Here is a 57,671-nt window from a genome sequence, read left to right as displayed (position 1 = left end):
GAAGGTAAGGAATGCCAATCAGATTACGGATGAAAATAGCGGGAGGTGGAGCGAAAGCGGAATGATTCAGACAACTCTGAAGGAAGGCGTCGGATGCGTAAAATCATCCGACGCCACAGGTCGATATTAATGCAGTTTCAGACGCGGGCGAATCACCCGGTTGATACTGCCGACCAGCATCATCAGCCCGGTTTTGAAGTAGCCGTGCAAAGCAATCTGGTGCATGCGGTACAGTGAGATGTACACAAAGCGCGCAATACGTCCTTCCACCATCATCGAACCACGGGTCAGGTTGCCCATCAGGCTACCCACGGTAGAGAAGTTAGAGAGCGAGACCAGAGAGCCGTGATCTTTGTACTGATACGCTTTCAGCGGCTTACCGTTCATCTGTGCCAGAATATTGTTCATCGCGCAGGTCGCCATCTGGTGTGCTGCCTGAGCGCGCGGAGGCACAAAACCGCCTTCCGGGCGAGCGCAGGAAGCGCAGTCGCCAATCGCGTACACATCAGGATCGCGCGTGCTCTGCAGAGTTGGCTCAACCACCAGTTGGTTAATACGGTTCGTTTCCAGACCGCCAATGTCTTTCATAAAGTCTGGCGCTTTGATACCCGCCGCCCACACCATCAGATCGGCTTTAATGTATTCGCCATCTTTGGTGTGCAGTCCCCCTTCGTCAGCGCTGGTTACCATCGTCTGGGTCAGTACGCGTACGCCCAGTTTGGTTAACTCATTATGCGCAGCACCGGAAATACGCGGCGGCAACGCAGGCAGAATACGCTCACCGGCTTCGACCAGCGTAACGTTCAGCGCGTCATTGGTCAGCCCTTTGTAACCATAGCTGTGCAGTTGTTTTACCGCATTGTGCAGCTCAGCGGAGAGTTCTACACCCGTCGCACCGCCGCCCACAATGGCGATATTCACTTTTCCGTTAGCGCCCAGATTCGCGGAATACTTCAGGAACAGATTCAGCATCTCCTGGTGGAAACGACGCGCCTGATGCGGGTTATCGAGGAAAATGCAGTTTTCTTTCACGCCAGGGGTGTTGAAATCGTTGGACGTACTGCCCAACGCCATCACCAGCGTGTCATACGGCACTTTACGCTCAGGAACCAGCAGCTCACCCTTCTCATCGCGCAGCTCAGCAAGAGTAATGGTCTTCGCTTCACGATCGATATCCACCACCGAGCCTAACTGGAACTGGAAGCCATGGTTACGGGCATGTGCCAGATAACTCAGCGCATCCACACCTTCGTCCAGTGAACCCGTCGCCACTTCATGCAGTAACGGTTTCCACAAGTGACTGTGGTTTCTGTCTACCAGTGTGATTTTGGCCTTTTTCTTACGCCCGAGTTTTTTACCCAGCTGCGTCGCCATTTCCAGTCCGCCAGCACCGCCGCCGACAATCACGATCCTTTTCAATGGTGTAGTCAACGTGACCCCCTCAAATTTATTAACCAATTGTTAATTAAAAGTTATGAGCATAGCCTTTAATTAACAACAAGTTACGGCAATGAAAATGTTCTTCGAGAGTGAGAATAACACGAACGGTGCATTGGTCATACCAAAATTGATATGTATCAAGTTTTGATGCTGAAAAGATAGACAACCGGAACTTTAAGAACAAAAAAACCAGCCCGATGGCTGGTTTTTTACACACTCAATAAGAATTAACCTAACGTCTTGAACGCTTTGATGCGCTGCAAATGCGGAGAGATATTCGTAAACTTATGCGTCTGCTCTTCGTCCCAGACTATCTCGTAAAAATGATGCAGCTCTTCCGACGAACGCTGACTATTAAGCGCTTCATCATGACGTGACAGGATCACCAGGCAGCGATCGCGATTCTTTTCGCGGAAATTGGTCACGCATTTTGTCGCGATATCTGCATACTCCTCAGGTCTGTCGATTTTGCCTTCCATGTTCTCATACGGGAACAGGTTGGGATTAAACACTACCTGACGAATATCACACAGGAAACCAATCCGTTCAGCCCAATATCCCCCGAGCCCCACACCACAAATCAGCGGACGGTCATCCACATTCAGCTGCAGCATTTTGTCCACTTCTTTCAGCAGATGCTGCATATCATGTTTAGGATGCCGCGTACTGTAGCTAATCAGCCTGACATCCGGGTCGATGAATTGCAGCTGCAACACCTTCTCATGGTTGCCCGGGCTGTTAGAGTCAAAACCGTGTAAATAGATAATCATCGCATCCTCGCCAAACTTGCGTTAATGACCTGCTTTCTCTTCCTGCCAGCGCTCATGAAGTTGGTTAAGCTGAGCGCTTACCGTCTTCCAGCGTGCCGAGTCCATCAGTTCCTGACGTGAAAATGAACCTTTATGATACAAACGTGTAACACGTTCTGCATTGATCGGCGACAGATTATCTAACACACTGACCGCTCCCTTACGATTATTGCAGACCAGGATCATATCGCAACCTGCATCCAGCGAGGCCTGTCCACGCTCCGCATAGCTTCCCATAATCGCCGCCCCTTCCATCGACAAATCGTCGGAGAAAATGACACCATCGAAGCCAAGTTCCTGACGTAGCACCGTTTTCAACCAGTGAGGTGAGCCACTCGCCGGACGCGGATCGACATCACTGTAGATGACATGCGCAGGCATAATGGCATCCAGTTTGTTTTCCGTAATCAACGTCTGGAACACGGACATATCTTTCGCACGAATCTCGGCTTCTGGGCGTGGATCGGTTGGGGTTTCTTTGTGTGAATCCGCCGTCACCGCCCCATGTCCTGGGAAATGTTTACCGGTCGTTTTCATGCCAGCAGCATGCATCCCGTCAATGAAGCGGGTCGCCATCGCCAGCGCTTTTAGCGGATCGGCATGGTAAGAACGCTCGCCGATTGCCGCGCTGATATGGCCCACATCCAGCACGGGTGCAAAGCTGATATCAATGTCCATCGCGATCATTTCGCTGGCCATCAACCACCCTGCGTCCTGAGCCAGTTTGCCGCCCTCTTCCAGACCGTGCAACGCAGCAAAGGATTGAGCCGCAGGCAGGCGGGTAAAGCCCTCACGAAAACGCTGTACGCGTCCGCCTTCTTGATCTACCGCCACCACCAGATGGTTACGTGACGCAGCCCGGATCTGACGCACTAATTCACGCAGCTGTTCCGGGTCATGATAATTTCGGGTAAAGAGGATCAACCCACCTACCAGCGGATGTGCCAGAATCTCACGCTCTTCAGCGTCCAGCTCATACCCTTCGACATCCAACATTACTGGGCCCACACTGCTCTCCTTATCCTTTCATTGTTAGCTGCCGCCAGGTTTCATCGGCCAGCCTGATAAATTGTCGATCGCCGGTTTGCCGCCAGCGATACTCAAACCACCCCGCCTTCAGCATCATTATCCAGGGTTGCCATTGTCTGACCTGTCGCCACAAAACGTCTGGCTCAATGTGCGCTCGTTGGGCGTAGGTGCTAACCAACTGTTGGTGCTGGGATTCATCGCTAACCCATACTGCCGCCAGCTCCAGGGCAATATCACCGTCTCCGGCGTATTCCCAGTCAATCAGCCGCAGCCCTGATGCCGTACGTACGATGTTGTCACCGTGAACATCCATATGCAGCGGCCCCAGGCGCAAAGGTCGAGGTTCACCTCGTTTCCTTAGCCGCTTCAGCGCGCGCAGCCAGCATGGTGTACGACGCGCCGGATCGCCACACTGCCAGTACTGTTCAAGTAGCGGAAGCAGGCTGATTCGCCAGCCCAATCGGGGTTGCTGGTGCAGATGATACAGTAAGCCTGCGAGTTCGTCGGCGTCCGGTAATCTGGATTCTACCTTACCGTGAAAAAACTCGACTGCCATCCACCCACGCGTATAAAAATGAGGACGTGGCGCAAGGCTTTCTGGCAGGTGTTTTAGCGCATGATATTGGCGTAAGAAATGAGATTCCGGCGCGTCAGGGTCGTGATGGCAGCGCAGTACCAGTCGGTGGGAACAGTGTTCAATGATGCAGCTCCCGCCGCTCAGGCCGGTTTGGCTGGTTGCGACGGGATGATACTGCGGGAAATAGCGCGACAACACTTCGCCGCGCGTGAGTCTGTTATTGTTGCTGAACGGCACCTTTACCTGACCAGATTATCTCGCCAGTTTGTACCAGCATTAATTGCATTTGCAGCGCAGGCGAATTGACGTTGCCGGATGCGCTGGAATAAAGCACATACTGCGCGCCAACGTTACGGGCGATACCAATCGCTTTACTGCGCGTTCCCAGACTGTCATTCGGCGACAGACCTAACTGCTGTTTGGCGACAGCCAGCTGTTGGGCAGAAATCAGCGTAAACTTACCGTTATTCGCCAGCGCGTTACGTAAGGTTTCGGTGGCTTCACCCGCGTTCAACGAGCCGTTGGTGCGGTTATTCACGCTATCAACCAGCAGAACGCCGCCCGCTTTGACGCCGTCTGCCTGCAGCATTTTACCGACCATCGGCTGCATAGCCCCGTTCCAGTCATAGTGACGTTGACGTGGCGTAGGCTGCGCCGTTTGGTCTTCATGCTCAATTGGGCCAGGCTGCTGCGGTATGCTTGGCACCGTTGGCACAACCGGCACCGGCTGTTGCGGCTGCGCAGGCTGTTCCGGTACCGGCTTCACTTCCTCTACCGGCGCGGGCTCACGTTGCGCCACACAGCCAGAGAGAAACATCGCCAGCGCGGCAATCAGTGCGTAGCGATTCATTTTGTTCATCAAGATTCACCCCTTACAAATAAAGATAAAGTCTAACCTTGTGCGCCCCCAGAAAATTGGCGCTGCCGTACAGCGTCACCGACGAATGAGCCGGAATAGTCACACTGCGTGGCGCTTCCAGAGGGTGCATTTCCAGCCCTCTGGCGTCATACCAGTAAAACCGATAATGAACGGTAACGGGTTCTTGTCTTTCGTTATAGAGTCGAGAGGATGCCGAAGCCTGAATATCAGACGTTGTTAACGTGGGCTGCTCTGCTGTAATACCCGCCGCCAGAATTGTTGATTCCATCACCAGCGACTGTTCATCACTTACCGGGATTTCAGGATGTGTTCGACAACCCGCCAGCAACAACAAGCCCAGTGAAAGCGCAATGCATCCTCTGGTCATGCTTACAGACCTTTATGCGCAAGCATTGGGCCAAGCGCACGTCCGCCCAGCAGGTGCATATGAATGTGATACACCTCCTGCCCCCCGTGGCGGTTGGTGTTCATGATTAAGCGGTACCCATCTGCAGCAATGCCTTCCTGCTCAGCAATTTTCGCCGCAACGGTGATCATGCGGCCCAATGCCTGTTCATGTTCCGCCGTCACATCATTGACAGTGGGGATCAGAATGTTAGGAATGATCAGGATATGCGTTGGTGCCTGAGGGGAAATATCACGAAACGCAGTGACCAGTTCGTCCTGGTATACGATATCCGACGGAATCTCACGACGAATAATTTTGCTGAATATAGTTTCTTCTGCCACGACGTTTTCCTTTTTCATTATCAGCCCAAGCGTTTTGTCATGCTACGCCGGGTAACTCTGCGAGTATAGAGTATGAGCGAGTTACTCACGCTCTTTCAACTTTAACCCTCGATTATTTAAGCAAAATCCTTTGCCGCTGCTGTTCTTATAACCATTTCCCATCGCTATCGCTTAAGCATAGTACTGAAACAATATTTCATTTATCGCGTAGCATCTGTTTACACATTGAATGTTAATGCGTATATTTCGCATTTGTATTTACATGCGCACTTAATAATTTACAACCAAAGGGTTCATCACGCTACCGGTGATTCGAACTTAATATTAATAATTATCAAGGACTTTTCGATGTCTTTCACAACACTCAACGGGAATGTTCAACGCCAACCGGGGCTTGCCCCTTCTTTGCTGGCAGCATGCGTCACGCTAGCCCTTTTACCTTCCACCAGCCTCGCAGCCCCTGCAGAAGAGACAGTGATCGTGGAGGGTTCTGCTCCATCCGCATCCAGTGAGGAGCAGGATTACAGCGTTAAATCGACGACAGCTGGCACAAAAATGCAAATGACACAGCGCGATATTCCGCAATCGGTCAGCATTGTCAGCCAGCAACGCATGGAAGATCAGCAATTGCAAACGCTGGGCGATGTGATGGACAACACGTTGGGGATAAGCAAAAGCCAGGCGGATTCAGATCGCAGCAGCTATTACTCGCGCGGATTTCAGATTGATAACTATATGGTCGATGGGATCCCGACCTATTTTGAATCCCGCTGGAATCTCGGTGACGCCCTTTCTGACACCGCCCTTTTTGAGCGTGTCGAAGTGGTCCGTGGCGCAAACGGGCTAATGACCGGGACGGGTAACCCTTCAGCCTCCATTAACATGATCCGTAAGCATGCCACCAGCCGCGAGTTCACCGGTAATGTTTCAGCGGAATATGGCAGTTGGAACAAACAACGCTATGTGACCGATCTGCAAAGCCCGCTTACAGCAGACGGCAACGTGCGCGGCCGCATCGTGGCGGGTTACCAGAATAACGACTCCTGGCTTGATCGCTACAATAGCGAAAAAATGTTCTTCTCCGGGATTGTCGATGCCGATTTGGGTGACACCACCAGCCTGTCTGCGGGCTATGAATATCAGCGCATTGATATCAACAGCCCAACCTGGGGTGGATTGCCGCGCTGGAATACCGATGGCAGTAAAAACAGCTACGACCGCTCGCGTAGCACTGCGCCGGACTGGGCTTACAACGATAAAGACTTCAACAAAGTGTTTGTCACCATCAAACAACGTTTTGCCGATACCTGGCAGGCGACCATGAACGCCACCCACTCCGAGGTCAAGTTCGACAGTAAAATGATGTACGTCGATGCCTATGTTAACAAGGCCGACGGCACGCTGATTGGCCCATATGGCAACTATGGTCCGGGATATGACTACGTCGGAGGAACCGGCTGGAACAGCGGCAAACGTAAAGTGGATGCTGTCGATCTATTTGCCGACGGCGGTTACGATCTGTTTGGTCGTCAGCATAATCTGATGCTGGGCGGCAGCTACAGTAAACAGAATAACCGTTATGAAAGCTCGTGGGCGAACGTTTTCCCCAACGAAATCGGCAGCTTCTATACCTATGATGGTAACTTCCCTGAAACCAACTGGAACCCGCAGTCATTGGCTCAGGACGATACCACGCACATGAAATCGCTGTACGCCGCAACGCGTATTTCGCTGGCCGACCCACTGCATTTGATTGTTGGCGCACGTTACACCAACTGGCGTATCGACACCCTGACCTACAGCATGGAGCAAAACCACACCACGCCGTATGCGGGTCTGGTCTATGACATTGACGATAACTGGTCTACCTACGCCAGCTATACCTCAATCTTCCAGCCGCAGAACAAGCGCGACAGTTCCGGTAAATATCTCTCTCCGATCACCGGCAACAACTATGAGCTTGGTCTGAAGTCCGACTGGATGAACAGCCGTTTAACCACCACGCTCGCGGTGTTCCGCATTGAACAGGATAACGTAGCGCAATCAACCGGCGTGCCAATCGCCGGTAGCAATGGCGACACAGCCTTTAAAGCGATGGATGGTACGGTCAGCAAAGGGGTCGAATTCGAGATTAACGGTGCGATCACCGATAACTGGCAGATGACGTTTGGTGCGACACGCTATGTTGCTGAAGACAACGAAGGCAATGCAGTAAACCCGAATCTGCCGCGGACCACGGTCAAACTGTTTACCCGTTATCGCCTGCCAGCCATGCCGGAACTGACCGTCGGCGGTGGAGTTAACTGGCAGAATCGTGTTTACAGCGATACGGTCACGCCTTATGGCACATTCCGCGCGGAACAAGGAAGCTACGCCCTGGTAGATTTGTTCACCCGCTACCAGGTAACAAAAAACTTCTCAGTGCAGGGTAACCTTAATAACCTGTTCGATAAAACCTACGACACGAATATCGACGGTTCTATCGTTTATGGTGAGCCGCGTAACGTCAGCGTTACCGCCAGCTATCAGTTCTGACACCGGGTATTGCGTAGAATCGCTAACTCGCTGACTTAGGTTGCAAATTCTCATCAAACTCCAGCCGCTTTCTGTCGGGTTCTACCGCAGTCAGCGGCTCCACTTCTGCAAGCGTCTGCTGACAGCGCCCCACCAGCACCTGATACTCGCGAGTACCCTGTTTTTTCCACACCAGTTCCTGCTCAGTTAACATGCGAATCGCTTTCGCCGGGCTGCCGACAATCAGATGGTTGGCGGGCATCTCAGCGCGCGCTTTCACAAACGCCGAAGCACCAACGATACTGTTTTCACCGATGGTCGCGCCATCGATAATCACCGCGCTCATGCCGATCAGCGCGTTACGCCCAATCACACAGCCGTGCAGAATCGCCCCGTGGCCGATATGTCCATCCTCTTCCACTACCGTATCCTGGCCGGGAAATCCGTGCATCACGCAGTTATCCTGGATATTCGCCCCATCTTTAACCACGATACGCCCAAAATCTCCGCGCAGGCTGGCGTTGGGACCAACATAAACACCTTTGCCGAGAATGACATCGCCAATCAGCACTGCGGTTGGGTGAACATAGCTTTCTGCAGGAACTACCGGGATCATCCCGTCAATCTGGTAAATCGGCATGGCTTCTCCTGTTACACCTCGGCTAATCCACCGAAGCGTTGATAATAGAGCGGACCCGGCGCGGGCAGTTCCCCCACCGAGCTCTCGCCTTTTTCGCTGACGAAAACCTGGGCGCCGGGCGCAACACGTTGATAAATATTAATGCACAGCTGACGCGCCGTCTGACCCAGCCAGTGAGCAGGCAACAATTCTTCCGGCAACAGCGGATCTTTGAGCACAACCCGACGATAGAAGTGAATGAGCAACAGGCGGATCTGGAAGCAGCGCTCTGGCGTAAGTTCGTCCGGCCCGGCGTCACGCAGTAGCGGTAACAACGGACGGAACAGCGTGATAAACGCCTCGTACATGGCATTTTGTTCGGTTAAGTGCCAGCACCCTTCTACCCGCTCACGCAGCGCAGCGCGGGAGAGTGCCAACGGCGAATGCGCCTCAAAAACGATGACGTTTTCCGCTACCCCAGCTTCATGGAGCAGCGACTGTACGTCCGCCAGCTTTTGCGATGGCGACGCCAGCAGACTCGGCGCCAGTACGCCAAAACCTTGCCATAACAGCTGCTTTTTAACTTCGGCCAGGGTATTTTTCTCCAGCCCCTCCGACAGCAGCAGCAGCCAGGTACCGTCCCACTCAGGGGCGCTGGCACGGTAGATTTTGCTCTCGGCGCGGCGCGTCAAGCGTAGCCCTTTATCACTCAGGCGGTAGAAACTGCGGCGGCCGATACGTACTACGTCCAGCCATTCTTCTTTATTAAGGCGAAACAGCGCGGTACGTACAAAACGTTCACCGAAGCCAAGCCCTTCCAGCAGCGCGGCAACGCTACCGAGCCAGACTTCTCCACCGCGTTGCGATAAACAGTCCCCGTAAAGCGAGGCGATAAGAGAGGTGCCGCTGACCGGCATTGCGGTTACCGCCTGCTGAATAAAACTATCGAGTTTTTCCATATGATTCATACTGTTGTCTTTTTTGTCCTTTTTGAATCATAGCACAGGATAATTTCCGCGATATGGCAGGAATTTGTAGGCCGGATAAGGCAACGCCGCCATCCGGTAACTTGTGCGCTCTCGCCTGATGGCGCTGCGCTTATCAGGCCTACGAGTCTTAACCGTTGGCGGCAACTTTGCGCAGGTCGAACACCCGACACGCCTTTCCTTCTGAGCGCGGGATGCTGCCGCAGTTAACAATGCTTACGTCCGTTGAAATACCGACCATCGACTTAATACGATGACGCAAATGATGGCAAATCTGGCAGCGCTGCTCATGGCTTAGCACCAGGCTACTCTCTTTAAGCTCCACGCGTACCGAAAGCGAATCAAGATGTCCTCGGCGATCCACTTCCAACTGGTAATGCGGAGCCAGATGTTCAATCTTGAGGATCTCTTCTTCCACCTGCGATGGGAAGACGTTGACGCCGCGAATAATCAGCATATCGTCGCTGCGCCCGCTAATGCGATCCATACGACGCATCGTGCGTGCGGTACCCGGCAGCAGGCGCGTCAGGTCGCGGGTACGATAACGAATGACCGGTAGCGCTTCTTTCGTCAGCGTGGTGAACAGCAGTTCGCCGTGCTCGCCGTCGGCCAGTGGCGTACCGTCATCCGGATTGACCACTTCCGGGAAGAAATGATCCTCCCATATTGTCGGACCATCACCCGTTTCGATGCACTCCATCGCCACGCCCGGCCCCATCACTTCCGAGAGGCCATAAATATCCAGCGCCGTAATACCCAGGCGACGTTCGATCTCCGCGCGCATCCCCGTTGTCCACGGCTCTGCGCCAAAGACACCGGTACGCAGCGAACAACCCCGCGCGTCACCGCCCATCTGGCGCTCCAGCTCTTCAATCAGGTTCAGACAGTAGGATGGCGTAACCATAATCATGTCAGGTTTGAAATCGCGAATCAGCTGCGCCTGTTTCTCGGTTTGACCGCCGGACATCGGGATAACCGTTGCCCCCAGGCGTTCCGCGCCGTAGTGCGCGCCCAGTCCGCCGGTGAAAAGGCCATAGCCATAAGCGACGTGGATTTTATCTTTCGCGGTACCGCCTGCGGCACGCAGCGAGCGGGCGACGATGTTAGCCCAGGTATCGATATCATTTTGCGTATAGCCCACCACTGTCGGTTTACCCGTGGTGCCGGATGATGCATGGATACGCACCACCTGCTCCATCGGTACCGCGAAGGTGTCGAAGGGATAGTTGTCACGCAGGTCCTGCTTGGTGGTGCAGGGAAACTTGCTCAGATCGCTCAGCTCACGGAAATCATCCGGGTGAACCCCCGCCGCGTCGAACTTACGGCGGTACATCGGGACATTTTCATAGGCGTGTTTTAACGTCCATTTCAGGCGCTCGGTTTGCAAAGCCTGTAATTCGTCACGCGATGCGGTTTCAATCGGATCTAATTTTGTTGTTGTCGTTGTCATTTTGTAGGGCACTCGCAGGTCAATTAGCTCACACTCGCTCAAGGATCATGGCAATGCCCTGACCCACGCCAATACACATCGTACACAGCGCATAACGTCCATTGCGTCGTTCCAGCTCCAGCGTTGCGGCCAGCGCTAGCCGCACACCGCTCATCCCCAGCGGGTGACCTAAAGCGATAGCCCCCCCATTGGGATTCACGTGTTCTGCGTCATCTGCCAGTCCAAGCTGTCTCATCACACCCAACGCCTGGGCGGCAAAGGCTTCATTCAGCTCAATCACGTCCATATCGTTAATATTCAGCCCTGCGCGCTCCAGCACTTTACGCACTGCCGGAACGGGGCCAAGCCCCATATACTTCGGCTCCACGCCCGCGGTCGCCATAGCGACAATACGCGCACGCGGCGTTAAACCCTGCGCTGCGGCCTGCTGCTGGCTTGCGATAATCAGCGCTGCCGCCCCGTCGTTCACCCCAGAGGCATTGCCTGCGGTGACCACGCCGTTCTTACGAAACGGTGTTTTCAGTTGTGCGAGTTGCTCCAGCGTGGTTTCTGCACGCGGATGTTCATCTTCACGTACTGCGCTAACTGCCCCTTTCTTGCCAATGATTTGTACCGGCACAATTTCCTGCGCCAGAATGCCGTCACGCTGGGCTTTCGCCGTGCGCTGCTGGCTGCGATACGCAAAGGCGTCCTGGTCCTCTCGGCTTATATTTAACAATTCAGCTACATTCTCCGCCGTTTCCGGCATGCTGTCAGTTCCGAATTGTTGCTGCATGAGCGGGTTCACAAAACGCCAGCCAATGGTGGTATCAAACATTTCTGCCTGACGCTGAAACGGCACGGTCGCTTTGCCCATTACAAACGGCGCGCGTGACATTGACTCAACACCACCAGCGATCAGCAGGTCGGCATCACCGGCTTTGATCGTGCGAGCAGCGAAGCCGATCGCATCAAGCCCGGAGCCGCACAGACGGTTGATGGTCGTGCCGGCAACGCTGTGCGGATACCCCGCCAGCAAGGTCGCCATATGCGCCACGTTGCGGTTATCCTCGCCCGCCTGGTTGGCGCAACCGAAGATCACATCGTCAATAGCGCGGGGATCCAGGCGTGGGTTGCGGTTGAGTAATTCACGCAACGGGATGGCCGCCAGATCGTCGGCACGCACGCCTGCCAGCGCCCCGCCGTAGCGACCAATCGGGGTACGAATACCGTCACAAATAAATGCGTCACGCATTAGACTTCTCCTGTAATCGTGCCACCGATGCGGTGGGATTTGCCGCGAAACAGAGCCACGGTTTTGTGTTGCTGATTGACAATTTCAATGTCGTAAACGCCAGTGAGTTTGCCTTGCTGCTTAACCCGCGCGGTGGCGGTCAGTTTGTCACCTGCAAAAGCCGGACGCAGAAAGTCGATACTGGCCGCTGAGGCTACTGCTGCCAGTCCCTGACTGTTGCAGGCGTAAGCAAAGGCGGTATCCGCCAGCGAGAACAGTTGCCCGCCGTGACAGGTCTGATGTCCATTCAGCTGCGATGGCGACACGGTCATGGTCATCTGCGAATAACCGTCGTCCATCTCAATAATTTCAATCCCCAGCGCCTGCGCGCAGGTGTCTTTCACATACATGGCGCGGGCGTTGCGCCAGGCTTCATTACTCATGACGCATCTCCATCAGCGCTTTCTGGCGCAGCAGCGCACTCGGGCGATAGCGTTCTTCGCCATAGTGCTGTTGTAGATTTTCCAGCAGACGAAGCACACGTCCCCAGCCGAGCGATTCACCCCAGGCCAGCGGCCCGTGCGGGTAGTTGACCCCCAAACACATGGCGGTATCGATATCCTCGGCGCTGGCGACTCCTTTTTGCAGCGCATCCAGCGCTTCGTTCGCCAGCATCGCTACCGTGCGCCATACCAGCAGCCCTGGATAGTCGGCAATACGCAGCACTTTTTTGCCCTGCTGCTGGAAGTAGTACACTGCTTTGTCGGTGGCTGAATCCGGATTGGTTGGTGCGCTTGCCAGCACGACGGTGTCGCCCGCAGCATGGTCATACACCACCACCGGGCGCTGGTGCTGCACGCTTAAGGCCAGCGCGGTTTCACCGGTAGTTTCAAGGAGCAGCACATCATCCAGTTCAGTGACAACGTCACGCTTGATATTTTTTGCTGCATTTTCAGGCGCTACCGCTGCAACAGCCAGTTCAGGCGATACTTCAGCAGGCCAGCGATAGACGCCGTGACCGCTCTTCTTGCCCAGACGCCCCGCCAGAGCGAGCTCCTGTTGCAGCAAAGACGGTAGAAAACGGCGGTCCTGCCAGAAGGCGTTAAACACCGAACAGGTCACGGCAAAGTTGACGTCCTGGCCAATCAAGTCGGTCAGCGCCAGCGGTCCCATCGGGAACCCGCCGCCGTCGCGCAGTGCGGCATCAATCACTTCCGCTGACGCAACCTGTTCTTCCAGTGCACGCCAGGCTTCGGCGTAGTACGGACGGGCCACGCGGTTAACGATAAAGCCTGGCGTTGAGCGGCAGCGCACCGGCTGCTTGCCCCAGGCGATTACGCACTGGCAAAGCTGCTCGACTACCTCGGTTGAGGTGGCAAGCCCGCTCACCACTTCCACCAGTTTCATCACCGGTGCCGGGTTAAAGAAATGCAGCCCCGCCACACGTTCCGGATGCTTCACTCCCGCCGCAATTGCGGTAATTGAGATCGACGAAGTATTACTGGTTAGCAGCGTTGACGGCAAACAGATCTCCGCCAACTGACTAAACAGCGCTTTTTTAATTTCCAGCCGCTCGGACGCGGCTTCAATCACCAGTTGTGCATCGGCAAGCTGATTCAGTTCAGTCGCGGGGGCGATCCGTGCCAGCAGCTCACTGGCCTGTTCCGCACTGATTTTTCCACGACCAACACGAACGTCGAGTCGCTGGCGAATACCCTCAATGGCGCGAGTAATCGCCTCAGCGGAAATGTCATACAGCAGGACCGAATGTCCGGCGCTGGCAGCCACCTCGGCAATACCTGCACCCATTGTTCCGCCGCCGATCACGGCAACGCGATGAAGAGTTTGCGTCATGGCTTATTTCCCGCTGAACTGTGGTGGACGTTTGGCGAGGAAGGCGCTGACCCCTTCGCGGTAGTCGTCGCTGCGACCGGCCATGCGCTGGTAGTCGCGTTCAAGCTCAAGCTGCTGATCCAGCGTGTTGGTTTCGGAAAGCTGCAAGGCTTTCTTAATCAGCCCCAGGCCATAGGTCGGCTGCGTCGCGAAATGGCGCGCCATGGTCAACGCGGCATCTTTCAACTCGGCATCGTCGACCACTTGCCAGATCATGCCCCACAGCGCGGCCTGTTCGGCGCTGAGGTTATCGCCAAGCATCAGCAAGCCGACGGCGCGAGCGCGACCGGCTACGCGCGGCAGCACCCAACTTCCGCCGCAGTCCGGCACCAGACCGAGCTTGCTGAAGGCCATGACAAACTTCGCCGAGCGCGCGGCGAGGACGATGTCGCAGCCCAAGGCCAGCGTGGCACCGGCACCAGCGGCAACGCCGTTGACGGCACAGATAACCGGCTTCGGCAGCGCGGCTAAGCGGCGCACCAGCGGGTTATAGAAGCGTTCCACCGACATGCCCAGATCCGGCGCGGGGCCGCTCGGGTCAACGTTACGGTCGTTCAGATCCTGTCCGGCGCAAAATCCGCGTCCGGCGCCGGTGATCAGCAGGCAACGAATGGTGTCGTCGCGCTCGGCCTGTTTCAGGCAATCGGCAAGCTGCTGGTGCATCACGTCGTTAAAGCTGTTGAGTCGGTCCGGGCGGTTCAGGGTGATAGTCATCACGCCCTGCTCCACTTCGCTGAGAATAAATGCGTCCACGATTAGCGTCCTTTAAATTCCGGTGTGCGTTTTTCTAAAAAGGCGCTGACGCCTTCACGACGATCTTCGGTGCCGCTCAGCAGCGTAAACAGCTGACGTTCCTGCACCAGACCGGCCTGGAGACCCACTTCTTGCGCAGCGCGTAGAGACTGTTTTGCCGCCCGCAGCGCCAGCGGTGAGTGACGGGCGATGGTCGCCGCCAGCTTGAGCGCGTATTCATCGGAGAGGTTCGCCGGGTGAATGTCACTCACCAGCCCGGCCTGTTGCGCTCGTTCGGCATCAATACTTTCACCGCTCAGCACCATTCGGCTGGCCAGCGCTTTACCAACACAACGGATAAGCCGCTGCGTACCGCCCGCCCCTGGCATGGTGCCGAGAGTAATTTCCGGTAGGCCGAAGCGCGCGTTATCCCCGGCAATCACCAGGTCGCACAGAAGAGCCAGCTCGCACCCGGCTCCCAGCGCGTAACCGTTAACCACCGCGATCAGCGGCTTGTTGAAGGCATCAATACGTGCCCACAGGCGAGGACGAACATCGTCGAAAGTGGCGGGCAGATCTTTTTCCGCCATTTCGTTGAGATCGGCCCCGGCGGCGAAATAGCGCGTGTTGCCGCTAATCACGCAAACGCTGATGCTGGCGTCCGCCGCCGCGCTTTCCAGCGCGTCAGCAATCTGCGTTAGCAGCGCATTGTTCAGGGCGTTACGCGCCTGCGGACGGTTCAGAGTCAGTTGCAGTACACGGTCGTGACGGGAAATCAGCAGTTCGCTCATGCCATCCCCCGCGCATCGAAGTCGACCACTACGTCACCGCTGGTTGGCAGCGCCTGGCAGCTCAGCACATAGCCCGCCGCCAGTTCATCGGCTTCAAGGCTATAGTTGGCGGCCATCGCTACCTCGCCGCTGACCACCTTGCATTTGCAGGTGGCGCACACGCCGCCTTTACAGGCGAACGGCAGGTCAGCGCCCTGGCGCAGCGCGGCGTCGAGAATGCTGTCATCTTCCGCATTCAGTGAAATCAGGCGATCGCGCCCATCCTGACGAAGGGTGACCGTGCGGCCTTCCGCCTGCACGCCGGTGGCGCGTTTCACGCTGGTCCCCGGCGTATTGAAACGCTCAAGGTGAATAGATTTTTCCGCTATGCCCAGTTCGCGCAGTGCCACTTCGGCTTCATCCATCATTGCCGATGGGCCACAGATAAAGGCGTCGTCAAAGCGGCTGAAATCGAGCAGGTTTTTGCCCAGCGCACGCAGTTTGTCGCCGTCGATACGACCCTGTAGCAGATCGCTGTCCATCGACTCCTGACTGAACAGGTGCACCACCTGTAAACGCTGCGGATAGCGGTTTTTCAGATCGGCCAGCGCCTGACGGAACATCATGCTGTGGCTGCTGCGGTTGCCGTAGATCAGGGTGAACTGGCTGGCCGGTTCGGTCGTCAGCGTCGCTTCAATAATCGCCATCATCGGCGTAATGCCGGACCCGGCGGCAATCGCCAGATATTCGGCTTCGCGCTCGGCCTGCGGCTGGTAGCCGAAGTGCCCTTGCGGCACCATCACCTCCAGCGCCATACCCTGCTGGATATCCTGCTGGGCATAGCGGGAGAAACGCCCACCGTCGATAGCTTTAACCGCGACACTAATTTCCGACGGCGAGCGGCTGCGACAAATGGAGTAACACCGACGCAGCTCTTCTCCACCGAGGTGAGCTTTCAGCGTCAAATGCTGGCCCGGTCGGAAGGCGTAGGCATTACGCAGCGCGTCGGGAATGGTGAAAGTGATGGTCACCGCATCGCGCGTTTCCGCTTCGACGTTGGCCACGGTAAGCGAATGAAATGTTGTCATCGCAACCTCAAATACATTTAAAGTAATCAAAGGGTTCACGGCAACTGTCGCAGCGATACAACGCTTTACAGGCCGTGGATCCGAATTCGCTAATCAGCGAGGTATGGGTGCTGGCGCAGCGCGGGCACTGTACGTCAGTTGGCATTTCGGCATGACAGGCGTGGGCCTGCGGCGGGCTGATACCATATTGGCGCAGGCGTTCGCGGGCGTCCGGGCTCATCCAGTCAGTGGTCCACGGTGGGTCAAGCTGCAGGACGATATGTACTGGCGTATAGCCGTGCTCCGCCATCACCATGCGAATTTCACCCAGTAGATGCTCGGTGGCCGGGCAGCCGGAGTACGTCGGCGTAAAGCCGATTACCCAGCCGTCGCCGCAGCGCTCAACGCTGCGTACCATGCCGAGATCGGTGATGGTCAGCACCGGCACTTCCGGATCGGAAATCGCACTTAACAGCCCCCAAACGGTGTGCACCTCTGGCGGTGCGATCGCGGTAAGACGTTGCATAGCCACCTCCTGCTACCACTGCTGCCCAGGATACGCACGCTGCAAGTACTGCATCTCGGCCAACATCGGCCCGAGATGTTCGCTGTGTAGCCCCTGCTTACCGCCGTTGCGAAACGCCGCCTCTTGCGGAACCTGTAAACCAGAATCAATCAGCGCAGTGTGTACCGTCGTTTGCCATTCGGTTTGCAGTTCGCGCGGATCGACGGCAATACCCTGCCTGGCCAGAGCGAGCTCCAGTTCGTCGGCAAGGAACAATTCGCCGGTGTAACGCCACAGATTGTCCACCGCCTTCTGCATCAGTTGCGCGGAGTAATCAGTACCATTCCCCAGTCGTTCCAGCCAGCCGCGGCTGAAGCGCAGGTGATAACGCACTTCTTTCAGTCCTTTGGCAGCGATAGCGGCAATCTGCTTATCGCGGCTGTTAACCAAACGAGTGAACAGCGCCACATGCCAGACGTCGATAAAGAACTGGCGAGCAATCGTGTCGGCAAAGTTGCCGTTAGGCTGTTCCACCAGCAACAGATTGCGGAACTGACGCTCGTCACGGCCAAAAGCCAGCGTGTCTTCGTCGCCGCTACCCGCCAGTTCGGCTGCGTAGCTGAGGAAGTTGCGCGCCTGCCCCAGCAGGTCGAGGCCGATATTAGCCAGCGCCAGATCAATCTCCAGCTCCGGCGCATGACCGCACCAGGCCCCCAGACGCTGAGCCAGCACCAGGCCGTTATCGCCCAGACGCAGGGCATAAGTTGCAACGGGATTCAGGTTATTCATCGTTGCCTCACATATGTTCCATGCCGTCCGGCACGGTGTAGAACGTGGGATGGCGATAGACTTTGCTCTCCGCCGGGTCAAAAAATTCACCGCGTTCTTCCGGCTGTGACGCAACAATTTCGCTGGCTTTCACCACCCAGATGGAGCAGCCTTCGCTGCGGCGTGTATAGGCATCGCGTGCATTTTCCAGCGCCATCTGGTCATCGGCGGCATGCAGACTGCCAACGTGACGGTGCGATAACCCTTGTTTGCTGCGGACAAAAACTTCGTATAACGGCCAGTATGTTTTGCTCATGACTCTCTCCTTACGCCGCGTCGCGGGCCTGTTGCTTTTCGGCGTGCGCCAGTGCGGCCTCGCGCACCCATGCCCCTTCTTCCCAGGCCTTACGCTTTGCGCCCAGACGTTCGTGGTTGCAGACACCTCGACCGTTGATGACCTCATTAAATTCCTGCCAGTCGATCTCACCGAATCGATATTTCCCCGTCGCTTCATCAAGCTGTAGGTCGGCGTCCGGCACGGTCATACCGAGGATTTCTACCTGCGGAACCGTGTTATCAACAAAGCGCTGACGCAGTTCATCGTTGGAGTGCAGTTTGATTTTCCACGCCATGCTGCGGGCACTGTTCGGTGAGTTGTCGTCGTTCGGGCCAAACATCATCAACGCAGGCCACCAGAAACGGTTGATGGCGTCCTGCAGCATCTGACGCTGTTCCTCGCTACCGGTAGCCAGCGCCATACACGCTTCGAAGCCCTGACGCTGATGGAAGCTCTCTTCTTTGCAGATTTTGACCATCGCCCTGGCATACGGGCCGTAGGAGGTACGACACAGCGCCACCTGGTTAACAATCGCCGCGCCATCGACCAGCCAGCCGATCACACCGATATCCGCCCAGCTGAGGGTTGGGTAGTTGAAGATGGAGGAGTATTTCATCTGGCCGTCGAGCATCTTCTGGTACAGATCTTCACGCGCGCAGCCCAGTGTTTCCGCCGCGCTGTAGAGGTACAGACCGTGTCCGGCCTCGTCCTGTACTTTTGCGAGCAGAATGGCCTTACGCCGCAGCGTAGGTGCGCGGGTTATCCAGTTGCCTTCCGGTAACATGCCGACAATTTCCGAGTGCGCATGCTGGCCAATCTGGCGGATCAGCGTCTTACGGTATGCGTCCGGCATCCAGTCCTGCGGCTCGATGGCCGTTTCCTGCGCGATGCGCTGGTCAAAGCGTTGTTCTTCAGTCACGTCATCACCTTATGATTCCGATAATTTCAACAAATCAATATTTGTGAATCACTTTGTTTTATAAAAGTTACATCTTGGTTAAATAAAACCACAAATTTTGTTTGCTGGTTTTGCGATACTTGTCGCAAAGGGTTTTTGTTTATCCATTAATAACAGATAGATAACCAATGAAGGTAAAGTGTTCGCGATCTCATTGTTAACAAATTATTAAAATCTCGCTTGCATTTTGTGATTCATAAAAGAACTATTTAAAGAGATATTACGGAACACATCTGGAGATTAACGATGCAGCAGTTAGCCAGTTATTTATCCGGTGCCTGGCAGACAGGCCGGGGCCGCACCCGCACCATCCACCACGCCCTTACCGGTGAAGCGCTTTGGGAAGTGACAAGCGTTGGACTGGATATGGCGCAGGCGCGCCGCTTTGCTATTGAGCACGGCGGCAAAGCGTTACAGGCAATGAGTTTTATTGAGCGCAGCGCGATGCTAAAAGCGGTGGCGAAGCATTTAATGGAACTGAAAGCCGATTTCTATGCCATATCCGCGCAAACCGGAGCAACGCGCGGTGACAGCTGGGTCGATATCGAAGGCGGCATTGGCACGCTTTTCACTTATGCCAGTCTCGGTGCCCGCGAGCTGCCGGACGATACGCTGTGGCCGGAAGACGAACTGATCCCGCTGTCCAAACAGGGCGGTTTTGCCGCACGCCACGTGCTGACCTCCAAATCCGGTGTTGCGGTGCATATCAACGCCTTTAACTTCCCCTGCTGGGGTATGTTAGAGAAGCTGGCGCCAACCTGGCTTGCCGGGATGCCAGCCATTATCAAACCTGCAACCGCCACCGCGCAGCTCACTCAGGCAATGGTGAAAGCGATTATCGACAGTGGCCTGGTACCGAACGGCGCAATTAGCCTTATCTGCGGCGGCGCGGGTGACCTGCTCGATCACCTCGACAGCCAGGATGTGGTGACCTTTACCGGTTCTGCTCATACCGGACAGCAGCTGCGCGTGCACCCCAATCTGGTGGCTAAATCGGTTCCTTTCACCATGGAAGCGGATTCACTCAACTGCTGCGTGCTGGGTGATGACGTCACCCCAGAACAGCCTGAGTTTGCATTGTTTGTACGTGAAGTCGTGCGCGAGATGACGACCAAAGCCGGGCAGAAATGTACCGCTATCCGCCGCATTATCGTGCCACAGGCGCAGGTGAAAGCGGTCAGCGAGGCGCTGATTACCCGTCTGCAAAAAGTGGTAGTGGGCGATCCGGCGCAGGAAGGCGTGAAGATGGGGTCGCTGGTGAATAACGATCAGCGTCAGGACGTGCAGGATAATGTGAATCGTCTGGTTGAAGCCGGGTGTGAGGTGCTGCTGGGCGGAAAAGCAGATCTGAGCACGGCTGGGGCTTTCTTCCCGCCAACGCTGCTGTTTTGTCCGCAGCCGGATGAAATTGCCGCGGTACATGCAATTGAAGCCTTTGGCCCGGTCGCCACGCTGATGCCGTATCAAAATACCGAGCATGCCATGACGCTGGCACGCGCCGGTGAAGGCAGTCTGGCAGGAACGTTGGTGACGGCGAGCGGCGAACTGGCGCGAGAGTTTATCCTCGGTGCGGCCCGCGCCCACGGGCGTATTCAGGTGCTGAACGAAGAGTCCTCGGTGGAATCGACCGGCCACGGATCTCCGCTGCCACAGTTGGTCCACGGTGGGCCTGGACGTGCAGGCGGCGGTGAAGAGCTGGGTGGGCTGCGCGCGGTGAAACACTACATGCAACGCACCGCCATTCAGGGCAGCCCAACCATGCTCGCGGCGGTAAGCCAACAGTGGGTGCGTGGCGCTCGGGTGGAGGAAGATCGTATTCACCCGTTCCGTAAATACTTCGAAGAGATCCAGCCGGGCGACAGCCTGCTGACGCCACGTCGTACACTGACCGAAGCGGATATCGTTAACTTTGCCTGCCTCAGCGGTGACCACTTCTACGCCCATATGGACAAGATTGCAGCAGCCGATTCCATTTTCGGCGAGCGCGTGGTGCACGGTTACTTCCTGATTTCCGCCGCAGCCGGTCTGTTTGTTGACGCGGGCGTCGGTCCGGTGATTGCCAACTATGGCATGGAAAACCTGCGCTTTATCGAGCCGGTTAAGCCGGGCGACACTATCCAGGTGCGTTTAACCTGCAAACGCAAAACGGTGAAACGTCAGCGCAATGCCGAAGAAAAAGCGACCGGCGTGGTGGAGTGGTCGGTGGAGATCTTTAATCAGCACCAGCAGGCGGTGGCGCTGTATTCCATTCTGACGTTGGTTGCGCGTCAGCATGGGGATTTCCCGGCGTAAGATTCCGGTGTAGCTTCGCTCGATCAGGCTTGAAACAAAAAGCAAAAAACCTGCTTAGTTTCCTAAGCAGGCTTCTTAAATATGGCTCCTCTGACTGGACTCGAACCAGTGACATACGGATTAACAGTCCGCCGTTCTACCGACTGAACTACAGAGGAATCGTTGTGGAGGCTTATCTTAGCGGCGAAAAAAATTTTGTCAAACCCCATTTCCTCGAATGCGAATCAATTGATGCTTCTCTCGACAGTTTGTTGCATTTACAGACATTTTAAATAGAAAAAACTTTGCAGCTTTTTTGATTCTCCCTCATCATTTGAAATGAGGTTTCAACTTTCTTCGTTAAGGTCCACTTTGAACGTCTCCGCTGCCTTACACCAGGTCGCTTCCCGCACGCCCTGGTATGCCAAACGCAAGAGTTATAAGGTTCTCTTTTGGCGCGAAATCACTCCGCTGGCTGTCCCCATTTTTCTGGAAAACACCTGTGTGCTATTGATGGGTGTTCTGAGTACTTTCCTGGTCAGCTGGTTGGGAAAAGAAGCGATGGCCGGGGTTGGACTCGCCGACAGCTTTAATATGGTCATCATGGCATTTTTCGCCGCCATCGATCTGGGCACCACCGTGGTTGTAGCATTTAGCCTCGGGAAACGAGATCGTCGACGGGCCAGAGCCGCGGCCAGACAATCACTGGTGATCATGACAATTTTTGCTACCGTGCTGGCAGCGGTCATTCACTATTTTGGTCAACAGATTATTGACGTTGTCGCAGGTGAAGCAACGCCAGACGTTAAAGCTTTGGCACTCACCTATCTGGAGCTGACGGTGCTCAGCTACCCGGCGGCAGCCATTGCGCTGATCGGCAGTGGCGCACTACGTGGAGCCGGAAATACAAAAATACCGTTGTTGATTAACGGCGGCATGAACATCCTGAATATCATCATCAGTAGCATCCTGATTTACGGGATCTTTTCCTGGCAAGGTCTGGGATTTGTGGGAGCAGGCCTGGGACTGACCATTTCGCGCTACATCGGGGCGATTGCCATCATCTGGGTACTGATGATTGGTTTTAACCCCGCGCTGCGAATTCCCTTCAAAAGCTATTTTAAGCCACTCAATCTCGCCATTATCTGGGAGGTGATGGGGATCGGCATTCCGGCAAGTATCGAGTCCGTGCTGTTCAATGGCGGTAAACTTTTGACGCAGATGTTTGTTTCAGGCATGGGAACCAGCGTTATCGCCGGGAACTTTATTGCATTTTCTATCGCCGCGCTTATCAACTTACCGGGGAATGCTTTAGGTTCCGCGTCGACAATCATTACCGGCAGGCGTCTGGGAAATGGCCAGATTGCCCAGGCTGAAATCCAGCTACGGCATGTATTTTGGCTGTCGACGATCGGCCTGACGGCAATTGCCTGGTTAACCGCTCCTTTCGCCGGGGTGATGGCCTCATTTTATACCCACGATCAGGATGTAAAAGAGGTCATAGTCATCCTGATTTGGCTCAACGCAGCATTTATGCCGATATGGGCGGCCTCCTGGGTGTTACCAGCAGGCTTTAAAGGTGCGCGAGATGCACGTTTTGCTATGTGGGTATCGATGCTGGGCATGTGGGGCTGCCGCGTAGTCGCGGGTTACACCCTGGGTATCGTATTAGGATGGGGAGTTGTCGGCGTTTGGTTAGGTATGTTCTTCGACTGGGCCGTACGCGCCGCGTTATTTTACTGGCGTATGGTCACCGGCCGCTGGCTGTGGAAATACCCGCGCCCCGAACGCGAAAAGTGCATAAAACAACCGGTTGTGTCTGAATAAGCGGCGAAATGGGGAATATTTCAGCAAACGATCGCATTTATCCATTCAGGCTTTGACAACGCTGAGCGGCATCGCTAATATTCGCCTCGTTCAAACGATTCCTCTGTAGTTCAGTCGGTAGAACGGCGGACTGTTAATCCGTATGTCACTGGTTCGAGTCCAGTCAGAGGAGCCAAATTTAAGAAGCCTGCTTAGGAAACTAAGCAGGCTTTTTGCTTTTCTGCGATCCTATTCGCCAGGTAGAATGCTTCACTCCACACCAGGTTTTTCCATACTGGCGACGGGAGAATGTCCGTCTGCTTATGCAAAATGTCTCTATGATCCAATTCGTTAACGTCATGGTTAAGTATCTTATCGTGCAACGACATCAGAATGAGACCCATACTTGCCCATGCCGATACTGCTGAAAGCAGCGCTAACCGCTTTATTAGTAATTCCACTGAGTACAATAGCCGGTGAGAAAGTCACGCTACGTTGCCCGGACAGAGGCTGGGCGGAGGTGACATTTCATTTGTTCCAGCACGTTAGCGTGCTGTGGGAAAACAATAGTTTTTATGTTTCCGATGCCCGGCGTAGTCAGAGTAATAAATTCTATACGTTTACCAATCGAGATGTTCTTTCGGTGAAGAATGGATTTCAGTTTATTTATGCGGATTCGGGACGGGCGGTGTCTTGTTCGATATTGTCGCGGGTGCCGACGCAGGATCTGAGGCTGGAGACCTTGAGGTAACGCAGCTTTCTACCCGCCATTCAGCGACGTCAGGGAAGCCCGTTTACTCACGGGCTTTTGTAGTTAAATCTGATAATCAATCACCGCCTCATCTGGCTCCATCGCCTGACGCTTAATTTCATCGACGGATAGCCCTGCATTGCATAGCTCGATGAATCGCCAGACGTAGTTGCGCTGCAGCTGTCCGCGTTTAAGCCCTAGCCAAACGGTATTTGCATCAAACAAATGCCGGGTATCCAGACGGGTTAAGGTCCCCTCTTCCTGCTCGCCGCTGGATTGCTCTGCCACCAGCCCAATCCCCAACCCCAGCGACACGTAAGTTTTAATCACATCCGAGTCCTGGGCGCTGAGAATAATATCCGGTATCAGCCCTTTGCGAGCAAATGCTTCATCGATGCGGGAACGCCCTGTAATCCCCTGACGATAGGTAATTAACGGCCAGTGAGCAATAGACTCCAGCGTGAGCGGAGAGGCTTTCACTAACGGATGGTCATGAGGAACAAGCAGGCTGTGGTGCCAACGAAACCAGGGAAAAGCCACCAACAATGGATCGCTGCTCAGCCGCTCACTGGCAATTCCGATATCTGCCCCGCCATTTTGTAGCAGGACATCAATCTCCTGTGGCGTACCCTGAATAAGTTCCAGACGCACCTCAGGGAACAGCTCACGAAAATCTTTTATCACCGCAGGCAAGCTATAGCGTGCCTGGGTATGCGTGGTGGCAATCGTCAGAACGCCGGACGTGTCATTGGTAAACAGATCCGCCAGTCGACGAACATTGCTGGCCTCATTCAGAATACGCTCGGCAATAACCAGCAAGGCTTTACCCGGTTCGGTCATGCCCAACAGGCGTTTACCGCGACGGATAAAAATCTCGATACCAAGTTCATCTTCAAGTTCACGAATGTGTCGGCTGACGCCCGACTGCGAGGTGTACAGTATATTCGCGACCTCTGTCAGGTTGTAATCCTGACGGGCCGCCTCGCGGATTATTTTAAGTTGCTGGAAATTCACGTTTCGCTCCGGGCACATCAGACATTACGCTATTGTTAAAGTCTGATGCCCGGCATAACAAATAATAAAAACCTGCATCTTATTCCTTGCGGGAATAAGGTTTAGCTGACCAGCTGCAGCTCGCGATTTTCCAGCGCCGGACGGCTGACCAGCGACAACAGGATCTCCTTCACGGCCTGCGCCTGGGGCGATAAGCTCCCTCTGGCGGATACGTTCAACGATAATGGCAGATTCATCGACGGTGTTGTGATGCGCGCCATCCAGCCGTTAGCCGCATTGCATAATGAACGGGCGGCCGACTCAGGCAACACTGTGACACCCATACCACTGGCAATGGCGGCCGTTAGGGTGGAGATAGACTCAATTTCGCCAATCACTTTAGCCGTTAAGCGACGTAGCGAAAAAGCTTCATCCACGCGCAGGCGAACCGCGCTGTAATCCCGTGGCAAGAACAAATTCATCTGCGCCACTGCGGCTAAATCGACGCTTTGCCCCGGACACTCACGCGTGCCAACCAGGTACAGATCCTCTTTAAGCAACGGTTGACTGCTGATGCCCGCCACGGGTGAACGCTCATAGAGCACTGCCATATCTAATTGCCCGCTGAGCAGCTTGTCATTCAGCACTGCCCCACTGTTTTCATGCAAATAGACCAGCACATCAGGCAGTTCGGCACGTAGCGTCTGTAATAACGGCATGGTAATGGATGACGCGACTGTCCCCGGCGCAAGGCCGATAGAGACCTGTCCACTCAAGGTCTGGCCCACGTTATTAACCGCAAGTTGCGCCTGTTCGCACTGACGTAAAATCGTCCGGGCGTGGGTATATAGCACTTTTCCTGCTTCCGTCGGCGTGACGCCACGCTTGGTACGAATCAGCAATTGCTGATCCAGCTCACCTTCCAGCGTAGCGACCTGCTGGCTCAGCGCGGGTTGCGCAATGTGCAACACTTCCGCTGCCTGGGTCAGGCTACCAATATCGACGATTTTCACGAAATATTTCAGTCGTCTGAAGTTCATTTTGCCTCCTGTCGGAATACCAGAACCCGTGCTGGCAGTCATTAAATTCAGGATTGCAAGATGCTTGCCACTTTCGTCTAAAACGGTGTTTTACGGTTAAAGCCGCGTAAAGTCAGGAGTAAAAGCGAAGGAAGATCATTCTGCACACCTAAGTATCTCATTCAGGCTGCCCTGGAAGAGGTAGACACGCACCAGAATGGGGCAAAAGCATAAAAAGACGGAAAGATCGCCGCTTTGCTGATTTTGTCAGCAAACGAACACACAAATGTATTTACCCCTTTGACAAGCCTCACCACCCTCGCTAATATGCGCCTCGTTCAAACGATTCCTCTGTAGTTCAGTCGGTAGAACGGCGGACTGTTAATCCGTATGTCACTGGTTCGAGTCCAGTCAGAGGAGCCATATTTAAGAAGCCTGCTTAGGAAACTAAGCAGGCTTTTTGCTTTTATGCCATTGCTCATTGCGCATATCAAAACCTCAACTTAGTCTGGCCAACACTTCATTCATAATAGCCGCAGGTATTTGTTCCAGACGCTTGCCGTTCCAGGCTTCCATATCAATAGACAGGAACAACAATGAGTTGAGATGTCCACTCTTCGCTCACAGTAGACTTTAAACTCACCCAGTACGTCCGCTCTGTGCCCAGAAGCGGCGTTTTCTATCACCGCTGATATATTAATCAATGTAGAGCAGGCCATATTTATAATATAAATTGACGGGTACGCTGAATTTTACAGGAACATCTCCAATGAATATTGCCGCCTCAATTGCCCTTTTGGGCGCTTGCCCATTTGTGAGTCTGGCGGCAGTACCGGAGACCTTTTCCGAAACTGCCCTGGATGCCGCAGGGCCAAAAGGCCCTTTGAAAGGCACGTTACTCACCCCGAATTCAAAACCAACAGCCGTTGTTCTTATCGTTCCTGGCTCCGGGCCAACCGATCGGGATGGAAACAACCCGCTTGGTGTGAATGCATCGCCTTACCGACTTCTTGCTGAAGGCCTGGCTGCCAAAGGTTTTGCGACGCTTCGTATCGACAAACGTGGAATGTTCGCTAGCGCAATGGCCGTAGACGATGCCAATGCGGTGACGATTGCTGACTATGTTGACGACATTCGATCCTGGGTAGACGTGCTTAGACGTCACATGCACACTCCCTGTGTTTGGGTTTTAGGACACAGCGAAGGGGGTGTAGTCGCACTTGCCTCGGCTCAAGAAGAGAATGTGTGCGGTGTGGTTCTTATCGCAACGCCTGGGAGGCCGATGGGCGAGGTGTTGAGGGGGCAACTTAACGCTAATCCGGAAAATGAAATTCTATTAAAGCAGGCGCTGCCGATAATTGATGCTCTGGAGCATCGGCGGCGAGTCGATATTACGAATATTCACCCAGCACTGCAAAGTATCTTTAATCCTGCTGTTCAGGGGTTTTTGATCAATGCATTTTCATATAATCCGGGTCATCTCATTTCGAGTATTTCCAAACCCGTGTTAGTGCTACAAGGGCAACGCGATCTCCAGGTGGAAGAAACGGATGCAAGACTGCTTAAGGCCGCGAATCCTCAAGCGTCCCTGGTTATACTGCCCAATATGAACCATGTTATGAAAGAGGTGACTTCGGACGATCGCAAAGCGAATATCGCGACATACGCTGAACCCGCGCTCCCCTTAGCTCCCGGTTTAATCGACTCGATTGAGCATTTCCTGATCCGCAACTCACTTTTTCCCGAAAAGTAACAGCTGCTCTGCTCTCGGTGTCCTCCCAAAAACGGTTTACTTTTAAAGAGTTCAGCATGCTTTAAAGCATTCGTCTGCTCCATGCTCACAGCAGACATGGTCAGATGTCATTCCAACTGTCACATGCCGGAAGCAGACTCCCCATCCCCATCCGATATCCACCTCATAACATTTTTATAAATAACAACGCATTAAGAAGTTCAACGTAATACAATTATATTTCTAATTGTAATGATAACCATTCTCATATTACTATGATCGCGTGATAATTAACTTTTGATACATTCCACATGTCTGACCACGCCACTACCACTGCTTCCTTTACGCTCGAGTCGCTTTATGGCGCACATCACGGCTGGTTGAAAAGCTGGCTGACGCGCAAACTCCAGTCCGCCTTTGATGCAGATGACATTGCCCAGGACACTTTTCTACGGGTAATGGGCAGCGACTCGCTCTCGACGATCCGCGATCCGCGCTCCTTTCTGTGCACTCTCGCCAAACGGGTGATGGTCGACCTGTTTCGCCGAAACGCGCTGGAAAAAGCCTATCTGGAGATGTTGGCGCTTATGCCGGAGGCGCTCGCGCCTTCCCCCGAGGAACGCGAGAGCCAGCTCGAAACCCTGCAACTCATCGACAGCATGCTTGACGGGCTGAACGGAAAAACACGAGAAGCGTTTCTGCTTTCGCAACTGGATGGTCTGACATACAGCGAGATCGCGCTGAAGCTCGGTATCTCCGTCAGCTCGGTGAAAAAGTATATGGCAAAGGCTATCGAACATTGTCTGCTGTTTCGTCTGGAGCACGGCCTGTGAACGCTTCTATCACCGATTCTCGCCGCCAGGCATTGCGCTCGGCATCGCACTGGTATGCTGTATTGAGCGGCGAGCGTGTCAGCCCACAGCAAGAAGCGCGCTGGCAACAATGGTACGAAGAGGACAAAGATCATCAGTGGGCCTGGCAACAGGTTGAAAACCTGCGCAGCCAGCTCAGCCGCGTACCGGGCGATGTTGCCAGCCGGGCGCTGCACGATACGCGCCTTACCCGTCGTCATGTCATGAAAGGGCTACTGCTGCTGCTCGGCGTGGGCGGCGGCTGGCAGCTCTGGCAGTCTGAAGCCGGTGAAGGTCTGCGCGCGGATTACCGCACCGCCAAAGGCGCGTTCAGCCTTCAGCGGCTGGAAGATGGCTCGCTGCTGACGCTCAACACACAAAGCGCCGCGGACGTTCGTTTTGATACGCGTCAACGCGCTGTCCATCTCTGGTACGGCGAAATTGCTATTACTACCGCAAAAGACGCGCAGCAGAGACCTTTCCGCGTTGTGACCCGCCAGGGCCAGCTCACCGCATTAGGCACAGAATTTACCGTCTACCAGCATGACAACGTCACACGCGTTGTCGTTCAACAACACGCTGTTGAAGTCTTACTGGCAAATCGTCCGCAGGAAAAACGCATCGTCAGCGCTGGCGAGAGCCTGCAGTTTAGCGCGTCTGAATTTGGTGCAATAGCCTCAGCGGATGATGAAAGCGCCACCTGGACGCAGGGCATTCTGAGCTTCAGCGATAAACCTTTGGGTGAAGTGATTGCCACGCTGAGCCGTTATCGCAACGGCGTGCTGCGCTGCGATCCGGCTGTGGCCGGGTTACGCCTGAGTGGCACTTTCCCGCTGAAAAATACTGATGCAATCCTGGATGTTATTGCCAAGACTCTTCCAGTGAAAATTCAGTCAGTTACGCGATACTGGGTAAATATTTCCGCACTGTAAGAAAAATAATTCTCATTTCGATTGTCCTTTTTCCCCTTCTCATTCGACTCATAGATGAACACAACAAAAATGATGATGGAGAAGGTATGACGCCTTTACGCGTTTTTCGCAAAACAACACCTTTGGTTAACGCCGTTCGCCTGAGCCTGCTGCCGCTGGCCGGGCTGTCGTTATCCGCCTTCGCAGCGCAGGTTGATATTGCACCGGGTTCGCTCGACAAAGCCCTTAATCAGTATGCCGCGCTCAGCGGAATTACCCTGTCGGTTGACGCCAGCCTGACGCGCGGCAAACAGAGTAACGGTCTTCACGGTGACTACGACGTCGAAACCGGCCTGCAACACCTGCTGAACGGTAGTGGCCTGCAGGTGAAACCGCTGGGTAATAACAGCTGGACGCTGGAGGCCGCACCAACACCGCAAGAAGATGCCCTGACCGTGGTGGGCGACTGGCTGGGGGATGCGCGCGAAAACGACGTATTCGAGCATGCCGGCGCACGTGACGTTATCCGCCGTGAGGATTTTGCCAAAACCGGCGCAACATCCATGCGCGAGGTACTGAACCGCATTCCTGGCGTTACCGCCCCAGAAAACAACGGCACCGGTAGCCACGATCTGGCAATGAACTTTGGTATTCGCGGCCTGAATCCGCGCCTGGCCAGCCGTTCAACGGTGCTGATGGACGGTATTCCCGTGCCGTTTGCCCCTTACGGCCAGCCGCAGCTTTCACTGGCGCCCGTCTCACTCGGAAATATGGACGCCATCGACGTGGTTCGCGGCGGTGGCGCAGTGCGTTACGGGCCACAGAGCGTGGGCGGTGTGGTGAACTTTGTTACCCGCGCTATTCCGCAAGACTTCGGCATCGAAGCCGGCGTGGAAGGCCAGCTCAGCCCAACATCTTCACAAAATAACCCAAAAGAAACGCACAACCTGATGGTGGGCGGCACGGCGGATAACGGTTTTGGTACCGCCCTGCTTTACTCCGGTACACGTGGAAGCGACTGGCGCGAACACAGCGCGACCCGCATCGACGACCTGATGCTGAAAAGCAAATATGCGCCAAACGAAGTGCATACCTTCAACAGTCTGTTGCAATACTACGACGGTGAAGCTGACATGCCCGGTGGCCTGTCTCGCGCGGATTACGACGCTGACCGCTGGCAATCCACGCGCCCTTACGATCGCTTCTGGGGGCGCCGCAAGCTGGCAAGCCTCGGCTATCAGTTCCAGCCGGACAGCCAGCATAAATTCAATATTCAGGGCTTCTACACTGAAACCCTGCGCAGCGGCTACCTGGAACAGGGAAAACGCCTCACCCTTTCACCGCGTAACTACTGGGTACGCGGCATTGAACCACGCTACAGTCAGAGCTTTATGGTGGGTCCTTCCGCGCACGAAGTGGGCGTGGGATACCGTTATGTGAGCGAGTCGACGCATGAAATGCGTTACTACACTGCCACCAGCAGCGGACAACTGCCGTCCAGCGCCAGCCCTTACGATCGCGACACTCGTTCGGGCACCGAAGCGCATGCCTGGTATCTGGATGACAAAATCGACATTGGCAACTGGACTATCACACCGGGTATGCGCTTTGAACATATCGAGTCATACCAGAACAACGCCATCAAAGGCACACATGAGGAAGTAAGCTACAACGCCCCACTTCCGGCGCTAAATGTGCTTTATCACCTGACTGATAGCTGGAATCTTTATGCAAACACTGAAGGCTCATTCGGCACCGTACAGTACAGCCAAATTGGCAAGGCTGTGCAAAGCGGCAATGTGGAACCGGAAAAAGCGCGAACCTGGGAGCTCGGAACCCGATACGACGATGGCGCGCTGACGGCGGAAATGGGGCTGTTCCTGATTAACTTTAATAATCAGTACGATTCCAACCAAACCAACGACACCGTTACTGCACGCGGTAAAACGCGTCATACCGGACTGGAAACTCAGACTCGCTATGATCTCGGCACATTGACGCCAACGCTCGACAACGTTTCAGTCTACGCAAGCTATGCGTATGTGAACGCTGAGATCCGCGAGAAAGGCGATACCTATGGCAATCAGGTGCCCTTCTCACCAAAACACAAAGGCACGTTGGGCGTGGACTATAAGCCGGGCAACTGGACCTTCAATCTGAATAGTGATTTCCAGTCCAGCCAGTTTGCGGATAACGCCAACACCGTTAAAGAGAGCGCTGACGGCAGTACCGGTCGCATCCCTGGCTTTATGCTCTGGGGCGCACGCATGGCCTATGACTTTGGTCCGCAGATGGCAGACCTGAACCTGGCGTTTGGCGTGAAAAATATCTTCGACCAAGAGTATTTCACCCGCTCTTACGACGACAACAACAAAGGCATCTACGCAGGCCAGCCGCGCACGCTGTATATGCAGGGTTCGTTGAAGTTCTAAATCCCGGTTGACCGGCCTGCATGATGCTTTTGTAGGTCGGGCAAACGAAACGCCACCCGACGCAGGCAATTTACATGTTCACACTATTACGTACGCTATTCGCCGCTCTGCTGTTCACCGGCCATGCTTTTGCCGCCACGGTTCATGACGAACATGGCACCTTTACGCTTGATAAAACGCCACAACGGATAGTGGTGCTGGAACTGTCGTTCGCGGACGCACTGGCTGCTGTCGATGTCAGTCCGGTCGGCATTGCCGACGATAACGATGCCATGCGCATTCTTCCAGAGGTTCGTGCCCATCTGAAACCCTGGCAGTCTGTCGGCACGCGTGCGCAGCCGAGTTTAGAAGCCATCAGCGCGCTGAAACCGGATCTGATCATTGCCGACAGCAACCGCCATGCGGGTATTTACAGCGCCTTACAGCAAATCGCACCTGTGCTGCTGCTCAAGTCCCGCAATGAAACTTACGCTGAAAATCTGCAATCTGCGGCCATCATCGGTGCAATCGTGGGTAAAAAAGCACAGATGCAGTCACGCCTGGCGCAACACCAACAACAGATGTCAGCGTGGGCCAGCCAACTGCCAAAAGACACGATGGTGGTGTTTGGTACGTCCCGGGAGCAGCAGTTCAACCTGCATACTCAGGAGACCTGGACCGGGGGCGTCCTGACCTCTCTGGGGCTGACGGTGCCTGCAGCTATGGCGGGTTCGTCTATGCCGTCCATCGGTCTGGAACAGCTGCTGGCGCTCAATCCGGCATGGCTGCTGGTCGCGCACTATCGTGAAGAGAGCATCGTGAAACGCTGGCAACAAGACCCGCTGTGGCAGATGTTAACTGCGGCGCAAAAACAGCAGACGGCGTCGGTCGACAGTAACGCCTGGGCGCGGATGCGCGGCATTTTCGCAGCCGAACGCATTGCCAGCGACACGGTAAAAATCTTTCACCACCAGCCTTTATCCGATGTGAAATGACAGTTTTCAAACATCCAGCGCTACAGTGGGGGCTTCCCCTTGTCGCGCTTATCGCTATCTTCTGGCTGAGTCTGTTTTGCTACTCGGCCATTCCTGTTTCTGGCGTTGATGCCATTCACGCCCTGCTGCCAGGCCATACGCCGACGCTTCCACAAGCGCTGGTGCAAAACCTTCGTTTGCCGAGAAGCCTGGTCGCCATTTTGATCGGCGCAAGCCTGGCTCTGGCGGGAACGCTGCTGCAGACCCTGACGCATAATGCAATGGCCTCCCCTTCACTACTCGGTATTAACAGTGGCGCAGCGCTGGCGATGGCGCTTACCAGCGCTATCAGCCCTGCGCCAGCTACGGGTTACTCCATCGCCTTTATCGCCGCCTGCGGCGGTGGCGTAAGCTGGCTGATGGTGATGACCGCAGGTGGTGGATTTCGCCACACCCAGGACAGAAACAAACTGATCCTCGCGGGCATCGCGTTCTCGGCTTTCTGCATGGCCCTTACCCGCATCACTCTGCTGCTGACGGAAGATCACGCCTACGGCATTTTTTACTGGCTTGCGGGAGGCGTATCCCACGCACGTTGGCAGGAGTTCTGGCAGCTTTTCCCAATGGTAGTGGTTGCTGTACCGGTGGTATTGCTGCTGGCTAATCAACTGAACCTGCTTAACGTCAGTGACAGCACCGCCCGCACGCTGGGGGTGAATCTGCCGAAGCTCCGTTTGATCATCAATATTCTGGTGCTGCTTCTGGTCGGTACCTGCGTCAGCGTGGCAGGTCCGGTGGCGTTTATCGGTCTGCTGATGCCGCATCTGGCTCGCTTCTGGGTGGGATTCGATCAGCGCAAGGTCCTGCCGATGAGCATGCTTATGGGCGCCACGCTGCTGCTGCTGGCTGATGTTCTGGCCCGAGCGCTGGCCTTCCCTGGCGAATTGCCCGCGGGGGCAGTAGTGGCGCTGATTGGTGCACCCTGTTTTGTCTGGTTGGTCAGGAGGCGTGGATGAAAATTGCGTTCGTCATTTTCATCGCCCTCGCGCTGGCAGGACTTTCGGCTTTGTCACTACAAATGGGGGTGATCGCCGTTCCCTGGCGTGCTCTGCTGAGCGACTGGCAGACCGGGCGCGAATATCATTACGTATTAACGGCGTACCGCCTGCCGCGACTGCTGCTGGCGCTGCTTGTCGGTGCAGCCCTCGCGGTGGCAGGCGCGCTGGTGCAAGGGATCGTGCGTAACCCTTTGGCATCACCGGATATCCTCGGCGTAAACCATGCCGCCAGTCTTGCCTCTGTAGGCGCACTGCTTCTCTTACCGTCACTACCGGTGATTGCTCTGCCGCTGCTGGCCTTTGCCGGTGGCATGGCGGGCCTGATCCTGCTGAGAATACTGGCGAACACCAGCCAGCCGATGAAGCTGGCGCTCACGGGTGTTGCGCTCTCTGCCTGCTGGGCCAGCCTGACGGATTATCTGATGCTTTCGCACCCGCAGGATGTGAACAGCGCCCTGCTGTGGCTGACCGGCAGCTTATGGGGCCGTGACTGGAGCTTTGTGAAAATAGCCGCCCCACTGCTGATTTTGTTTCTGCCGCTGAGTCTGCGTTTTTGCCGCGATCTCGACCTCCTGGCATTGGGCGATGCGCGCGCCACCACGCTCGGTGTGTCGGTGCCGCGTATTCGGCTCCAGGCTTTACTACTGGCCGTCGCCATGACATCGACCGGCGTGGCCGTCTGCGGCCCAATTAGCTTTATTGGTCTTGTGGTGCCGCATATGGTGCGCAGCATTACCGGTGGACGTCACCGCTGGCTGCTGCCCGTTTCAGCCATGGCAGGTGCGTTGCTGCTGGTGGTTGCCGACCTGCTGGCGCGAATTGTTCATCCTCCTCTGGAACTTCCGGCTGGCGTGCTGACCGCCATTATCGGTGCACCATGGTTTGTCTGGCTGCTTGTGAGAATGCGATAAATGACATTACGAACTGAAAATCTGACGGTCTGTTACGGGATAAACAAGGTGCTTGATGGCGTTTCACTCGCCCTACCAGCGGGGAAGACAACCGCCCTGCTCGGCCCTAACGGCTGCGGGAAGTCAACGTTGTTAAACTGTTTTTCACGACTGTTAACGCCGCAGTCCGGCGGCGTATTTCTCGGCGATAGAGCCATCAATACGCTCTCATCACGCCAGCTAGCCCGCAGGCTGGCGCTGCTGCCCCAGCACCATTTAACTCCCGAGGGGATCACCGTCCAGGAGCTTGTTTCGTACGGTCGCAACCCGTGGTTGTCACTCTGGGGACGTCTCTCCGTTGAAGACAATACGCGGGTCCATGATGCTATGAGCCAGACCCGGATCCAACATCTTGCCGACCGACGGTTAACCGATCTTTCTGGCGGTCAGCGACAGCGCGCATTTCTGGCGATGGTCCTGGCGCAGGATACGCCCGTTGTACTACTCGATGAGCCAACCACCTATCTCGATATCAATCATCAGGTGGAACTGATGCGGCTGATGGGCGAACTCCGGGCTCAGGGGAAAACGGTGGTCGCCGTGCTGCACGACCTTAATCAGGCCAGCCGGTACTGCGACCATCTGGTGGTCATGGCGAACGGACATGTTATGGCGCAAGGCACACCAGAAGAGGTGATGAACCCTGGATTGCTGAGAACCGTATTCAGCGTGGATACGGAGATACACCCCGAACCAGTATCTGGCAGGCCGATGTGTGTAGTGAGGTAGATGATACAGTCTGTAATGGTACCAGGGTCTCAACAGGTCGCTTGTCATATCACTCATGCTGCGATGACTTCACTCTGCCCTGTGAGTTCAATCGGTCGATGCAACGCTATCCTTAATCGAAGGGGGACGTTGGACGTTCACTAGAATACGGCAGATTCCGGTGTGATGATTAACCATTACGCGTGGTTGCCGTTGTATCAACGTACTATCCTGGAAAGGATAAAATCCACACATCCCTCTATAGAAACGCATAGCAATTCATAAGAAAATCTGTCTGCGCATCACCACTGATTTTTTTATGAAAATTATTTGACTGATCGTTCCATAATCAATACTATGCCGCCTCAACTCATTTCAAGTCCCACATCCCTATGAGTGCTGAAAAACCAACCTTTCCAGGTCGTCCACGAAAGTTCGAAGATCAGGATGTCATTGATGCTGCCGTCGCTGTTTTCAGCGCCAATGGTTATGCAGGCACCTCTGCGCAAGATTTATGCAATGGTACGGGATTAGGGCGGGGAAGCCTATACAATGCCTTTGGAAGCAAGCAAGCCCTGTACGAGCAAGCTTTGTTGCGCAGCCACGAACAAACTATGTCAGCACAGTTAACAATACTCACACAACCAGGTCTGGTAAAAGAGCGATTGCATACACTTCTGCTCTGGGGTATTGCCGAAGATCTTTCTCAGCCAGAGCAGCATGATGCGATGGTCTTATTTTCAGCCTTAGAGATGGGCAGTAAAGATGAAGCCGTTGCGAGCCTGAATAATGAATATCGTCAGCATTTAGAAAAAACGCTGGTGTCGGTATTCATCGAAGGCCAACGAAGCGGCGAACTGAACAATAAAGCATCAGCCGTCGAAATGGCGAGAGGCTTTATGGCAGGCTATTACGGTTTACGTGTACTGAATAAAAACATTACAGATAGAAAAATCCTCGAAGATGTCGTCGCTGGTCTGTTAATCAATTTATAAATTTAAGCGAAAAAATTCATTATTTACTTGCACTCATTTTTGTAACGATCATTCCAATACAAGGAAAAATAAAAAAACATGCCATTAGTCGTTTATATTTTAGGGTTAGCCATTTTTTCATTAGGTACAGCAGAGTTAATGGTGGCGGGTATGATGACCACGCTATCGGAAGCATTTGGTGTTACAGTCGGCGAAGTCGGGCATTTGATTTCATATTATGCATTCGGTGTAATGCTAGGTGGCCCGGTATTAACCTACACCTTTCTTAAGTTTAAAGCGCCCTATCGCTCAACATTATTATGGCTGTTAGGGTTATATGTTATCGTACAAGGATTAAGCGTCGTTGCCTCTGATTACAATGTGTTAGTTGCCATTCGAATCGTGACAGGTATTTTATGTGCAGGGTGTTTAAGTCTTTCACTCGCGACAAGTATGGCTCTTGTATCTGTTGAAAATCGCCCTCGTGCCGCATCAATAGTGATAGCAGGTTTTATGGTATCCAATGTCTTTGGTGTACCTATCGCGACAATCATTGACCAGCACTGGGGCTGGAAAATGAGTTTTGGGCTGGTCGCGGTCCTGGTTTTCATATGCCTGCTAGCATTAGTACGTTTATTGCCACATATGAGCGGCGGCGGTGCTATCAAGATGGCTGAAGAGATTAAGGCATTTAAAAATAAAGCCTATTGGAAAGCCTGTGCAACCAGCTGTTTGATTTTGGGAGCAAGTTTTGCGGCATTCAGTTATTTTGTTCCCGTGCTGACTGATGTCAGTGAATTTACAATGCAGACGGTTCCCTTCATTTTGATGCTTTATGGACTAGCCAATATCATCGGGAATATGGTAACGGGACGTCTTGCATATCGCCATAGTTTAACTGTTATGGTTGTCGGCTTAACAATATTGAGTATTTCTTTGCTCGGCATGGCGCTATTTGTTCAATATCAGGTCATTGCTATTCTGGCTGTTATACTTATCGGTTTATCTGGCGTGCCAATGAATCCGGCAATGATGGCAAGAATTGTCAGCGTGGCACATCCAGGGCCAATGGTCAATGCCGTTCATACTTCCGTGATCAATATTGGATTAGGTGGCGGTTCTTATTTAGGTGGAATGGCAATTTCATCTGGATTCGGTTTACGTTCAGCTCTATGGATTGGAATGGTATTAGCGGTTCTGGCTTTATTATCCGTATTACCTTATATCCGTCGTAGTAAACAAGGCTGGAGTTAATAGGTTCTGAAGATAAAAATGCCCCACTTATAAAAATTACGGGGCGTCGATTTATCCGTTAAATTTTATTCAAAACTCACTGGCTGCATGTCGCTCAAAGTTGCCCCTCAGTTCCACGACAGGTGCGGAGTAAACCCATCCGTGTAAGTGCACAATTTTCATGTGTCACTAAAGCAGTGTGTTCCCATCAACATTCAGTCAGCTTTATACGCCTGCCACTCGCGCCAGACATTCTCAGGATCAATATCGCGGTAGCCGCGCTCTCTGATTATATCCTCGGCTGCTTCGGCTGGCAGGCGGATGGCTGTAGCGCCATCGCGAATGGACTCAACCTCATAGCGTGTCAATTCCCGTCCTATGTCCTGTTCTTTATCAATCAGAACTACGATCAACGCAGGGATAAAAACAATCTTCATACTGATAAGCCTCTGAAATGTTCGCATGCCACTGTATCACTGACAGTTTTGATATAGTTCAGTAATCGTTAATTTATTACCAGGACAGGAATCATTCATGACATTACAAATCCGTGAAGCCACACCTGCCGACGCGATGTTGCTTAATGCGCTGGGCTACCGCATCTACCGCGCACACTTTGAACATCTGTGGGAGTCAAAGTCTGAACTGGAAGCTTTTTTAGCAAGCGAATATTCTCTGGACGAGCTGGAACAGAGCCTGAATGAGCAAGCGGTCTGTTGGTATGTAGCAGAGACCGATAGGCCAATTGGTTTTGCGAAAGTGACCTATGAAAGCAGCATCCCTGATACGAATATGTCAGGGATGCTGCTTAACAAACTCTATCTTGATCCTGCAGACACCCGTAAAGGTTACGGTCAGGTCATGTTTGACACCGTCAAAGACCTGGCCCGGGCCAGGGGGAAAGACTTTGTATGGCTGGAGGTTCTTGAACAGAACGAACGCGCCTGTAATTTCTACCGCAAACAGGGCATGACCTTAATTAAAAGAGACTATTTCAAAACAGCTTCACAGCAGAGCGTCATCAGGATTATGGGGATTGCTGTCTAGCGGGTGACCGGCCGCTCCGTGCCAACAGCGGACATTGTTTCGGTCTACTGTCAGTGTTGTAACTTTTCTTAACTGACTGTTTTTGTGGGACTGGCGGGAATTGAATCTGCGAGCACACAGAAAAGTGATCCAGAAAATTAACCATTAAAGGCAATTTATCCGTAACCGAGCCCCACTTAACATAAGTGCACGACTGGTTATTTCATTAATTTAGTAATATTGGGCCGATTGCGATATTTATTATCCCATGGCATACCATAGCCAATGAGTAGATCATCACTCTCCATTTCATAGGCAAAATACTGTTTTACAGGAATATTCACTTTTCCAGGTTTGACGAAGAGGACGGCAACAGACAGGGATGCTGGATTGAAATTATCTAAGATATATTTAATAAGGCGCTTCATTGTACCACCTGATTCTATTGCATCATCAATAAGAATGACATGACGATTTTCAATCTCAATATTTTGATGGTAAACAATAGTGGAGTTGTTATTTCGTTCCCCAGGTGTGTGAGGGCAGGATATGTAATCCATGCTTACATCAAACTTCAGCTTTCTTGTTAAGTCTGCTGTATAGAGAATACCGCCTGGAACAACAGTTATAACAACAGCATCGGTGTAGTCATTGTTCAACTGCTCAGCCACACGACTGACACCGACAGCAATATTTTCTTCATCAAGAATAACTTCACCAATATGATGATTCATCGTTCGAACTCCACGTATGTTGTAATAACGAACTAAGCATTCAACTTATCAATCAAAAAGACTTCTTTCCGATTAATTTTCAACCAGAGACAATAGCCTGTTTGCAAGTATTTCACCATCGTGTTTACCACGCACCCAGACATCTTCAAACTCATCCAGCACACAGGTGTAGCGGGTTGATTCATTGATTTCATCCGAGAGATAGGCAAATTCACCCACATATTTTTCAATTGAAAGAAATCTCTGATTTCCCAGGACCATCAACTCAGGCAAGGCAATGGATGCGTCTGCATCGTGCCATTGCTGGATAAAACGATTAGCAACATCCTGCAAACCCAGTCCATGACTCTCACGGCATTCTAAAATATTAGCGATCAGTGCTACGGGGCATCCTGCTTTTGCTATGGCTGCGATTACTCCCTTAACCTGAAGATGTGGCATGATACTGGTATAAAAACTGCCAGGACCGAAAGCGACAAGATCCGCGTTCTTTATGGCTTCCAGCACGGCAGTATTTACCTGAGCATTGCTTCCGTTGGACGTTTGCAATGTGACAGAATTGATGCCAATCTCCGCCTGTTGCCTAGAAAGATGGGTAATTCTGTCCTGAGGTGAAACATGCTGCCCATCATTAAGATTAGCGGAAAGCACAAGATCATTATTGAGTGAAGAAGGCCAGACTTCTCCTGTAATGCCGCAGAGTTTTCTGAAAACAAAAATCGCGGTATTCATATCCCGATTATGTGCCAAATAGGCGCCGGTTAAGATGAAATTCCCGATACTGCCATTACGGTAGTCAAATGCGACACCCACCGTGGTAGAAAAAATCTGGAGATAATTAACAATTGCGCCTCTCAATCCAGTATCGAGGCGCTCAAGCAAAGGATGTCTGTCCTCCGCATAAGCCTGAAATTCTCTCAAAGCTTCCTGAGTTTCCCCCTCGGATGATAAACGGGTATTGCAGATGCGAACGATATCACCCGAACAGTTTTCACCATAGGCCATGGTCATTAGCGCCTGGCGGATATCACCTACAGATAATACATCGATATTTTCTCTAATTGATCGTGAGCTTCCACCGCTATCCCACGCAGGAACAATACGAGTCAAAGAAACTGGATGGTGGCAAAGCGCAATATTCAGAGAACGGCATGCACTGCCACCAGAAAACAAAACAATACGCTTCACTTTAAATCTCCTGGTGCAATTTTAGTGTTTTACTTAATGCCAGACTTAGCATTAATACGAGAATCATGAGTGCCGCTACAAAGATAAAGGCAGCAGGCAAAGAACTTCGGTGGGCAATAAAACCAATCATGGCTGGTCCTGCAAGTACGCCGATATACCCCATCGTAGTCACAGCTGGAACTGCAACTGCCTGCGGCATGCTCTGCTGTTTGCCAATCTGGCTGAACATAACAGGTACAATGTTTGCGCAGCCTGCGCCTATAAAGAAATAGCCGGCAAGGAGTGCGGGAATTGAGCTAACCAGGATAATGAGGCAAAAACCGAAAAAGGCCAGAATTGCACCGTAAATGACGACAGGCAAAGCGCCAAGGCGACTAATGACCGCATCACCGCTAAGTCTTCCCACCGTCATAGCGACAGCAAAGCAAGTGAAACCGAGACCTGCCTGAGAATCCGCAACTTGCCTTACTTCCGACAGATAAACAGCACTCCAGTCAAGTACGGTTCCTTCAGCCAGAAAAACGATAAAGCAGATGACACCTAAGAGCAGGACATCTCCTTTAGGAAAGGAAAATGATGGGCCTTCTGCTGGGCTGGCATAGGTAAGAAGTTGTCTGTAACTGGCTATTAACAACAAGAAGATAATGAGACAGACTGACAATGATGCTGTGTGAATGTTCAGACCAACAGTGAGCAGGCCGGTCATTACGCCAGCTCCCGCAATACCTCCTACGCTATACATCCCATGGAAACCGGACATAAGTGGGATGCTTTCGTTTTTCTCTACCAGTATTGCCTGAATATTCATGGCGCAGTTGGCAAGGCCAATCCCAGTGCCGAACGTGAGTAGAAGAAGGCCAAGTGAAACGGGGTCATTGGCTAATGTTAAAAACGGCATGGATAACAGAATAATCAGTACTGCACAGCCGATAATTTTACGACAGCCGAAGCGAGCTGTGAGAGGCCCTGCAAGGGGCATAGAAATAATAGCGCCCCCTCCTAGGCACAGGAGTAAAACACCCAAAACTGCCTCGTTAGCTCCAGTATTAATTTTTGCAAAAGGGACCATCACAGCCCAGGCTGACGTTGCCAATCCTGCGATGAAGAATATGCATCGTGTTGCAACTTTTTCGTTCATTCTTGTGCTCGCTTTGCGTTCGTTACGAGAGCGGTCTTTCGCATTTTCGCACTGCACCAGCCTGACTCATGGATACACAAATGTTGCTCTGATAATAAGATAAAGGGGCACGGTCGAAACATGCTTTAACCAGCTGAAATTTATGTTGATTTATGAATCCCCTATGCGCCGGGGAGTAATGTAAATCAACGGAGTTGACACAGATAATATGAATGCACGATCATGCACCCTCTTGCTCGTTTTAATGAACTTAGGAGTTAACGTGCTCGATTATGCAGCTTTCCCGGATCAACGACAAGCCCTAATTCGTGAGCTCTTACAAGAAAAAGGACGGGTTGTTTGTGTCGAGCTTTCTGCTCAACTAGGTGTGTCAGAACACACAATTCGCCGTGATTTACATGAGCTTAGTAAGGATGGCGTTTGCAAAAAGGTATACGGTGGGGCTGTGGCCACACTGCCTGAAGTAGGGAATTATGCTGATCGCACAACTACAAAAACAGATGAAAAGAGCATGATCGCGCAAAAGTGCGCGCAACTTATCAAAGCAAATAGCTGTATCTTTATCGATTCAGGCACGACGAATCTTGCTATGGCCATAGCTCTTCCGGAGTCAGTGGCTTTAACTGTGGTGACAAACTCGCCAGAAATAGCTGCCATTCTATTAAGAAAACCGTTATGCGAAGTCATCATGCTGGGTGGAGCGGTTCAACGCTCATCTGGAGGGTGTGTTGGCAGTCCTGCCCTTGAACAAATTAAAGCAATTATCTTCGATCAGGGTTTCATCGGAGGTTGTGCAATGTCGTTAGAATCAGGTCTGACTGGTTTCGATTATGCTGATTGTGAGTTCAAGAAAGCGGTTATCAGACAGTGCAGCGAAGTGATTGTGGGATTAACATCCGACAAGATCCCTGCGGCCGCTCGCTATGTCGTTGCAAGTAGCAGCCAGATAGATGTGCTCGTCATTGAGGGGGGTGTGAGCAAAAAATATGCTGAAGTATTCCAGGAAGCTGATCTTCAGATTTATGAAATTTAGGGTAAGACTGTGCTGCCAGTCCGCATAACCCCCATGTCTGACTGTTTATGCTAACGCCGTTGTGGGGGGGGGGAAGTGCAAACGTCTGCTGTTCGCTCACAGCAGACCTTGGAATCGTCCACTCCGTGCCAAGAGCGGACATTGAACAAGATTTGATGTAGGGTATTGCGCGATTCGTATAGCCGCAACGTTAATGAGAGCCAGACTTATGAACTACTTTATTCGACCAGCTACGCCTGACGATATCAATAAAATCATCGAATTCACCACTCAGGAAGCACAAGAATCTGAAGGTTCAGTGGTTGACCTTGTTGCTGTGGAGCGTGGCGTTTCGTCGGCGTTTAGTGAAAACCCACGTTCAAAATATTGGGTCATGGAAGATTCTTCAGGAACAGTGATCGCCAATACCTCTGTCGTAAAAGAATGGAGTGATTTTCATGGAAATGACTACTGGTGGATCCAAAGCTTTTATATCGCCCCGGAGCATCGTGGGATGGGATTAGCTGATGAGCTCATCAAACATCTTACAAAAGAAGCTAAATCAGAAAAGGCACTGGAGCTTCGCTTATATGTCCACGGAGATAACGGGCGTGCGATTCGTGCTTATGAGCGATGTGGTTTCACCGAATCTCCGTATACCATTATGAAAGTGGGTTTATAACTTCCCCAAATACAGCGCTCCTAATGCTCCACCTGAAATCAGAACACCCCTGACAGCCCACGATTCCACCAGGTTCAGATTTCTCATTCATCTTATTTTTCATGTTGCCATCAGATGAGGGAGATAATCGTTTTCACTTCCCGTCTGTCGCGGTAATCTCATAACGGTCGTTAATATTGCGACTGCAATGTGTGTAACCCAACTCAAATACTAATAACTAAAAAACAGTACAGACAGGATAACTATGGATTCCTCCCTCACCTCCACGGGTCCCCAACAGGACGCCTCTTCACTTAACCGCGCCCGACGCGCTGCGCTTGGTAGCTTCGCGGGTGCCGTGGTCGACTGGTATGATTTTCTGCTTTACGGCATCACTGCCGCACTGGTCTTTAACCGCGAGTTCTTCCCGCAAGTCAGCCCGGCGATGGGGACACTTGCCGCATTTGCCACCTTTGGCGTCGGATTCTTGTTCCGCCCGCTAGGCGGGGTGATCTTCGGCCACTTCGGCGACCGCCTGGGGCGTAAACGTATGCTGATGCTCACCGTCTGGATGATGGGGATCGCCACTGCACTTATAGGGATTATTCCTTCCTTTGACACCATTGGCTGGTGGGCACCTGTGCTGCTGGTGACGTTGCGCGCTATCCAGGGATTTGCCGTTGGCGGTGAATGGGGCGGGGCGGCGTTGCTCTCGGTCGAAAGCGCGCCGAAAAATAAAAAAGCCTTCTACAGCAGCGGTGTTCAGGTCGGTTATGGCGTCGGGCTACTGCTTTCTACCGGTCTGGTCTCGCTGATTAGCTCGCAAACCACCGATGAGCAGTTCCTGAGTTGGGGCTGGCGTATTCCATTCCTGTTCAGCATCGTGCTGGTATTGGGCGCGTTGTGGATGCGTAACCGAATGGATGAATCAGCCGAATTCGAACAGCAGCAGCAGGCACCGCAACCAGAGAAAAAGAGACTACCGGTAGTCGAGGCGTTAATCCGTCATCCAGGTGCCTTTTTGAAAATTATCGCTCTGCGCCTGTGTGAACTGCTGACGATGTATATCGTCACCGCGTTTGCCCTAAATTACTCCACGCAGAATCTGGGCTTACCTCGCGAACTGTTTCTGAATATCGGCTTATTGGTAGGTGGACTGAGCTGTCTGACCATTCCCTGCTTTGCCTGGCTCGCCGACCGCTTTGGTCGCCGGCGCGTTTACATTACCGGCGCACTGGTCGGGACGCTCAGCGCATTCCCGTTCTTTATGGCGTTAGAAGCGCAATCCATTTTCTGGATCGTGTTTTTCGCAATTATGTTAGCCAACATTGCACACGATATGGTGGTCTGCGTGCAGCAACCTATGTTTACCGGTTTGTTTGGCGCAAGCTATCGCTACAGCGGTGCGGGCGTTGGTTATCAGGTAGCAAGCGTGGTTGGCGGCGGTTTTACCCCCTTCATTGCTGCTGCGCTGGTAACATTCTCCGGCGGAGACTGGCACAGTGTGGCCATTTATCTGATGGCGGGTTGTCTTATTTCCGCCACTACAGCATTGCTGATGCGGGATAAGCAGCACGGTTAAGCCCGGGTGCGGAGGCCGTCCGGTCTTCGCACAATCTTCCTCAACGTCTGACTTTTGTTTCACATTCCTGTGACATACTATCGGGAGAGCTGTACATCTGAGGAACAAGGAGACAGACATGAACAATAAGGGCTCCAGCCTGACCCCGGCTCAGGCACTGGATAAACTGGACGCGCTGTACGAGCAGTCGGTAAAAGCACTGCGTAGCGCCATTGGTAAGTATATTGAAACAGGGACGCTCCCTGACGTAATCGCCCGCCATAACGGTCTTTTTGTTTACCCATCACTGTGTGTCACCTGGGATGGCAGCGCCACCAATCCCCCTAAAACCCGCGCCTATGGTCGTTTTACCCATGCGGGCTGCTACACCACTACGATTACCCGTCCGTCGCTTTTTCGTCCGTATCTTGAAGAACAACTCACGCTGCTGTATCAGGATTATGATGCGCATATCTCCGTTGAGCCGTCGCAGCATGAAATCCCCTATCCGTATGTCATTGACGGTTCTGAACTGACGCTCGACCGCTCGATGAGTGCCGGCCTAACGCGCCACTTCCCCACAACCGAGCTGTCACAGATTGGCGATGAAACAGCCGACGGTACCTATCATCCGGCGGAATTCTCCCCGTTGTCGCACTTCGACGCCCGACGAGTAGATTTTTCGCTGGCGCGACTGCGCCACTACACGGGAACACCGGTTGAACATTTTCAGCCGTTTGTGCTGTTCACCAACTACACCCGCTACGTCGATGAGTTTGTGCGTTGGGGTTGCAGCCAGATCCTCGACCCGGACAGCCCGTATATCGCGCTTTCTTGTGCGGGCGGGATCTGGATCACCGCTGAAACTGAAGCGCCTGAAGAAGCGATCTCCGATCTCGCCTGGAAGAAACACCAGATGCCCGCCTGGCATTTAATCACCGCCGACGGTCAGGGGATCACGCTGGTCAATATCGGCGTTGGCCCGTCTAACGCCAAAACCATTTGCGATCATTTGGCCGTACTGCGTCCTGATGTCTGGCTGATGATTGGTCACTGTGGCGGGCTGCGTGAAAGCCAGGCGATTGGCGACTATGTTCTGGCCCATGCTTATCTGCGTGACGACCACGTGCTGGATGCCGTACTGCCGCCAGATATTCCAATTCCGAGCATCGCGGAAGTGCAGCGCGCACTGTATGACGCTACCAAAGAAGTCAGCGGTATGCCCGGCGAAGAGGTTAAACAACGCCTGCGTACCGGTACCGTCGTCACCACTGACGATCGCAACTGGGAGCTACGCTATTCCGCTTCTGCGCTACGCTTTAACCTCAGCCGCGCGGTGGCTATCGATATGGAAAGCGCCACCATCGCCGCCCAGGGATATCGTTTCCGCGTTCCGTACGGCACGCTGCTGTGCGTTTCCGACAAGCCGCTGCACGGTGAGATCAAACTGCCTGGTCAGGCCAACCGTTTTTATGAAGGTGCCATTTCTGAGCATCTGCAAATAGGTATCCGGGCTATCGATCGTTTGCGTGCTGAAGGCGACCGACTGCACTCCCGTAAATTACGTACATTCAACGAACCGCCGTTCCGTTAAGACCTGAAGGTAACTATGCACAACTCAACTCCTCTTTCCGCCCTGCGCAACCTGCTGATAGCGCAGGGGCTGGATGGCATGATTGTTCCGCGCGCCGATGCTCATCAAAGTGAAGATTGTACGCCGCATGACAATAAACTAGCCTGGCTGACCGGTTTTAGCGGCTCTGCTGGCCTCGCGTTGGTCCTTCGGGATCGCGCGTTAATGTTTGTCGATGGACGCTATCAGGTCCAGGTACGCAATGAAGTCTCGCTGGATGATTTTGAAATTCATCATTTACACGATGAGCCGCTGGCCGACTATTTGCAGTCTCATGTTGCAGCAGGTAAACGTATCGGCTTTGAACCAATGCTGATGGTCAATAGTCAGTTTGAAGCACTGTCGGCAACCCACTGCGAGCTGGTGCCTCTTGAGCAAGATCCTTTTGACCAGGTATGGCTAGACCGCCCGGCAGCACCCTGCGGCATCATTCGTGAAATGCCCATTGAAATCAGCGGGGAAAGCAGCACGCAAAAGCGTGCCCGCGTCGTGGAACAACTCGCTCAACACCAGGCTGACGTGCTGGCAATTACTCTGCCGGATAACATTGCCTGGTTATTGAATGTGCGTGGTTCGGATCTGTCCATGGTACCAGTGCCGTTTTCGTTTGCCCTGCTCCATCGCAGCGGTGAGCTGGAATGGTTTGTGGATAGCAATAAAACGCAACAGCTCCCCGCATCACTGCTGGATACGCTTACTCTGGCCCCGCAAGAGAATTTTCTGACTCGCTGCCAGCAATTAGCTAATGGGAAGCGTTTCCTGGTCGATAAAGACTACGCCCCGGTCGCATTGCGTTTTGCCATTGAAGAACACGGTGGCAACGTTCTTTGGGCGCCCGATCCCATCACTCTGATGAAATCCCACAAAAATGACGTTGAACTGGCAGGCTATCGGGAATGCCATGAACAAGATGGCGCAGCCTGGGTAAACTTCCTTGCCTGGCTGGCCCATGAAGTTCCTTTGCGCGAAGCGGCAGGCAATCCGGTCACCGAGCTGGAAGCGCAGGCCAAGCAACTGGAATTTCGCCAGCAACAGCCGGGATTTATCGAGCAAAGTTTCAGCACGATTTCGGCCTCTGCCAGCAATGCCGCAATGTGCCATTACCACTCCAGTGAAAAAACCAATACGCCAATTACCTCACAGGCCATGTATCTGAATGATTCCGGTGGCCAGTACCACAATGGTACAACGGATACGACGCGTACCCTCGCGTTTGGCCCACAGGATCCGCAACGTCGCCTGCATTACACTGCCGTGTTGAAAGGCTTTTTGTCGCTTATTTCGCTGCAGTTTCCCTGCGGGACTCAGGGCCATCAACTGGATGCTTTTAGCCGCCGGGCGTTGTGGGAGCTGGGTCTGGATTTTGATCATGGTACGGGACACGGCGTGGGTCACCAGTTGCTTATTCATGAGCAACCCCATCGCATCGCCAAAAAAGTAAACCCGTGGCCACTGGTCGCAGGCAACATCATCACCATCGAGCCGGGTTATTATCTGGCCGGACAATATGGGATCCGTATTGAGAATCAGGTGGAGATTATCAACAGTCGTCCTGGTTTCTGTCGTTTCTCAACGCTGACGCTGGTACCGATTGATTTGAATCTGGTCGAACTGCATCTGCTGAGTGATGCTGAGAAACAGTGGATTGATGATTACCACCAGCAGGTCAGAGAGACGCTATCCCCGCGCGTGAACGCAGAGGCACGTCCCTGGCTGTTCGCCGCCACCGCACCGATTCGCGTTCAGGCTAATTAATGCAATAAAAAAGGCAGCCCGCAGGCTGCCTTAGTTCTCCCCAACTTCTTACTGCTTAGCTGTTACGGATGTACTCATCCATTTCAGTTTTCAGGTTATCGGACTTAGTCCCGAAGATAGCCTGAACACCGGAACCAGCTACCACAACGCCTGCCGCACCCAGTTTCTTCAGGCCAGCCTGATCCACTTTAGCAACGTCAGCCACGCTGACACGCAGACGAGTGATGCACGCATCGAGGTTAGTGATGTTTTCTTTACCGCCGAATGCAGCAACCAGAGCCGGAGCCATTTCACCGGTCGCACCTGCTTTGCTGTCTTCGGTAGCATCTTCACGACCTGGCGTTTTCAGGTCCAGCGCTTTGATCAGCACACGGAAGATGGTGTAGTAAACAATCGCATAACCGATACCGACAATCGGGAACAGCCACAGTTTGCTGCTGTTACCGGACAGAACGATAAAGTCGATCAGACCGTGGGAGAACGACGTACCGTCGCGCATACCCAGCAGGATACAGATCGGGAATGCCAGACCAGCCAGAATCGCGTGGATGATGTACAGGATCGGCGCCACGAACATGAAGGAGAACTCGATCGGCTCGGTAATACCGGTCAGGAACGAGGTCAGCGCCGCGGAGATCATGATACCGCCCACTTTCGCGCGGTTTTCTGGTTTAGCAGAGTGCCAGATAGCGATAGCAGCAGCCGGCAGACCGTACATTTTGAACAGGAAGCCACCGGACAGTTTGCCCGCAGTCGGGTCACCCGCCATATAGCGAGGAATATCACCGTGGAACACCTGGCCCGCAGCGTTGGTGTATTCACCGATCTGCATCTGGAATGGAACGTTCCAGATATGGTGCAGACCAAACGGTACCAGGCAGCGTTCAATGAAGCCATAGATACCGAACGCCACGACCGGGTTCTGGTATGCAGCCCACTGAGAGAACGTCTGAATAGCAGTACCAATCGGCGGCCAAATGAAGGACAGAACCACACCTGTGAAGATGGCAGCCAGACCAGAAATGATAGGAACGAAACGCTTACCCGCAAAGAAGCCAAGATACTCAGGCAATTTGATACGGTAGAAACGGTTGAACATATACGCTGCAATCGCACCGGAGATAATCCCCCCGAGAACACCCGTATCAGCAAGGTGTTTAGCGGCGATCTCTTCAGCAGGTAAATGCAGAACCAGCGGCGCAACAACAGCCATGGTCTTAACCATGATTCCGTAAGCAACAACGGATGCCAGTGCAGATACACCGTCATTATTAGTGAAGCCTAACGCAACACCGATAGCAAAAATCAGCGGCATGTTCGCAAAAACAGAACCGCCTGCTTCTGCCATTACGTGCGATACAACGGCTGGCAGCCAGCTGAAGTTAGCGGAACCGACGCCCAGCAGGATACCTGCAATCGGGAGTACGGATACCGGCAGCATCAGCGATTTACCGACCTTTTGCAGGTTAGCAAATGCATTCTTAAACATAATTAGGAGTGCTCCTGAGTATTTGTGCTTATACACTTCATCCTTCAAACCGCCTCAGCGCGGGCTGCGCTCGTTCATCCCAGACACTTACTCTAGTAAGCTCCTGCAATTCACTCACTTGCCGCCTTGATGCAGCTTGATTGACTTTGTGTATTCTACGTTCTCACGCATTGGCGAGGGGGGAGAACCTCGCCGTGTACAGGGCATCTAAGTACCCTTTATTTATTACACAGAGTAAAATAATTCAGTTTGTTTTTGTTTGACGGCTATCACAGTTCAGTCGTGAATGGCCGCAAAATCCGCACATTCCGATAAAATGCGTTTCTGAATGTGTCAAACTGATTATTCACCGCCCATTTTGTGGCGGTGAACTTTACTCGCATTAGTGATTAATTACGAGCTTTAAAAAAAGTCAGTTAACGAACAGATTGCAGGCGAGAAGCGTCGATGTGAAACAGGTGGGCAAAGTTATCAGTGGTTGCCTGCGCCAGTTCTTCAACGGCAACACCTTTCACTACGGCCAAGTACTCTGCAACGTCACGAGTCATGGCGGGCTGGTTCTCTTTTCCACGATGCGGTACAGGCGCAAGGTAGGGAGAATCCGTCTCGACCAATAACCGGTCCAGAGGAACATAGCGGGCGGCATCACGGAGCTGCTCTGCATTTCGGAACGTGACGATGCCGGAAAACGAGATATAGAATCCAAGGTCCAGTAATTTGCCCGCCGTTTCTCTGTCCTCTGTAAAACAGTGTAGTACGCCGCCACAATCCGTCACTTTTTCTTCGCGCAGAATAGACAGCGTATCGGCTCGCGCATCGCGGGTATGCACGATAACCGGCTTCTGTAACTCACGGCCGATCTGAATATGGTGGATAAAAGATTCCTGCTGGCGCACCTTTGTTTCCGGCGTGTAAAAATAGTCCAGCCCGGTTTCTCCCATCGCCACAACCCCCTCTTCGTCGGCAAAACGACGCAGGTCCTCAACATCATAGGTTTCATCCTGATTTAACGGATGCACGCCGCAAGAGAAAACGACATTGTCACGCTCACCGACCAGTTCGCGCATACTGCGATATCCTGGCAGGGTGGTCGCGACGGCAAGACAGAATTTCACATCACGTGCGGCCGCTTTTGCCAGCACGTCATCCACGTCCTTATGCAGAGATTGATAATCCAGGCCATCAAGATGGCAGTGTGAGTCGACTAAAAACATAATGTCTCTCTCAAAGATGGGGAACAGGCAGTACGGTGCCTGGTTGCAGGTAATGCTCAATACGAAGAATAAGATCGGTTAACACCAGCTCACGGTTTACGCCTGTTACGTTCAGCAGTTGCTGACGACAATGACAAACGTCACCGAGTATCGCCTGTATCTGGGCAACGGATAACCGTTCTGCGATAGAAGATATCAGGTCCAACGCATCAGGATTCGTTAAATGGGAAACCCCATACGGACGTTTCAACGCATCGGTCAACAACGTTGCCAGCCAGTGTAAACGGGTGGCAGCCTGATCGTGGTTTAACACCGCGAGCAAGATATACCAGTCGCCTGCGTTTAATGTGTTCACCAGTGCCGCACAAAAATCTGTGCGGTGCGCCCAGCTTTCAGCCTGTAACAACGTAAGTGCCGCGCCAGGCGAACCTGCGCTCAGGCGCAACGCGCTAAGCAGCGCTTCTGACGACGCAGTCACCTCACGAGCAAGCCAGGAGATCGCATACGACTCCGGAGGTGGCGCAAGATGATGTAACCGGCAACGACTGCGTAATGTCGCCAGCAAGCGAGCTGGCTCTGTGCTGGCGAGGAAAAACCAGGTTTGTGCCGGGGGCTCTTCCAGCGTTTTCAGCAAGGCGTTGGCGGCAGCATCGGTTAACTGGGCAGCATCCGGGATCCACACGACCTTCGCACCGCCGAGACGCGAATGCTCGTACAGCTTTTCACTGACTTCGCGTACCGCATCAACCCCGAGCGTGCTTTTGCCTTTTTCCGGCAGCAGCGAATAGTAGTCAGGGTGCGTCCCCGCCTGCATTAGCTGACAGCCGCGGCACTGTCCACAGCTTTTATGCCCTTCCGGCTGCTGGCACATTAAATAGCGGCTGAGGGCGTAAATCAGCGCGTCGTCGCCCATTCCGGGTAACGCCTGAATCAGTAACGCATGGTGACCACGACCCGTCTGGTAGCTGGCTACCAGTTTTTCAAAATCCGGTCGTAACCATGGGTACCATTTCATGCGCCCTGCTCCTTCACCCATTGGGTGATGGTATGACGGATATCAGCCATCACAGCCTCCAACGGCTGCGTAGCGTCTATAGTACGAATGCTGACGTCTTTGGCAGCCAGCTCAAGATAGCGCGCGCGAGTACGATTAAAGAAGTCGAAAGATTCCTGCTCAATACGATCCAGCTCGCCGCGGGCACGGGCACGCTTCAACCCGACTTCTGGCGTCACATCCAGATAGATCGTCAGGTCCGGGCGAAAATCACCAAGCACCGCATCACGCAGGGTTGCCAGCATGTTTTGATCGATACCGCGTCCGCCGCCCTGATACGCCTGGGTCGACAGATCGTGACGATCGCCAATTACCCACGCGCCTTTCGCCAGTGCAGGTTTAATAACGGTTTCGACCAACTGTACACGCGCCGCGTAAAACATCAGAACTTCGGCTTTATCGGTAATGACCTCGTCACCGACCGATTTAATATCCAGCACCAGACTTCTTAGTTTCTCAGCCAGCTGCGTTCCACCAGGTTCACGGGTGAAAACCATGTCACGAATACCGAGTTGCTCAAGTGTCTCCACCACCACGTTACGCGCGGTGGTTTTTCCGGCGCCTTCCAGGCCTTCAATGACGATATAGTTACTGCCCATTTTTTTCCTTAAGCACTTTCAGGTAATCCTGCACGGACCGGTTATGGCTGGCAAGATTGGTGTTAAACGTGTGGCCGCCTTTACCGTCAGCCACAAAATAGAGATACGGCGTTTTTGCCGGATGCGCCGCGGCCTGCAATGAAGCCTCTCCCGGCATGGCAATCGGGCCTGGCGGCAGTCCCGTAATGGTATAGGTGTTATAGGCGGTCGGGGTGTCTAAATCCACACGCGACAATTTGCCATTATACCGTGTACCCATCCCGTAAATCACGGTCGGATCGGTTTGTAAACGCATACCGATACGTAAGCGGTTAATAAAGACCGAAGCCACCTGGTCGCGCTCGCTGGCAACCGCAGTTTCTTTTTCAATAATAGAAGCCATGGTTACCAGCTGATTTTTGTCCTGATAAGGCAGGCCATCAGCGCGTCCCTCCCAGACAGTATCCACCGCTTTAACCATTTTCTGATGCGCGCGTTTTAGTAACGCTACGTCAGTAGTATTGGCGGTATACATCCAGGTATCTGGCCAGAACCAGCCTTCTACCCATTGCGGGTTTTCAAGCTTCAGCGCCTCGGCCACGGTCTCATAGCTATCGCCGCTCAGCGTATGTTTGATATACGGGGCATCACGCAGCTGTTTGAGGTAATCGCTCAGGCGCATCCCTTCAACCAGACGTAACGGGAACTGCGCCTCTTTGCCGCTTTCCAGCAGTTGCAGCATGTCCCGCACCGTCATGTCAGGCGTGAAGCGATATGTTCCGGCCTTAAAATGCGACAGCTCGGGCTCCACACGCAGCAGCCACTGGAACACGCGCGGACGATTGATAACTTTGTCTGCATACAGCTGTTCGCCGAGAGCCAGACGGCCCGTTCCCGCTTTCAGCGTAAAAATCGTTTCTTCTTTAATCAATAATTTGCTGTCCGCCAGATGGCGAACTTTCCACATTCCCACTCCAGCGGCAATGCCCAGCACAACCAGCAATAACAGGACAACAAGTAACAGTTTTTTCATGACTAATTCGGGTGCTCACAAAGTGGGGCTAAATAATCGAATAACAAACGTGAAGACAACAACGTGTCGCCACAGGCACGCACGGGAATAATGGGCATTAACGCGTTACAGACGACGATTTCATCAGCCTGCATTACCTCCTCCAACCCGGCATACACTTCGACAATACTGAATGGCGATTGTGCCAGCATCCGGATACAGAATTGTCGCATAATACCGTTCACTCCAGCCTGGTCCAGCCGGGGCGTGTAAACCACATCGCCTTTACGCCAGAACAAATTAGCCGCACAGCATTCCGTAACCCATCCCTCGCTGTCAAGAACCAGCGCTTCATCGGCGTCCGTCTGTTCAAGATGAGAGCGAATCAACACCTGCTCCAGTCGATTCAGGTGTTTAAGCCCGGCAAGCAGTGGATTACGTCCCAGCCGCACTGGGCTTAGCGCCAGCGTAATGCCTTCTTGCCGCCAACGATCGTAATGATCGGGCCAGGCTGAAACGGAGAGGATGCGTGTGGCACTATGACAATTTTTGCCACTGTAACCCCGGCCCCCACTGCCACGGCTGATAATCACTTTCAACACACCGCGTACGTGCCCTTTCGCCAGCATTTTCATTTCATTTTGCAGCTCGGACCAATCTTCAAAAGAGATCAGCAGTTTTTGGCAAGCGTCTTGTAAACGCTCAAGATGCGCTGCAAAGAGAGGGATTTCACCGTCGATAATACAGGCAGTGGTAAAACAGCCATCACCAAATTGGGTCGCTCGATCGCTTGCGGCCAGCATATCTTGCTCGCAGCCATTAATTAAGAACATGGTGGCTCCTTATTTCTGGTCCGCTAGTTTGGCAGGATGAGTAACACAGGACAAGGGCGGAAAACCGAATAAAAAAAGGCCCGACAAGCGGACCTTTTCAATTTGCTATCGATGCTAGCGCATCACCTGACGGACTTAAATCTTTTTAAAGATCAAAGAGCCGTTGGTACCACCGAAGCCAAAGGAGTTACACAGCGCATACTCCAGACCACTAACCTGACGCGCTTCGTGAGGTACGAAGTCCAGGTCACAACCTTCATCCGGGTTATCCAGGTTGATGGTTGGCGGAATAGCCTGATCGCGAAGCGCCAGGATAGAGAAAATAGACTCTACCGCGCCCGCCGCACCCAACAGGTGTCCGGTCATGGATTTGGTGGAGCTTACCATCACACGGCTTGCCGCATCGCCAAAGACAGATTTCACTGCCTGGGTTTCAGCTTTATCGCCTGCAGGCGTAGACGTACCATGCGCGTTGACATAGCCAATCTGACCCGCTTCGATAGCCGCATCGCGCAGTGCGTTGACCATTGCCAGCGCAGCGCCTGCACCGTTTTCCGGTGGCGACGTCATGTGGTAAGCATCGCTGCTCATACCGAAGCCAACGACTTCAGCATAGATTTTTGCACCGCGCGCTTTCGCATGCTCGTACTCTTCCAGTACCACCATGCCAGCACCGTCGCCCAGCACAAAGCCGTCACGCTCTTTGTCCCATGGGCGGCTTGCCGCTTGCGGGTTATCATTACGCGTAGACAGTGCACGTGCCGCGCCAAAGCCACCCACACCCAACGGCGTACTGGCTTTTTCAGCACCACCCGCAACCATCGCGTCTGCATCGCCGTATGCAATGATACGTGCGGCATGACCGATGTTATGCACGCCTGAAGTACAGGCGGTCGCAATGGAGATGCTTGGCCCTTGCAGGCCGTACATGATGGTCAGGTGACCAGCCACCATGTTAACAATCGTCGACGGAACGAAGAACGGGCTGATCTTACGCGGTCCACCGTTTACCAGTGAGGTATGGTTTTCTTCGATAAGACCGAGACCGCCAATACCAGAGCCGATAGCGGCGCCAATACGATGAGCGTTCTCTTCCGTAATTTCGAGGCCAGAATCCTGCATGGCCTGAACGCCAGCGACAATTCCATATTGAATGAAGGCATCCATCTTGCGCTGTTCTTTGCGCGAGATAATGTCTTCACAGTTAAAATCCTTTACTAAGCCAGCAAATTTCGTTGCATAGGCGCTAGTATCGAAATGGTCGATCAGGCTGATGCCACTCTGACCGGCAAGGAGAGCTTTCCAGGTAGACTCTACGGTATTGCCGACAGGAGACAACATGCCCAGTCCGGTCACAACTACACGACGCTTAGACACGGTTGTCCTCCAGGGAGGGAAAATAATTCAAGTGGGATAAAAAGATAAAACTCAGGCGGTCGAATGACCGCCTGGAGATGTTCACTTACGCCTGGTGGCCGTTGATGTAATCAATGGCAGCCTGAACGGTAGTGATTTTCTCAGCTTCTTCGTCCGGAATCTCAGTATCAAACTCTTCTTCCAGAGCCATTACCAGCTCAACGGTGTCAAGAGAATCTGCGCCCAGGTCTTCAACGAAGGAAGCATTGTTGGTTACTTCTTCCTGCTTAACGCCCAGCTGTTCGCCGATAATTTTCTTAACGCGTTCTTCGATAGTGCTCATACTCTTAAATTTCCTATCAAAACTCGCTTTCGCGATGGTTTTCGTAGTGTATAAAATGTTGAAAAATTTGCAACTAAATCCCGGCAGGTCTTACCACGATTTTACGTTATTTTGAGGCCAAGACCTACAATAACGCAAATATTTTTCATCGTGGTTAAACCATGTACATCCCGCCGTTGACGTGCAAAGTCTCACCTGTGATGTAACTTGCTTCGTCAGAAGCTAAAAATGCAACCGCACTGGCGATTTCCTGAGCGCCACCGAGGCGACCCGCAGGAACCTGCGCCAGAATACCCGCACGCTGATCATCAGACAGCGCACGCGTCATGTCCGTTTCAATAAAGCCCGGAGCAACAACGTTTACAGTAATGCCACGAGACGCAACTTCGCGCGCCAGTGATTTACTGAAGCCGATCAGACCCGCTTTCGCCGCAGCGTAGTTAGCCTGACCCGCATTTCCCATGGTACCAACCACAGAACCGATAGTGATAATACGCCCATGACGCTTTTTCATCATAGCTCGCATTACCGCTTTTGACAGACGGAAAACAGATGACAGGTTGGTTTCGATGATATCGTTCCACTCGTCATCTTTCATGCGCATTAACAGGTTATCACGAGTAATCCCGGCATTATTGACCAGGATATCGACTTCACCAAATTCTGCGCGAATATTTTCCAGAACAGATTCGATAGATGCCGGATCGGTCACATTCAACATCAGACCTTTACCATTTGCACCTAAGTAATCGCTAATGGCCTGCGCGCCGCTTTCGCTGGTAGCAGTACCGATAACTTTCGCGCCACGGGCAACAAGTGTCTCAGCAATTGCGCGGCCAATGCCACGGCTTGCACCGGTAACCAGCGCGATTTTTCCTTCAAAACTCATGGTCTTCCTCTTTTATTGCTCTAGCGCCGCAGACAGTGCCGCCGGCTCATTCAGTGCCGAAGCAGTCAGGGTGTCAACAATACGTTTCGTCAGACCGGTCAGAACTTTACCCGGACCGACTTCATACAGGTGCTCTACGCCCTGGGATGCCATAAATTCAACGGTTTTAGTCCACTGAACCGGGCTATACAACTGACGAACCAGCGCATCGCGAATTGCGTCTGCCGTGGTCTCGCACTTCACGTCGACGTTGTTCACAACCGGAACAGTCGGCGCG

Annotated in this window: 55 protein-coding genes and 3 tRNA genes (1 of these 58 cut by a window edge); 21 read left to right on the top strand and 37 right to left on the bottom strand. The window is 53.1% G+C overall.

The annotated features are described in order from the left end of the window. Positions 1 to 126: 126 nt before the first annotated feature. From ndh to hinT, 7 genes are all read right to left on the bottom strand, one after another. Positions 127 to 1,431, bottom strand: coding sequence for an NADH-quinone dehydrogenase (gene ndh / locus OGY09_RS18175; protein ID WP_003832263.1), 1,305 nt, complete (start codon positions 1,429 to 1,431; stop codon positions 127 to 129). A 236-nt stretch (positions 1,432 to 1,667) separates the two neighbouring features. Then, positions 1,668 to 2,210: an alpha/beta hydrolase YcfP gene (ycfP, locus tag OGY09_RS18170; protein WP_032943020.1), complete on the bottom strand. Its 543-nt coding sequence runs from the start codon at positions 2,208 to 2,210 to the stop codon at positions 1,668 to 1,670. Between the two features lie 21 nt (positions 2,211 to 2,231). Continuing rightward, positions 2,232 to 3,257 (bottom strand): beta-N-acetylhexosaminidase, encoded by a 1,026-nt coding sequence (nagZ, locus tag OGY09_RS18165; protein ID WP_032943019.1) that lies wholly within the window; start codon positions 3,255 to 3,257, stop codon positions 2,232 to 2,234. A gap of 10 nt (positions 3,258 to 3,267) precedes the next feature. After that, a complete protein-coding gene (gene thiK / locus OGY09_RS18160) occupies positions 3,268 to 4,092 on the bottom strand; it encodes a thiamine kinase (RefSeq protein WP_032943017.1) in 825 nt (274 codons plus the stop codon). After that, entirely contained in the window at positions 4,073 to 4,714 is a 642-nt protein-coding gene (lpoB, locus tag OGY09_RS18155) for a penicillin-binding protein activator LpoB (protein ID WP_008784426.1), read from the bottom strand. Before lpoB ends, thiK begins: the two co-directional genes overlap by 20 nt. Positions 4,715 to 4,727: 13 nt before the next feature. Then, positions 4,728 to 5,102 (bottom strand): YcfL family putative periplasmic lipoprotein, encoded by a 375-nt coding sequence (locus tag OGY09_RS18150; protein ID WP_008784425.1) that lies wholly within the window; start codon positions 5,100 to 5,102, stop codon positions 4,728 to 4,730. 2 nt (positions 5,103 to 5,104) lie between these two features. Then, entirely contained in the window at positions 5,105 to 5,464 is a 360-nt protein-coding gene (hinT, locus tag OGY09_RS18145) for a purine nucleoside phosphoramidase (protein WP_003030826.1), read from the bottom strand. A 348-nt stretch (positions 5,465 to 5,812) separates the two neighbouring features. On the opposite strand from hinT, the gene fhuE reads away from it, so the two are divergent. Next, positions 5,813 to 7,999 (top strand): ferric-rhodotorulic acid/ferric-coprogen receptor FhuE, encoded by a 2,187-nt coding sequence (fhuE, locus tag OGY09_RS18140; protein ID WP_032943015.1) that lies wholly within the window; start codon positions 5,813 to 5,815, stop codon positions 7,997 to 7,999. 22 nt (positions 8,000 to 8,021) lie between these two features. Here fhuE and paaY read toward each other — a convergent pair whose 3' ends face one another. The 13 genes from paaY to paaA all read right to left on the bottom strand — a co-directional run bounded on the left by paaY (position 8,022) and on the right by paaA (position 19,237). Then, entirely contained in the window at positions 8,022 to 8,618 is a 597-nt protein-coding gene (paaY, locus tag OGY09_RS18135; protein ID WP_032943013.1) for a phenylacetic acid degradation protein PaaY, read from the bottom strand. A gap of 11 nt (positions 8,619 to 8,629) precedes the next feature. After that, complete coding sequence (gene paaX / locus OGY09_RS18130; RefSeq protein ID WP_020996484.1) at positions 8,630 to 9,556, bottom strand: phenylacetic acid degradation operon negative regulatory protein PaaX; 927 nt, start codon at positions 9,554 to 9,556, stop codon at positions 8,630 to 8,632. A 157-nt stretch (positions 9,557 to 9,713) separates the two neighbouring features. Next, positions 9,714 to 11,033 carry a phenylacetate--CoA ligase PaaK gene (gene paaK, locus OGY09_RS18125; RefSeq protein ID WP_003832244.1) on the bottom strand — a complete coding sequence of 440 codons (1,320 nt, stop codon included), beginning with the start codon at positions 11,031 to 11,033 and terminating at the stop codon, positions 9,714 to 9,716. Positions 11,034 to 11,061: 28 nt separating this feature from the next. Beyond that, the gene (pcaF, locus tag OGY09_RS18120) at positions 11,062 to 12,267 is read right to left on the bottom strand and encodes a 3-oxoadipyl-CoA thiolase (protein ID WP_032943011.1); all 1,206 of its coding nucleotides are present in this window, start codon (positions 12,265 to 12,267) and stop codon (positions 11,062 to 11,064) included. Beyond that, a complete protein-coding gene (gene paaI, locus OGY09_RS18115) occupies positions 12,267 to 12,689 on the bottom strand; it encodes a hydroxyphenylacetyl-CoA thioesterase PaaI (protein ID WP_003832239.1) in 423 nt (140 codons plus the stop codon). Before paaI ends, pcaF begins: the two co-directional genes overlap by 1 nt. Next, on the bottom strand, positions 12,682 to 14,100 hold the full coding sequence (paaH, locus tag OGY09_RS18110; protein WP_032943010.1) for a 3-hydroxyacyl-CoA dehydrogenase PaaH: 1,419 nt from the start codon (positions 14,098 to 14,100) through the stop codon (positions 12,682 to 12,684). The genes paaI and paaH overlap by 8 nt, the downstream gene beginning before the upstream one ends. A gap of 3 nt (positions 14,101 to 14,103) precedes the next feature. Beyond that, positions 14,104 to 14,892 (bottom strand): 2-(1,2-epoxy-1,2-dihydrophenyl)acetyl-CoA isomerase PaaG, encoded by a 789-nt coding sequence (paaG, locus tag OGY09_RS18105; RefSeq protein ID WP_032943009.1) that lies wholly within the window; start codon positions 14,890 to 14,892, stop codon positions 14,104 to 14,106. Between the two features lie 2 nt (positions 14,893 to 14,894). After that, positions 14,895 to 15,662, bottom strand: a complete 768-nt coding sequence (gene paaF / locus OGY09_RS18100) for a 2,3-dehydroadipyl-CoA hydratase PaaF (protein WP_032943007.1) — start codon at positions 15,660 to 15,662, stop codon at positions 14,895 to 14,897. Continuing rightward, on the bottom strand, positions 15,659 to 16,729 hold the full coding sequence (paaE, locus tag OGY09_RS18095; protein WP_275399029.1) for a 1,2-phenylacetyl-CoA epoxidase subunit PaaE: 1,071 nt from the start codon (positions 16,727 to 16,729) through the stop codon (positions 15,659 to 15,661). The genes paaF and paaE overlap by 4 nt, the downstream gene beginning before the upstream one ends. Positions 16,730 to 16,736: 7 nt before the next feature. Continuing rightward, positions 16,737 to 17,234: a 1,2-phenylacetyl-CoA epoxidase subunit PaaD gene (gene paaD / locus OGY09_RS18090; RefSeq protein WP_032943004.1), complete on the bottom strand. Its 498-nt coding sequence runs from the start codon at positions 17,232 to 17,234 to the stop codon at positions 16,737 to 16,739. A gap of 12 nt (positions 17,235 to 17,246) precedes the next feature. Continuing rightward, the gene (gene paaC / locus OGY09_RS18085) at positions 17,247 to 18,002 is read right to left on the bottom strand and encodes a 1,2-phenylacetyl-CoA epoxidase subunit PaaC (protein WP_032943002.1); all 756 of its coding nucleotides are present in this window, start codon (positions 18,000 to 18,002) and stop codon (positions 17,247 to 17,249) included. 7 nt (positions 18,003 to 18,009) lie between these two features. Continuing rightward, positions 18,010 to 18,297: a 1,2-phenylacetyl-CoA epoxidase subunit PaaB gene (gene paaB, locus OGY09_RS18080; protein ID WP_032943000.1), complete on the bottom strand. Its 288-nt coding sequence runs from the start codon at positions 18,295 to 18,297 to the stop codon at positions 18,010 to 18,012. A gap of 10 nt (positions 18,298 to 18,307) precedes the next feature. Next, entirely contained in the window at positions 18,308 to 19,237 is a 930-nt protein-coding gene (gene paaA, locus OGY09_RS18075) for a 1,2-phenylacetyl-CoA epoxidase subunit PaaA (RefSeq protein ID WP_032942998.1), read from the bottom strand. A gap of 285 nt (positions 19,238 to 19,522) precedes the next feature. On the opposite strand from paaA, the gene paaZ reads away from it, so the two are divergent. Next, a complete protein-coding gene (paaZ, locus tag OGY09_RS18070) occupies positions 19,523 to 21,568 on the top strand; it encodes a phenylacetic acid degradation bifunctional protein PaaZ (protein ID WP_032942996.1) in 2,046 nt (681 codons plus the stop codon). An 82-nt stretch (positions 21,569 to 21,650) separates the two neighbouring features. Here the strand turns inward: paaZ and OGY09_RS18065 are convergent. Beyond that, positions 21,651 to 21,726 (bottom strand) — tRNA-Asn (locus OGY09_RS18065). A gap of 160 nt (positions 21,727 to 21,886) precedes the next feature. Between OGY09_RS18065 and OGY09_RS18060 the strand changes: the two genes are divergently transcribed. Both OGY09_RS18060 and OGY09_RS18055 read left to right on the top strand, forming a co-directional pair. Continuing rightward, positions 21,887 to 23,374, top strand: coding sequence for an EmmdR/YeeO family multidrug/toxin efflux MATE transporter (locus OGY09_RS18060; RefSeq protein WP_122973781.1), 1,488 nt, complete (start codon positions 21,887 to 21,889; stop codon positions 23,372 to 23,374). Positions 23,375 to 23,473: 99 nt separating this feature from the next. Further along, a tRNA-Asn gene (locus OGY09_RS18055) sits at positions 23,474 to 23,549 on the top strand. A 618-nt stretch (positions 23,550 to 24,167) separates the two neighbouring features. Here the strand turns inward: OGY09_RS18055 and cbl are convergent. Continuing rightward, positions 24,168 to 25,118, bottom strand: coding sequence for an HTH-type transcriptional regulator Cbl (cbl, locus tag OGY09_RS18050; RefSeq protein WP_032942990.1), 951 nt, complete (start codon positions 25,116 to 25,118; stop codon positions 24,168 to 24,170). Positions 25,119 to 25,219: 101 nt separating this feature from the next. Further along, positions 25,220 to 26,137, bottom strand: a complete 918-nt coding sequence (gene nac / locus OGY09_RS18045) for a nitrogen assimilation transcriptional regulator NAC (protein ID WP_008784390.1) — start codon at positions 26,135 to 26,137, stop codon at positions 25,220 to 25,222. 326 nt (positions 26,138 to 26,463) lie between these two features. Between nac and OGY09_RS18040 the strand changes: the two genes are divergently transcribed. The 11 genes from OGY09_RS18040 to OGY09_RS17990 all read left to right on the top strand — a co-directional run bounded on the left by OGY09_RS18040 (position 26,464) and on the right by OGY09_RS17990 (position 37,939). Beyond that, a tRNA-Asn gene (locus OGY09_RS18040) sits at positions 26,464 to 26,539 on the top strand. A gap of 346 nt (positions 26,540 to 26,885) precedes the next feature. Next, the gene (locus tag OGY09_RS18035) at positions 26,886 to 27,869 is read left to right on the top strand and encodes an alpha/beta hydrolase (RefSeq protein WP_050592501.1); all 984 of its coding nucleotides are present in this window, start codon (positions 26,886 to 26,888) and stop codon (positions 27,867 to 27,869) included. Positions 27,870 to 28,159: 290 nt separating this feature from the next. Further along, positions 28,160 to 28,681 (top strand): ferric citrate uptake sigma factor FecI, encoded by a 522-nt coding sequence (gene fecI / locus OGY09_RS18030; protein ID WP_008784388.1) that lies wholly within the window; start codon positions 28,160 to 28,162, stop codon positions 28,679 to 28,681. After that, positions 28,678 to 29,631 carry a ferric citrate uptake sigma factor regulator FecR gene (gene fecR / locus OGY09_RS18025; protein WP_032942987.1) on the top strand — a complete coding sequence of 318 codons (954 nt, stop codon included), beginning with the start codon at positions 28,678 to 28,680 and terminating at the stop codon, positions 29,629 to 29,631. The genes fecI and fecR overlap by 4 nt, the downstream gene beginning before the upstream one ends. An 86-nt stretch (positions 29,632 to 29,717) precedes the next feature. Continuing rightward, positions 29,718 to 32,042 carry a TonB-dependent Fe(3+) dicitrate receptor FecA gene (gene fecA, locus OGY09_RS18020; protein ID WP_032942986.1) on the top strand — a complete coding sequence of 775 codons (2,325 nt, stop codon included), beginning with the start codon at positions 29,718 to 29,720 and terminating at the stop codon, positions 32,040 to 32,042. A gap of 74 nt (positions 32,043 to 32,116) precedes the next feature. After that, positions 32,117 to 33,016: a Fe(3+) dicitrate ABC transporter substrate-binding protein FecB gene (locus OGY09_RS18015; RefSeq protein WP_032942984.1), complete on the top strand. Its 900-nt coding sequence runs from the start codon at positions 32,117 to 32,119 to the stop codon at positions 33,014 to 33,016. After that, a complete protein-coding gene (fecC, locus tag OGY09_RS18010) occupies positions 33,013 to 34,011 on the top strand; it encodes an iron-dicitrate ABC transporter permease FecC (RefSeq protein WP_032942983.1) in 999 nt (332 codons plus the stop codon). The genes OGY09_RS18015 and fecC overlap by 4 nt, the downstream gene beginning before the upstream one ends. Further along, positions 34,008 to 34,964: a Fe(3+) dicitrate ABC transporter permease subunit FecD gene (gene fecD / locus OGY09_RS18005; protein WP_032942982.1), complete on the top strand. Its 957-nt coding sequence runs from the start codon at positions 34,008 to 34,010 to the stop codon at positions 34,962 to 34,964. The genes fecC and fecD overlap by 4 nt, the downstream gene beginning before the upstream one ends. Continuing rightward, a complete protein-coding gene (gene fecE, locus OGY09_RS18000) occupies positions 34,965 to 35,732 on the top strand; it encodes a Fe(3+) dicitrate ABC transporter ATP-binding protein FecE (protein WP_032942981.1) in 768 nt (255 codons plus the stop codon). A gap of 371 nt (positions 35,733 to 36,103) precedes the next feature. Beyond that, on the top strand, positions 36,104 to 36,706 hold the full coding sequence (locus tag OGY09_RS17995) for a TetR/AcrR family transcriptional regulator (protein WP_032942979.1): 603 nt from the start codon (positions 36,104 to 36,106) through the stop codon (positions 36,704 to 36,706). A gap of 78 nt (positions 36,707 to 36,784) precedes the next feature. Further along, on the top strand, positions 36,785 to 37,939 hold the full coding sequence (locus OGY09_RS17990; protein ID WP_032942977.1) for an MFS transporter: 1,155 nt from the start codon (positions 36,785 to 36,787) through the stop codon (positions 37,937 to 37,939). A 194-nt stretch (positions 37,940 to 38,133) separates the two neighbouring features. Here the strand turns inward: OGY09_RS17990 and OGY09_RS17985 are convergent, their stop codons facing one another. After that, complete coding sequence (locus tag OGY09_RS17985; protein ID WP_032942976.1) at positions 38,134 to 38,355, bottom strand: hypothetical protein; 222 nt, start codon at positions 38,353 to 38,355, stop codon at positions 38,134 to 38,136. Positions 38,356 to 38,452: 97 nt separating this feature from the next. On the opposite strand from OGY09_RS17985, the gene OGY09_RS17980 reads away from it, so the two are divergent. Next, a complete protein-coding gene (locus OGY09_RS17980) occupies positions 38,453 to 38,965 on the top strand; it encodes a GNAT family N-acetyltransferase (RefSeq protein WP_032942975.1) in 513 nt (170 codons plus the stop codon). A 197-nt stretch (positions 38,966 to 39,162) separates the two neighbouring features. Here OGY09_RS17980 and OGY09_RS17975 read toward each other — a convergent pair whose 3' ends face one another. The 3 genes from OGY09_RS17975 to OGY09_RS17965 all read right to left on the bottom strand — a co-directional run bounded on the left by OGY09_RS17975 (position 39,163) and on the right by OGY09_RS17965 (position 42,004). Beyond that, entirely contained in the window at positions 39,163 to 39,678 is a 516-nt protein-coding gene (locus tag OGY09_RS17975) for a phosphoribosyltransferase (RefSeq protein WP_032942973.1), read from the bottom strand. A 72-nt stretch (positions 39,679 to 39,750) separates the two neighbouring features. Next, on the bottom strand, positions 39,751 to 40,866 hold the full coding sequence (locus tag OGY09_RS17970) for a gluconeogenesis factor YvcK family protein (RefSeq protein ID WP_032942972.1): 1,116 nt from the start codon (positions 40,864 to 40,866) through the stop codon (positions 39,751 to 39,753). Between the two features lies 1 nt (position 40,867). Further along, positions 40,868 to 42,004, bottom strand: a complete 1,137-nt coding sequence (locus tag OGY09_RS17965; protein ID WP_032934445.1) for an MFS transporter — start codon at positions 42,002 to 42,004, stop codon at positions 40,868 to 40,870. A 262-nt stretch (positions 42,005 to 42,266) separates the two neighbouring features. On the opposite strand from OGY09_RS17965, the gene OGY09_RS17960 reads away from it, so the two are divergent. The 5 genes from OGY09_RS17960 (at position 42,267) to OGY09_RS17940 (ending at position 48,626) form a co-directional block, all read left to right on the top strand. Further along, positions 42,267 to 43,037 (top strand): DeoR/GlpR family DNA-binding transcription regulator, encoded by a 771-nt coding sequence (locus OGY09_RS17960; protein WP_003832721.1) that lies wholly within the window; start codon positions 42,267 to 42,269, stop codon positions 43,035 to 43,037. A 208-nt stretch (positions 43,038 to 43,245) separates the two neighbouring features. Further along, on the top strand, positions 43,246 to 43,698 hold the full coding sequence (locus tag OGY09_RS17955) for a GNAT family N-acetyltransferase (RefSeq protein ID WP_032942970.1): 453 nt from the start codon (positions 43,246 to 43,248) through the stop codon (positions 43,696 to 43,698). A gap of 244 nt (positions 43,699 to 43,942) precedes the next feature. Further along, positions 43,943 to 45,259, top strand: coding sequence for a shikimate transporter (gene shiA / locus OGY09_RS17950; RefSeq protein ID WP_003832199.1), 1,317 nt, complete (start codon positions 43,943 to 43,945; stop codon positions 45,257 to 45,259). Between the two features lie 118 nt (positions 45,260 to 45,377). After that, complete coding sequence (locus OGY09_RS17945; protein WP_032942969.1) at positions 45,378 to 46,832, top strand: AMP nucleosidase; 1,455 nt, start codon at positions 45,378 to 45,380, stop codon at positions 46,830 to 46,832. A gap of 15 nt (positions 46,833 to 46,847) precedes the next feature. Continuing rightward, positions 46,848 to 48,626: an aminopeptidase P family protein gene (locus tag OGY09_RS17940; RefSeq protein WP_032942968.1), complete on the top strand. Its 1,779-nt coding sequence runs from the start codon at positions 46,848 to 46,850 to the stop codon at positions 48,624 to 48,626. Between the two features lie 55 nt (positions 48,627 to 48,681). On the opposite strand, the gene ptsG is transcribed toward OGY09_RS17940, so the two are convergent. From ptsG to fabD, 10 genes are all read right to left on the bottom strand, one after another. Then, positions 48,682 to 50,115: a PTS glucose transporter subunit IIBC gene (gene ptsG, locus OGY09_RS17935; protein WP_003836725.1), complete on the bottom strand. Its 1,434-nt coding sequence runs from the start codon at positions 50,113 to 50,115 to the stop codon at positions 48,682 to 48,684. A 416-nt stretch (positions 50,116 to 50,531) separates the two neighbouring features. Next, positions 50,532 to 51,329 carry a metal-dependent hydrolase gene (locus OGY09_RS17930; RefSeq protein WP_032942966.1) on the bottom strand — a complete coding sequence of 266 codons (798 nt, stop codon included), beginning with the start codon at positions 51,327 to 51,329 and terminating at the stop codon, positions 50,532 to 50,534. A gap of 10 nt (positions 51,330 to 51,339) precedes the next feature. Then, positions 51,340 to 52,344 carry a DNA polymerase III subunit delta' gene (holB, locus tag OGY09_RS17925; protein WP_032942965.1) on the bottom strand — a complete coding sequence of 335 codons (1,005 nt, stop codon included), beginning with the start codon at positions 52,342 to 52,344 and terminating at the stop codon, positions 51,340 to 51,342. Beyond that, entirely contained in the window at positions 52,341 to 52,982 is a 642-nt protein-coding gene (gene tmk, locus OGY09_RS17920) for a dTMP kinase (protein WP_003832189.1), read from the bottom strand. The genes holB and tmk overlap by 4 nt, the downstream gene beginning before the upstream one ends. After that, positions 52,972 to 53,994 (bottom strand): cell division protein YceG, encoded by a 1,023-nt coding sequence (gene yceG / locus OGY09_RS17915; protein ID WP_032942964.1) that lies wholly within the window; start codon positions 53,992 to 53,994, stop codon positions 52,972 to 52,974. Before yceG ends, tmk begins: the two co-directional genes overlap by 11 nt. 2 nt (positions 53,995 to 53,996) lie before the next feature. Beyond that, positions 53,997 to 54,806 carry an aminodeoxychorismate lyase gene (gene pabC / locus OGY09_RS17910; protein ID WP_032942963.1) on the bottom strand — a complete coding sequence of 270 codons (810 nt, stop codon included), beginning with the start codon at positions 54,804 to 54,806 and terminating at the stop codon, positions 53,997 to 53,999. Between the two features lie 135 nt (positions 54,807 to 54,941). Then, the gene (gene fabF / locus OGY09_RS17905; protein ID WP_003036260.1) at positions 54,942 to 56,183 is read right to left on the bottom strand and encodes a beta-ketoacyl-ACP synthase II; all 1,242 of its coding nucleotides are present in this window, start codon (positions 56,181 to 56,183) and stop codon (positions 54,942 to 54,944) included. Between the two features lie 85 nt (positions 56,184 to 56,268). Next, entirely contained in the window at positions 56,269 to 56,505 is a 237-nt protein-coding gene (gene acpP, locus OGY09_RS17900; RefSeq protein ID WP_000103754.1) for an acyl carrier protein, read from the bottom strand. A gap of 154 nt (positions 56,506 to 56,659) precedes the next feature. Continuing rightward, a complete protein-coding gene (gene fabG / locus OGY09_RS17895) occupies positions 56,660 to 57,394 on the bottom strand; it encodes a 3-oxoacyl-ACP reductase FabG (RefSeq protein WP_003036255.1) in 735 nt (244 codons plus the stop codon). 12 nt (positions 57,395 to 57,406) lie between these two features. Continuing rightward, a protein-coding gene (fabD, locus tag OGY09_RS17890; protein WP_003832182.1) for an ACP S-malonyltransferase crosses the window boundary here: on the bottom strand, positions 57,407 to 57,671 show its 3' portion. The gene runs 665 nt beyond the window's last position; 265 of the gene's 930 nt are visible here — the last part of the coding sequence; the start codon falls outside the window, past its right edge — the gene reads right to left on this strand; the stop codon is at positions 57,407 to 57,409.

Source organism: Citrobacter sp. Cpo071 (assembly GCF_030332765.1).
Classification (GTDB): Bacteria; Pseudomonadota; Gammaproteobacteria; order Enterobacterales; family Enterobacteriaceae; genus Citrobacter; species Citrobacter portucalensis.
Note: the sequence above shows the minus strand (reverse complement) of the source record. Positions and strands in the feature narration are given on the sequence as shown.

What these genes read in the sequence shown, in the direction of transcription:
- OGY09_RS17990 (WP_032942977.1), top strand. Translation starts at nt 36,785, where the DNA reads ATGCCATTAGTCGTTTATATTTTAGGGTTAGCCATTTTTTCATTAGGT.
- yceG (WP_032942964.1), bottom strand. Translation starts at nt 53,994, where the DNA reads ATGAAAAAACTGTTACTTGTTGTCCTGTTATTGCTGGTTGTGCTGGGC.
- ptsG (WP_003836725.1), bottom strand. Translation starts at nt 50,115, where the DNA reads ATGTTTAAGAATGCATTTGCTAACCTGCAAAAGGTCGGTAAATCGCTG.
- OGY09_RS17985 (WP_032942976.1), bottom strand. Translation starts at nt 38,355, where the DNA reads ATGAAGATTGTTTTTATCCCTGCGTTGATCGTAGTTCTGATTGATAAA.
- OGY09_RS17995 (WP_032942979.1), top strand. Translation starts at nt 36,104, where the DNA reads ATGAGTGCTGAAAAACCAACCTTTCCAGGTCGTCCACGAAAGTTCGAA.
- nac (WP_008784390.1), bottom strand. Translation starts at nt 26,137, where the DNA reads ATGAACTTCAGACGACTGAAATATTTCGTGAAAATCGTCGATATTGGT.
- fecI (WP_008784388.1), top strand. Translation starts at nt 28,160, where the DNA reads ATGTCTGACCACGCCACTACCACTGCTTCCTTTACGCTCGAGTCGCTT.
- ycfP (WP_032943020.1), bottom strand. Translation starts at nt 2,210, where the DNA reads ATGATTATCTATTTACACGGTTTTGACTCTAACAGCCCGGGCAACCAT.
- fecC (WP_032942983.1), top strand. Translation starts at nt 33,013, where the DNA reads ATGACAGTTTTCAAACATCCAGCGCTACAGTGGGGGCTTCCCCTTGTC.
- fabG (WP_003036255.1), bottom strand. Translation starts at nt 57,394, where the DNA reads ATGAGTTTTGAAGGAAAAATCGCGCTGGTTACCGGTGCAAGCCGTGGC.
- pabC (WP_032942963.1), bottom strand. Translation starts at nt 54,806, where the DNA reads ATGTTCTTAATTAATGGCTGCGAGCAAGATATGCTGGCCGCAAGCGAT.
- OGY09_RS17930 (WP_032942966.1), bottom strand. Translation starts at nt 51,329, where the DNA reads ATGTTTTTAGTCGACTCACACTGCCATCTTGATGGCCTGGATTATCAA.
- OGY09_RS17975 (WP_032942973.1), bottom strand. Translation starts at nt 39,678, where the DNA reads ATGAATCATCATATTGGTGAAGTTATTCTTGATGAAGAAAATATTGCT.
- OGY09_RS18060 (WP_122973781.1), top strand. Translation starts at nt 21,887, where the DNA reads ATGAGGTTTCAACTTTCTTCGTTAAGGTCCACTTTGAACGTCTCCGCT.
- OGY09_RS18150 (WP_008784425.1), bottom strand. Translation starts at nt 5,102, where the DNA reads ATGACCAGAGGATGCATTGCGCTTTCACTGGGCTTGTTGTTGCTGGCG.
- paaE (WP_275399029.1), bottom strand. Translation starts at nt 16,729, where the DNA reads ATGACAACATTTCATTCGCTTACCGTGGCCAACGTCGAAGCGGAAACG.
- shiA (WP_003832199.1), top strand. Translation starts at nt 43,943, where the DNA reads ATGGATTCCTCCCTCACCTCCACGGGTCCCCAACAGGACGCCTCTTCA.
- OGY09_RS17940 (WP_032942968.1), top strand. Translation starts at nt 46,848, where the DNA reads ATGCACAACTCAACTCCTCTTTCCGCCCTGCGCAACCTGCTGATAGCG.
- OGY09_RS17965 (WP_032934445.1), bottom strand. Translation starts at nt 42,004, where the DNA reads ATGAACGAAAAAGTTGCAACACGATGCATATTCTTCATCGCAGGATTG.
- paaC (WP_032943002.1), bottom strand. Translation starts at nt 18,002, where the DNA reads ATGAATAACCTGAATCCCGTTGCAACTTATGCCCTGCGTCTGGGCGAT.
- acpP (WP_000103754.1), bottom strand. Translation starts at nt 56,505, where the DNA reads ATGAGCACTATCGAAGAACGCGTTAAGAAAATTATCGGCGAACAGCTG.
- fecA (WP_032942986.1), top strand. Translation starts at nt 29,718, where the DNA reads ATGACGCCTTTACGCGTTTTTCGCAAAACAACACCTTTGGTTAACGCC.
- fhuE (WP_032943015.1), top strand. Translation starts at nt 5,813, where the DNA reads ATGTCTTTCACAACACTCAACGGGAATGTTCAACGCCAACCGGGGCTT.
- tmk (WP_003832189.1), bottom strand. Translation starts at nt 52,982, where the DNA reads ATGGGCAGTAACTATATCGTCATTGAAGGCCTGGAAGGCGCCGGAAAA.
- paaZ (WP_032942996.1), top strand. Translation starts at nt 19,523, where the DNA reads ATGCAGCAGTTAGCCAGTTATTTATCCGGTGCCTGGCAGACAGGCCGG.
- OGY09_RS17955 (WP_032942970.1), top strand. Translation starts at nt 43,246, where the DNA reads ATGAACTACTTTATTCGACCAGCTACGCCTGACGATATCAATAAAATC.
- OGY09_RS18015 (WP_032942984.1), top strand. Translation starts at nt 32,117, where the DNA reads ATGTTCACACTATTACGTACGCTATTCGCCGCTCTGCTGTTCACCGGC.
- paaX (WP_020996484.1), bottom strand. Translation starts at nt 9,556, where the DNA reads ATGGAAAAACTCGATAGTTTTATTCAGCAGGCGGTAACCGCAATGCCG.
- lpoB (WP_008784426.1), bottom strand. Translation starts at nt 4,714, where the DNA reads ATGAACAAAATGAATCGCTACGCACTGATTGCCGCGCTGGCGATGTTT.
- paaD (WP_032943004.1), bottom strand. Translation starts at nt 17,234, where the DNA reads ATGCAACGTCTTACCGCGATCGCACCGCCAGAGGTGCACACCGTTTGG.
- paaF (WP_032943007.1), bottom strand. Translation starts at nt 15,662, where the DNA reads ATGAGCGAACTGCTGATTTCCCGTCACGACCGTGTACTGCAACTGACT.
- paaH (WP_032943010.1), bottom strand. Translation starts at nt 14,100, where the DNA reads ATGACGCAAACTCTTCATCGCGTTGCCGTGATCGGCGGCGGAACAATG.
- OGY09_RS18035 (WP_050592501.1), top strand. Translation starts at nt 26,886, where the DNA reads ATGAATATTGCCGCCTCAATTGCCCTTTTGGGCGCTTGCCCATTTGTG.
- fecD (WP_032942982.1), top strand. Translation starts at nt 34,008, where the DNA reads ATGAAAATTGCGTTCGTCATTTTCATCGCCCTCGCGCTGGCAGGACTT.
- pcaF (WP_032943011.1), bottom strand. Translation starts at nt 12,267, where the DNA reads ATGCGTGACGCATTTATTTGTGACGGTATTCGTACCCCGATTGGTCGC.
- paaB (WP_032943000.1), bottom strand. Translation starts at nt 18,297, where the DNA reads ATGAGCAAAACATACTGGCCGTTATACGAAGTTTTTGTCCGCAGCAAA.
- paaK (WP_003832244.1), bottom strand. Translation starts at nt 11,033, where the DNA reads ATGACAACGACAACAACAAAATTAGATCCGATTGAAACCGCATCGCGT.
- OGY09_RS17945 (WP_032942969.1), top strand. Translation starts at nt 45,378, where the DNA reads ATGAACAATAAGGGCTCCAGCCTGACCCCGGCTCAGGCACTGGATAAA.
- fecE (WP_032942981.1), top strand. Translation starts at nt 34,965, where the DNA reads ATGACATTACGAACTGAAAATCTGACGGTCTGTTACGGGATAAACAAG.
- holB (WP_032942965.1), bottom strand. Translation starts at nt 52,344, where the DNA reads ATGAAATGGTACCCATGGTTACGACCGGATTTTGAAAAACTGGTAGCC.
- OGY09_RS17980 (WP_032942975.1), top strand. Translation starts at nt 38,453, where the DNA reads ATGACATTACAAATCCGTGAAGCCACACCTGCCGACGCGATGTTGCTT.
- paaY (WP_032943013.1), bottom strand. Translation starts at nt 8,618, where the DNA reads ATGCCGATTTACCAGATTGACGGGATGATCCCGGTAGTTCCTGCAGAA.
- paaI (WP_003832239.1), bottom strand. Translation starts at nt 12,689, where the DNA reads ATGAGTAATGAAGCCTGGCGCAACGCCCGCGCCATGTATGTGAAAGAC.